General features: G+C 64.5%; 51 protein-coding genes (1 of these 51 cut by a window edge). 30 read left to right on the top strand and 21 right to left on the bottom strand.

The features are described from left to right. Both FJ430_RS09355 and FJ430_RS09350 read left to right on the top strand, forming a co-directional pair. Positions 1-453, top strand: partial view of an ABC transporter permease gene (locus FJ430_RS09355; protein ID WP_140706770.1) — the final stretch only. Its footprint begins 534 nt before the window's first position; the window shows 453 of its 987 coding nt (coding positions 535-987); its start codon lies beyond the left edge, outside the window; it ends in the stop codon at positions 451-453. Next, a complete protein-coding gene (locus FJ430_RS09350; RefSeq protein ID WP_140651316.1) occupies positions 450-1436 on the top strand; it encodes an ABC transporter permease in 987 nt (328 codons plus the stop codon). Before FJ430_RS09355 ends, FJ430_RS09350 begins: the two co-directional genes overlap by 4 nt. Positions 1437-1467: 31 nt before the next feature. Here FJ430_RS09350 and FJ430_RS09345 read toward each other — a convergent pair whose 3' ends face one another. From FJ430_RS09345 to FJ430_RS09305, 9 genes are all read right to left on the bottom strand, one after another. Then, positions 1468-4137, bottom strand: a complete 2670-nt coding sequence (locus tag FJ430_RS09345; RefSeq protein ID WP_140706768.1) for a nitrate reductase — start codon at positions 4135-4137, stop codon at positions 1468-1470. Between the two features lie 3 nt (positions 4138-4140). After that, positions 4141-4470 (bottom strand): nitrite reductase small subunit NirD, encoded by a 330-nt coding sequence (gene nirD / locus FJ430_RS09340; RefSeq protein WP_140707041.1) that lies wholly within the window; start codon positions 4468-4470, stop codon positions 4141-4143. 5 nt (positions 4471-4475) lie between these two features. Further along, entirely contained in the window at positions 4476-6926 is a 2451-nt protein-coding gene (gene nirB / locus FJ430_RS09335; protein WP_140706766.1) for a nitrite reductase large subunit NirB, read from the bottom strand. Positions 6927-6943: 17 nt separating this feature from the next. Next, complete coding sequence (locus FJ430_RS09330; RefSeq protein ID WP_140706764.1) at positions 6944-8245, bottom strand: MFS transporter; 1302 nt, start codon at positions 8243-8245, stop codon at positions 6944-6946. Positions 8246-8297: 52 nt separating this feature from the next. Further along, positions 8298-8468 carry a twin-arginine translocation signal domain-containing protein gene (locus tag FJ430_RS09325; RefSeq protein ID WP_140706762.1) on the bottom strand — a complete coding sequence of 57 codons (171 nt, stop codon included), beginning with the start codon at positions 8466-8468 and terminating at the stop codon, positions 8298-8300. Positions 8469-8827: 359 nt separating this feature from the next. Then, positions 8828-10054 carry a CmpA/NrtA family ABC transporter substrate-binding protein gene (locus tag FJ430_RS09320; protein WP_181175471.1) on the bottom strand — a complete coding sequence of 409 codons (1227 nt, stop codon included), beginning with the start codon at positions 10052-10054 and terminating at the stop codon, positions 8828-8830. 2 nt (positions 10055-10056) lie between these two features. Then, on the bottom strand, positions 10057-10659 hold the full coding sequence (locus tag FJ430_RS09315) for an ANTAR domain-containing response regulator (RefSeq protein ID WP_140706758.1): 603 nt from the start codon (positions 10657-10659) through the stop codon (positions 10057-10059). A gap of 474 nt (positions 10660-11133) precedes the next feature. After that, positions 11134-12246, bottom strand: a complete 1113-nt coding sequence (locus FJ430_RS09310) for a DUF5666 domain-containing protein (RefSeq protein WP_181175465.1) — start codon at positions 12244-12246, stop codon at positions 11134-11136. Continuing rightward, positions 12246-13106: a DUF6502 family protein gene (locus FJ430_RS09305; protein WP_181175464.1), complete on the bottom strand. Its 861-nt coding sequence runs from the start codon at positions 13104-13106 to the stop codon at positions 12246-12248. The genes FJ430_RS09310 and FJ430_RS09305 overlap by 1 nt, the downstream gene beginning before the upstream one ends. Before the next feature lie 419 nt (positions 13107-13525). On the opposite strand from FJ430_RS09305, the gene FJ430_RS31740 reads away from it, so the two are divergent. Next, on the top strand, positions 13526-13897 hold the full coding sequence (locus FJ430_RS31740) for a MucR family transcriptional regulator (protein ID WP_226892224.1): 372 nt from the start codon (positions 13526-13528) through the stop codon (positions 13895-13897). 276 nt (positions 13898-14173) lie between these two features. After that, positions 14174-14323 (top strand): hypothetical protein, encoded by a 150-nt coding sequence (locus tag FJ430_RS09295; RefSeq protein WP_181175463.1) that lies wholly within the window; start codon positions 14174-14176, stop codon positions 14321-14323. A gap of 31 nt (positions 14324-14354) precedes the next feature. On the opposite strand, the gene FJ430_RS09290 is transcribed toward FJ430_RS09295, so the two are convergent. From FJ430_RS09290 to FJ430_RS09275, 4 genes are all read right to left on the bottom strand, one after another. Further along, positions 14355-15686, bottom strand: coding sequence for an HlyD family type I secretion periplasmic adaptor subunit (locus FJ430_RS09290; RefSeq protein ID WP_140642521.1), 1332 nt, complete (start codon positions 15684-15686; stop codon positions 14355-14357). Next, the gene (locus FJ430_RS09285; protein WP_210242098.1) at positions 15683-17407 is read right to left on the bottom strand and encodes a type I secretion system permease/ATPase; all 1725 of its coding nucleotides are present in this window, start codon (positions 17405-17407) and stop codon (positions 15683-15685) included. Before FJ430_RS09285 ends, FJ430_RS09290 begins: the two co-directional genes overlap by 4 nt. Before the next feature lie 37 nt (positions 17408-17444). Continuing rightward, positions 17445-22379 carry a beta strand repeat-containing protein gene (locus tag FJ430_RS09280; RefSeq protein WP_226892122.1) on the bottom strand — a complete coding sequence of 1645 codons (4935 nt, stop codon included), beginning with the start codon at positions 22377-22379 and terminating at the stop codon, positions 17445-17447. A 626-nt stretch (positions 22380-23005) separates the two neighbouring features. After that, on the bottom strand, positions 23006-24499 hold the full coding sequence (locus tag FJ430_RS09275) for an ATP-binding protein (RefSeq protein ID WP_140710277.1): 1494 nt from the start codon (positions 24497-24499) through the stop codon (positions 23006-23008). Positions 24500-24739: 240 nt separating this feature from the next. On the opposite strand from FJ430_RS09275, the gene FJ430_RS09270 reads away from it, so the two are divergent. Beyond that, positions 24740-24994 carry a hypothetical protein gene (locus FJ430_RS09270; RefSeq protein WP_140710275.1) on the top strand — a complete coding sequence of 85 codons (255 nt, stop codon included), beginning with the start codon at positions 24740-24742 and terminating at the stop codon, positions 24992-24994. A gap of 628 nt (positions 24995-25622) precedes the next feature. Here the strand turns inward: FJ430_RS09270 and FJ430_RS09265 are convergent. Continuing rightward, positions 25623-26108: a hypothetical protein gene (locus FJ430_RS09265; protein ID WP_140647916.1), complete on the bottom strand. Its 486-nt coding sequence runs from the start codon at positions 26106-26108 to the stop codon at positions 25623-25625. Between the two features lie 188 nt (positions 26109-26296). Between FJ430_RS09265 and FJ430_RS09260 the strand changes: the two genes are divergently transcribed. Further along, positions 26297-26662, top strand: coding sequence for a RidA family protein (locus FJ430_RS09260; protein WP_140647917.1), 366 nt, complete (start codon positions 26297-26299; stop codon positions 26660-26662). Positions 26663-26693: 31 nt separating this feature from the next. Then, positions 26694-27926: an amidohydrolase/deacetylase family metallohydrolase gene (locus tag FJ430_RS09255; protein WP_140710273.1), complete on the top strand. Its 1233-nt coding sequence runs from the start codon at positions 26694-26696 to the stop codon at positions 27924-27926. A 210-nt stretch (positions 27927-28136) separates the two neighbouring features. Here the strand turns inward: FJ430_RS09255 and FJ430_RS09250 are convergent, their stop codons facing one another. Together FJ430_RS09250 and FJ430_RS09245 are read right to left on the bottom strand one after the other, a co-directional pair. Then, complete coding sequence (locus FJ430_RS09250) at positions 28137-29924, bottom strand: NAD(P)/FAD-dependent oxidoreductase (protein ID WP_140710271.1); 1788 nt, start codon at positions 29922-29924, stop codon at positions 28137-28139. 209 nt (positions 29925-30133) lie between these two features. Beyond that, the gene (locus FJ430_RS09245; RefSeq protein WP_140647920.1) at positions 30134-31081 is read right to left on the bottom strand and encodes a MurR/RpiR family transcriptional regulator; all 948 of its coding nucleotides are present in this window, start codon (positions 31079-31081) and stop codon (positions 30134-30136) included. Positions 31082-31359: 278 nt separating this feature from the next. Here FJ430_RS09245 and FJ430_RS09240 point away from each other — a divergent pair, with 278 nt between their 5' ends. The 5 genes from FJ430_RS09240 to FJ430_RS09220 all read left to right on the top strand — a co-directional run bounded on the left by FJ430_RS09240 (position 31360) and on the right by FJ430_RS09220 (position 37308). Beyond that, complete coding sequence (locus tag FJ430_RS09240; protein ID WP_140710269.1) at positions 31360-32187, top strand: ABC transporter ATP-binding protein; 828 nt, start codon at positions 31360-31362, stop codon at positions 32185-32187. Continuing rightward, complete coding sequence (locus tag FJ430_RS09235; RefSeq protein WP_140710267.1) at positions 32184-33035, top strand: ABC transporter permease; 852 nt, start codon at positions 32184-32186, stop codon at positions 33033-33035. The genes FJ430_RS09240 and FJ430_RS09235 overlap by 4 nt, the downstream gene beginning before the upstream one ends. 64 nt (positions 33036-33099) lie before the next feature. Then, positions 33100-34272: an ABC transporter substrate-binding protein gene (locus FJ430_RS09230; RefSeq protein ID WP_140710265.1), complete on the top strand. Its 1173-nt coding sequence runs from the start codon at positions 33100-33102 to the stop codon at positions 34270-34272. Positions 34273-34589: 317 nt separating this feature from the next. Next, positions 34590-35681, top strand: a complete 1092-nt coding sequence (locus FJ430_RS09225) for a Gfo/Idh/MocA family protein (RefSeq protein WP_140658103.1) — start codon at positions 34590-34592, stop codon at positions 35679-35681. Positions 35682-35865: 184 nt separating this feature from the next. Beyond that, complete coding sequence (locus FJ430_RS09220; RefSeq protein WP_140710263.1) at positions 35866-37308, top strand: amidase; 1443 nt, start codon at positions 35866-35868, stop codon at positions 37306-37308. On the opposite strand, the gene FJ430_RS09215 is transcribed toward FJ430_RS09220, so the two are convergent. After that, entirely contained in the window at positions 37303-37833 is a 531-nt protein-coding gene (locus FJ430_RS09215) for a hypothetical protein (RefSeq protein ID WP_140710261.1), read from the bottom strand. The two genes, FJ430_RS09220 and FJ430_RS09215, sit on opposite strands and share 6 nt — an antisense overlap. Before the next feature lie 406 nt (positions 37834-38239). Between FJ430_RS09215 and FJ430_RS09210 the strand changes: the two genes are divergently transcribed. From FJ430_RS09210 to FJ430_RS09180, 7 genes are read left to right on the top strand one after another with little or no spacing between them, the layout of a single operon-like run. Next, positions 38240-38329, top strand: a complete 90-nt coding sequence (locus tag FJ430_RS09210; protein WP_036257910.1) for a K(+)-transporting ATPase subunit F — start codon at positions 38240-38242, stop codon at positions 38327-38329. Between the two features lie 21 nt (positions 38330-38350). Beyond that, complete coding sequence (gene kdpA / locus FJ430_RS09205) at positions 38351-40054, top strand: potassium-transporting ATPase subunit KdpA (protein ID WP_140710257.1); 1704 nt, start codon at positions 38351-38353, stop codon at positions 40052-40054. A 1-nt stretch (position 40055) separates the two neighbouring features. Next, on the top strand, positions 40056-40292 hold the full coding sequence (locus FJ430_RS09200; RefSeq protein ID WP_226892121.1) for a hypothetical protein: 237 nt from the start codon (positions 40056-40058) through the stop codon (positions 40290-40292). Then, a complete protein-coding gene (kdpB, locus tag FJ430_RS09195; RefSeq protein ID WP_140710253.1) occupies positions 40289-42382 on the top strand; it encodes a potassium-transporting ATPase subunit KdpB in 2094 nt (697 codons plus the stop codon). Before FJ430_RS09200 ends, kdpB begins: the two co-directional genes overlap by 4 nt. Positions 42383-42394: 12 nt before the next feature. Then, the gene (kdpC, locus tag FJ430_RS09190; protein ID WP_140710251.1) at positions 42395-42958 is read left to right on the top strand and encodes a potassium-transporting ATPase subunit KdpC; all 564 of its coding nucleotides are present in this window, start codon (positions 42395-42397) and stop codon (positions 42956-42958) included. A gap of 54 nt (positions 42959-43012) precedes the next feature. Beyond that, a complete protein-coding gene (locus FJ430_RS09185) occupies positions 43013-45736 on the top strand; it encodes a sensor histidine kinase (protein WP_140710249.1) in 2724 nt (907 codons plus the stop codon). After that, positions 45733-46425, top strand: coding sequence for a response regulator transcription factor (locus FJ430_RS09180; RefSeq protein WP_140647932.1), 693 nt, complete (start codon positions 45733-45735; stop codon positions 46423-46425). The genes FJ430_RS09185 and FJ430_RS09180 overlap by 4 nt, the downstream gene beginning before the upstream one ends. Before the next feature lie 179 nt (positions 46426-46604). On the opposite strand, the gene FJ430_RS09175 is transcribed toward FJ430_RS09180, so the two are convergent. Beyond that, on the bottom strand, positions 46605-47201 hold the full coding sequence (locus tag FJ430_RS09175; protein ID WP_140710247.1) for an invasion associated locus B family protein: 597 nt from the start codon (positions 47199-47201) through the stop codon (positions 46605-46607). Between the two features lie 45 nt (positions 47202-47246). On the opposite strand from FJ430_RS09175, the gene FJ430_RS09170 reads away from it, so the two are divergent. From FJ430_RS09170 to FJ430_RS09130, 9 genes are all read left to right on the top strand, one after another. Next, positions 47247-47960 (top strand): hypothetical protein, encoded by a 714-nt coding sequence (locus FJ430_RS09170; RefSeq protein ID WP_226892120.1) that lies wholly within the window; start codon positions 47247-47249, stop codon positions 47958-47960. A 248-nt stretch (positions 47961-48208) separates the two neighbouring features. Continuing rightward, entirely contained in the window at positions 48209-48676 is a 468-nt protein-coding gene (locus tag FJ430_RS09165) for an NUDIX hydrolase (RefSeq protein WP_140710282.1), read from the top strand. Positions 48677-48862: 186 nt separating this feature from the next. Further along, complete coding sequence (locus FJ430_RS09160; RefSeq protein WP_140710240.1) at positions 48863-49186, top strand: ArsR/SmtB family transcription factor; 324 nt, start codon at positions 48863-48865, stop codon at positions 49184-49186. Beyond that, positions 49183-49593: an SRPBCC family protein gene (locus tag FJ430_RS09155; protein WP_140658085.1), complete on the top strand. Its 411-nt coding sequence runs from the start codon at positions 49183-49185 to the stop codon at positions 49591-49593. The genes FJ430_RS09160 and FJ430_RS09155 overlap by 4 nt, the downstream gene beginning before the upstream one ends. A gap of 78 nt (positions 49594-49671) precedes the next feature. Further along, positions 49672-50064: a VOC family protein gene (locus FJ430_RS09150; RefSeq protein ID WP_140710238.1), complete on the top strand. Its 393-nt coding sequence runs from the start codon at positions 49672-49674 to the stop codon at positions 50062-50064. Positions 50065-50103: 39 nt separating this feature from the next. Beyond that, on the top strand, positions 50104-50337 hold the full coding sequence (locus FJ430_RS09145) for a hypothetical protein (RefSeq protein ID WP_140710236.1): 234 nt from the start codon (positions 50104-50106) through the stop codon (positions 50335-50337). Next, positions 50337-50780: a DUF1801 domain-containing protein gene (locus tag FJ430_RS09140; RefSeq protein ID WP_140710234.1), complete on the top strand. Its 444-nt coding sequence runs from the start codon at positions 50337-50339 to the stop codon at positions 50778-50780. Before FJ430_RS09145 ends, FJ430_RS09140 begins: the two co-directional genes overlap by 1 nt. A gap of 78 nt (positions 50781-50858) precedes the next feature. After that, positions 50859-51257 (top strand): DUF1801 domain-containing protein, encoded by a 399-nt coding sequence (locus FJ430_RS09135; RefSeq protein WP_140710232.1) that lies wholly within the window; start codon positions 50859-50861, stop codon positions 51255-51257. A gap of 303 nt (positions 51258-51560) precedes the next feature. Beyond that, the gene (locus FJ430_RS09130; RefSeq protein WP_140710230.1) at positions 51561-54047 is read left to right on the top strand and encodes an EAL domain-containing protein; all 2487 of its coding nucleotides are present in this window, start codon (positions 51561-51563) and stop codon (positions 54045-54047) included. Here FJ430_RS09130 and FJ430_RS09125 read toward each other — a convergent pair. After that, the gene (locus FJ430_RS09125) at positions 54044-54604 is read right to left on the bottom strand and encodes a GNAT family N-acetyltransferase (RefSeq protein WP_140710228.1); all 561 of its coding nucleotides are present in this window, start codon (positions 54602-54604) and stop codon (positions 54044-54046) included. The two genes, FJ430_RS09130 and FJ430_RS09125, sit on opposite strands and share 4 nt — an antisense overlap. A gap of 188 nt (positions 54605-54792) precedes the next feature. Between FJ430_RS09125 and FJ430_RS09120 the strand changes: the two genes are divergently transcribed. Then, complete coding sequence (locus FJ430_RS09120; protein WP_140710226.1) at positions 54793-55239, top strand: DUF2214 family protein; 447 nt, start codon at positions 54793-54795, stop codon at positions 55237-55239. Positions 55240-55248: 9 nt separating this feature from the next. On the opposite strand, the gene nth is transcribed toward FJ430_RS09120, so the two are convergent. Then, complete coding sequence (nth, locus tag FJ430_RS09115) at positions 55249-56055, bottom strand: endonuclease III (RefSeq protein WP_140710224.1); 807 nt, start codon at positions 56053-56055, stop codon at positions 55249-55251. 22 nt (positions 56056-56077) lie between these two features. Between nth and FJ430_RS09110 the strand changes: the two genes are divergently transcribed. After that, entirely contained in the window at positions 56078-56572 is a 495-nt protein-coding gene (locus FJ430_RS09110) for a DUF2244 domain-containing protein (protein ID WP_140644552.1), read from the top strand. An 84-nt stretch (positions 56573-56656) separates the two neighbouring features. Here the strand turns inward: FJ430_RS09110 and FJ430_RS09105 are convergent, their stop codons facing one another. Further along, a complete protein-coding gene (locus FJ430_RS09105) occupies positions 56657-57472 on the bottom strand; it encodes a class I SAM-dependent methyltransferase (RefSeq protein WP_140710222.1) in 816 nt (271 codons plus the stop codon). Between the last annotated feature and the right edge of the window lie 81 nt (positions 57473-57553).

Below are 57553 nucleotides of genomic sequence, written 5' to 3'. Positions count from 1 at the left end.
GTCTGCCTCTGCATCGTGTGGATTCCGCTCAGGCGCTCACGCCTCGGCCTCTCCATCTACGCCATCGGCAGCAACGAGCTCGCCGCCTTCCGCAGCGGCGTGCCGGTGGCGCGCACCAGGATCATCGCCTACGCGCTGTCCGGCCTGTTCGCAGCGCTTGGCGGCCTGTCGCTCACCGTGAGCACCGGCATCGGCGCGCCCATCCCCGGGCCCTATCTGCTGGCCAGCGTCGCCGCGGTGGTGCTGGGCGGCGTCGCGCTCGGCGGCGGCAAGGGCGGCCTGCTCGGGCCGATCATCGCCGTCTTCGTGCTGAGGCTGGTGCGCACCGACCTGACGCTTCTGGCCATCGATCCGAACGTCACCGCGATCATCGAAGGCGCGATCATGGTCGCGGTCGTCATGTTCGGCGCCTTCATCACCATGCGGAGCCGCCCGGCAGGAGCAACGCCATGACCGACATCGCGACCATGCCCCAGCCGGTCTCGTTCGGTCGCCGGATCAAGCGCTTCATGGCGGACCGGCCGCTCATCCCGCTGATCATCCTTTTGATCATCCTCGTGGCGATCCTGCAGGTGCTGCGCCCCGGCATCGTCAACGAGCGCTGGCTCGCCAACACGGCGAAATTCGCCATCCCGCTGGCGATCCTCGCCGGCTGCCAGACCATGACAATGCTCACCGGCGGCATTGACCTTTCCGTCGGCACGGTGGCGACGATGGGCGCCTTCATCATGGCGACGCAGATCGTCAACCAGGATCCGGCCGTGGCGTTCCTGCTGGCCATGCTGCCCGCCGTGCTGATCGGCCTCGTCAACGGCATCGGCGTCGGCGTGTTCCGGGTGCATCCGTTGATCATGACGCTCGGCACCAGCCTGATCGGCACCGGCTTCCTGCAGGTCTACCAGCGCACCGTGATCGCCTCCGGCGCCAAGATTCCGGATTTCCTCAGCTGGCTGGGCACCGGCGTCACCTACGGCTTTCCCAACGCGCTTCTGCTGTTCGTGCCGGTGGCGGTGCTGATCGTCTTCATGCTGAACCGCACCGGCTTCGGCCGCCTGCTCTATGCCGTCGGCGACAATGAGCGCGCCGCGCGTCTGTCGGGCGTGCGCTACTGGCAGGTGATCACCGCGCTCTACGTCCTCTCCAGCCTGCTCGCCGGCATCACCGGCCTGCTCTATATCGGCCTGATCAAGGCGCCCTCGCTGTCGCTCGCCGAACCGCTGGTGCTGCCATCCGTGGCCGCCGCCGTCATCGGCGGCACCTCGATCTTCGGCGGCCGCGGCGGCTACACCGGCACCATCATCGGCGCGCTGATCCTGACCGTGCTGACGACGCTGCTCACCATCCTGCAGATGCCCGAAGGCGGCCGCCGCATCCTGTTCGGCTTCATCGTGCTGTTCGTGACGGCGGCTTATCTGCGGATCGTCGAGGACCGATAGAACCAAGCGACGTGGCCGTGACAGGCACGGCTCACTCCGCCGCCTGTACATGGCGGGCATCGATGATCGCCCTGATCTCCGAGCGGCACGAGCCGCAATTGGTACCGGCGCGCAGCGTCGAGCCGATTGCTTCCAGACTGTCGCAACCGGCGGCGACCGCCGACGCAAGCTGGTTGGCGCCGATATGGAAGCACGCGCACACGACCCGCCCGATGGCAGGCATGGGCACCGGCGAGCGTCCCGACAAAAGCGCATGGCGATCGGTCGCCGACAGTGGCTGGCGCGCTGCGAGCAGCGACACCAGCCAGTCACGTGCCGGCAACTGATCCGGGGCGGCGACCAGCAAGGCTTCCGCCATGGCGCCGCCATCGTCAATGGCCGCCGCGCGATAGGCGAGCCCGCGCCGGTCGGTATATTCCAGAAGCTGGTCTCGCCGTTGGACGCCAAGCAGCTTGCGCGCCAGGAGAATGCCCTGATCCGGCGGCTCCGTTCCGGTCAGCTCGTAGACCCAACCGCCCTCGACCGCCTGTCGGCTCCAATGGACGAAACCTGTCGGCCTGAGATCGCGGCGTGTAATGAGCACGCCGACCCAGCCGGTGTTCTCACGCACGATCCTGACCGGAACATGTTTGAGTTCAGGTTGGCCGGAATGCGGATCGGTAACCGGTGAGGACAGCAGACCGGCCGCGGCCTTCGCCGCGAAATGGCCACTCCAATGCATGGGCATGAAGGCCTGGCCGCGTCGCTGTGCTTCCGACACCCGCACCCGTGCACGGACGAAGCCGAAGCGCGTCGAAAGCTGAGCGAGGTCGCCCTCCTTGAGATGGTGCGCGGCCGCGTCCGCCGGATGGATGTCGACCGCGGGCTCCGGCGCATTCGCCATCAAACGCGGCACGGTCCCGGTGCGCGTCATGGTGTGCCACTGGTCGCGCAGCCGGCCGGTGTTCAGGACCAGCGGATAATCGGCATCGACGGTGAAGGCCGTTGCCTCCTGCCGCACCGGCACGAATCGCGCGCGGCCGTCGGGCGTCGGGAAACGGCCGTCGCCGAACAATCGCATCTGCTGCTCGCCTCGCTCCGATGCGGGCCAGTGACGCGGCGCGAAGGCGGCATAGTCGGTGTCGCTGAGGTCAGCCATGCCGCCGAGGTCGAACAGGCGCTCCCCGCTGTTCTCGAAGGCGGACAGCGCCGCGTGCTCGCGGAAGATGTCGGCCGGCGCCTGGTAGGCGAAGGCATCGCCAAAGCCCATGCGGGCGGCGACATCACAGATGATGCGCCAGTCGGCTCTCGCCTCGCCCGGCGGCGGCAGGAACGGCCGCTGACGCGAGAGGCGCCGCTCCGAATTGGTGACCGTGCCGTCCTTCTCGCTCCAGGCGGCGGCCGGCAGCAGCACGTCGGCATGGCGCGTGGTGTCGGTGCGGGTCACATCCGAGACAACGACGAAATCGCATTTGGACAAGGCGGCGCGCACGCGCGACGCATCCGGCATGCTGACGGCCGGATTGGTGCCCATCACCCACAGCGCCTTGATGCGGCCGTCGGCGACCGCCTGGAACATATCCACCGCCTTCAGGCCGCCGCGCCGCGCGACGCTTGGCGCCTTCCAGAAGCGCGAGACCCGGTCGACGTTGGCCTCATCCGCAAAATCCATATGCGCGGCGAGCTGGTTGGCCAGGCCGCCTACCTCGCGGCCGCCCATGGCGTTCGGCTGACCGGTGACCGAGAACGGCCCCATACCGGGTCGCCCGATGCGGCCGGTGGCAAGATGGCAGTTGATGATGGCGTTGACCTTGTCGGTCCCATGCGCCGACTGATTGACGCCCTGGCTGTAGACTGTGACGGTCCGCTCTGTGGTGGCGAAGAGATCGTAGAAGGCCTGGATATCGGCGACTGCCAGCCCGCAACCTTTCGCGACGCGCGCGATCGACGGCGCGTCGGCGCCGGCGAGCACGGATGCGGCGTCGAAACCAGACGTATGGTCACGGACGAAAGCGGCATCGACCTTCCCGGCTTGCACGAGATGCGCCAGCAGCCCGTTGAACAACAGCACATCCGTGCCCGGATCGAGCGCCAGATGCAGGTCGCACTCGTCGGCCGTGGCAGTGCGGCGCGGATCGATGACGACGATCCTGCTTCCGCGTTCCCTTCGCGCCGCAAGCATGCGCTGATAGAGCACCGGGTGACACCATGCGGTGTTGGAGCCGGTGAGCACGATGAGATCGGCGCGCTCGAAATCCTCATAGACGCCGGGAACGATGTCCTCGCCAAAGGCGCGGCGGTGGCCGGCGACGGACGAGGCCATGCAGAGCCGCGAATTGGTGTCGATGTTGCCGGAGCCGATGAAGCCCTTCATCAGCTTGTTGGCGACGTAGTAGTCCTCGGTCAGCAATTGGCCGGAGACATAGAAGGCGACCGAGTCCGGTCCATGCTCGGCAATCGCCCGCGAGAATTTGTCGGCAACGAGGTCGAGCGCTTCGTCCCAACTCGCCCGCCTGCCGCCGATTTCCGGCAACAGCACGCGGCCTTCAAGGCCGAGCGTCTCGCCAAGCGCAGCACCCTTCGAGCAAAGCTTGCCTAGATTGGCCGGATGATCGGGATCGCCGCGAACGGTCGTCGTGCCGTCCGCGGCGACCTCGGCCAGCACGCCGCAACCCACCCCGCAATAGGGACAGGTGGTCCTCACCTCGCGTGCTTCTTCCATGCCTCAGGCCGCTTTCGAGGCCAGCGCTGCAAGCGCGATGAACAGCCGTTCGCCCTCTATCCGGACCGGGATTGTCCTCACCGAGCCCTCGTCGGCGCCAAGCGCCTTGCCGGTCTCCAGCGAGATCACCCAATTGTGCAGCGGGCAAGTCACCGCCGCGCCATGGACGATGCCCTGGCTGAGCGGTCCTCCCTTGTGCGGGCAATGGTCGTCGATGGCGAAGACCTGGTCGTCCGCCGTGCGGAAGACGGCAATCTTGCCTTGCGGTGTGACGACGCAACGCGCGCCGCGCGACGGAATGTCGGCAATGGAACCGATGGCGATCCAGTTCATATTGGTCACTCCGCCGCCTCCGCGAAACCGACCGACGCCATCGGCCGGAACTCGTGCTTGTCCTTGCCGGAGACGCGCTCCGACCACGGATCGACCTGCGCGAATTTCTGGCTGAAGACGAAGCGGTCGAAGAGCGTCCTGCGGCGCTCGGCATCGTCCAGGATCTGCTTCTTGATCTCGGCGGTGCCGACGCGTTTGGCCCATTTGTAGATGCGCTCCAGATAGCGGGCCTGCTCTCGATACATCTGGACAAGCGCCACGATCACCTCCAGCGCCTCGTCCTCGGTCTTAACCAGGCCGAGCACTTCGGTGCCCTTGATGTCGAGGCCGGCGGCCCCGGCGAAATGGATCTCATAGCCGGAGTCGACGCAGACCACGCCGACATCCTTGCAGGTCGCTTCCGCGCAGTTGCGCGGGCATCCCGACACCGCCATCTTCACCTTGGCCGGTGTCCACGAGCCCCACATGAACTTCTCGATGCGGATGCCAAAGCCGGTCGAATCCTGCGTGCCGAAACGGCACCAGTCCGAGCCGACGCAGGTCTTCACCGTGCGCAGGCCTTTGGCGTAGGCATGGCCGGAGACGAAGCCGGCCTTGCCGAGATCCGCCCATACCGCCGGCAGGTCTTCCTTGCGGATGCCAAGCATGTCGATGCGCTGGCCGCCCGTCACCTTGACCATCGGGATATCGAACTTGTCGACCACGTCGGCGATGGCGCGCAATTCGCCGGAACTGGTGACGCCGCCCCACATGCGCGGCACCACCGAATAGGTGCCGTCCTTCTGGATGTTGGCGTGCACGCGTTCATTGATGAAACGCGACTGGTAGTCGTCGGCATACTGGTCAGGCCAGTCGCAGACCAGATAGTAGTTCAGCGCCGGGCGGCACTTTGCGCAGCCGCAGGAGGTCTTCCATTCCAGTTCCTGCATGACGGCGGGGATCGTCTTCAGTCCCTTCGCCTTGATCAGCCGCCGCACGTCGTCATGGCCAAGGCTGGTGCAGCCGCACATCGGCTGCACCGCCGCCGGATTGTAGGCCTCACCCAGCGTGAGCTTCAGCAATTGCTCGACGAGGCCCGTGCACGAGCCGCACGAAGCCGAGGCCTTGGTATGGGCGCGCACGTCGTCGAGACCGGTCAGCCCCTTGCCCGTTATCGCGCCGATGATCTTTCCCTTGCAAACGCCGTTGCAGCCGCAGATTTCCGCATCATCCGCCAGTGCCGCAACGGCCGCCAAAGGGTCCGAGGAAACGCCTCCCTGGAACGCCTGGCCGAAGATCAGCGTGTCGCGCATCTCCGAAATGTCGGTCGCCTTCTTCTTGAGGTCGTTGAACCAGGCGCCGTCGCCCGTCTCGCCGAACAGCACCGTGCCGATGATGCGGTTGTCCTGCAGCACGACGCGCTTGTAGATGCCGGCGGATGCGTCACGCAGGATGATCTCTTCGCGATCCTCGCCATCGGCGAAGTCGCCGAGCGAATAGAGGTCGATGCCGGTGACCTTGAGCTTGGTTGGCGTATCGGAGTGGACGAAGCGCCTGTCCTCGCCGTCCGCCAGCCCGGCGGCCGCGACGCGGGCCATCTCGTAGAGCGGCGCGACCAGCCCATAGACATGGCCGCCGACCTCCGCGCATTCGCCGAGCGCCATGATCGCCGGATCGGACGTCCGCATGCGGTCGTCGACGACGATGCCGCGATTGACCTCCAGCCCGGCCTCCTTGGCGAGCGTGGTGCTGGGCCGGATGCCGACCGCCATCACAACCAGCGTTGCCGGGATGACCGTGCCATCCATCAGCTCGACGCCCTCGACCTTGCCATTACCGAAAATGGCCTTGGTGTTGGCCTTGGTCATGACCTTGATGCCGCGCGCCTCGACGGCCTTCTGCAGCAGGTAGCCGGCGGCCGGATCGAGCTGGCGCTCCATCAGCGTCGGCATGACGTGCAGCACGGTGACGTCCATGCCGCGTTCTTTAAGCCCCGCCGCGGCTTCGAGCCCAAGCAGGCCGCCGCCGATGACGATTGCCTTGGCGCGCGACTGCGCGGCAAGCAGCATGGCATTCACGTCGTCGAGGTCGCGATAGCTGAGCACGCCCGGCAATTCCTTGCCGGGCACCGGAATGATGAAGGGCACCGAGCCGGTAGCGATGACCAGCCTGTCATAGCTTTCCGTCACGCCGTGGTCCGAGGTGACGGTCTTGGCCTCACGGTCGATGGCGACAATCTTGTGGCCCTTGTAGAGCGTGATGCCGTGCTTGATGTACCAGCCGTCGCCATGGATGACGATCTCCTCGAACGCCTTCTCGCCCGAGAGCACCGGCGACAGCATGATGCGGTCGTAGTTCACGCGCGGCTCGGCGTTGAAGATGGTGACGGCGTAACGGTCCGGCGCTGCCTCCAGCAGGTGCTCGAGCAGCCTGCCTGGCGCCATGCCGTTGCCGATGATGACGAGTTTTTCGCTCATGTCCGGTCTGCTCCGATCTATTCGGCGGCGTAGGAAAGGGACGATGTCTCGACGGCGGCCGCGCGCTCCATCCGACGGATGGTGACGTGCATCCAGAGCAGGCACGAGCTGACGATCAGGAACAGGAGCATGAAGCAGCTCGACCAGACGCCGGTGAGGTCGTTCAGCGCGCCGAAGGCGATCGGCAGGATGAAACCGCCGAGCCCGCCGATCATGCCGACCACGCCGCCGACAGCGCCGACGCTCTGCGGATAATAGGCCGGGATGTGCTTGTAGACGGCGGCCTTGCCGAGGCTCATGAAGAAGCCGAGCACGGAAGCGACGGCGATGAAGGCGAGCGGGCCGATCTCGAAGTGGAAGGGGATCGGCCCGCTGATGCCGCGCACGACATAGTCTGCCGAGGGGAGAGACAGAACGAGCGTCGCGACGGCACAAACGCTGAACGTCCAGTAGAGCACGGTGCGGGCGCCGATGCGGTCGGAAAGCAGGCCGCCATAGGCGCGGAAGATGCTGGCGGGGATCGAATAGGCGGCGCCGATCATGCCGGCGGTGGCGATGCCGAAGCCGTAGACGCCGATCAGGTAACGCGGCAGCCAGAGCGACAGCGCCACGAACGCGCCGAAGGAAAAGAAATAGTAGAAGGCCAAGCGCCAGACCCGCAGGTTCTTCAGCGGCGCGAATTCCTGCCAGAAGCTTCTTGCCGGCGCCACCTTACCGGCGCGGCGCTCGCGGATGACCGGATCGTCGTCGGTCGTGAACCAGAAGACGACTGCCATGACGACCAGCGCCGCCGCCCAGATCAGCGCCACCGACTGCCAGCCCCAGGACAAGAGCACGAACGGCGCCAGGAACTTGGTGACCGCGGCGCCGACATTGCCGACACCGAAGATGCCGAGCGCCGTGCCTTGTTTTCCGGCTGGAAAGAAGCGCGAGACATAGGCGACGCCGACGGCGAAGGAGCCGCCGGCGAGCCCGACGCCGAGCGCGGCCAGCAGCATCTGCCCGTAGGTGTGCGCGAAAGCGAGCAGGAAGGTCGCGACTGCGGCCGCGAGCATGGTCGCTGTGTAGACCAGGCGGCCGCCATAGCGGTCGGTCCAGACGCCGAGCACCATGCGCACGAGCGAGCCCGTCAGGATCGGCGTGCCGACCAGCAGGCCGAACTCGGTCTCGTTGAGCCCAAGCTCCTGCTTGATGCGAACGCCGATGATGGAAAAGATCGTCCACACCGCGAAGCAGACGGTGAAGGCGATGGTGGACATGGTAAGCGCCTGCCGGGGAGCACTGTCCTGGCTGGGCGCGGCTGGGAGATTTGCGGTCATGGCTAGCTCCAGTTTGCAGCGAGGAAGGCGCCGCGTGTGGTGTTGATCATGGTCAGCGCGACGGGGCTTGCGCGGTCACTTGCGGACCCTTGCCTTCGGCTTCGTGGCTGGCGGGAAACAAGAGCAGCGCGGCGATGAACAGCACCGCCGTCAGCGCGCTGCTCGCCAGGAAATCGCGGCGGGTGAAATCCTTGAGGAATGTCGTTCCGATCCATCTCGTCATCGTCGTCTCCCGTTGGGCGCTGCTTGGGGCCAGCGCCGTCGATTGCGTGTCGGCCAAAACGAAAAAGCTGCCGTCCGGGCCCTCTCGCGTCCGTGCATCCGGGATCGCGTGGTGACCTGAGCGGCAGCTTTGCCTGTGGCGCCCGCCATTGGGCGCCTGTTCCATTGCCCGCGAGGGGCTCGGCTATTTCAAAGCACGAAGCGTGCCAGTTTTACGCGGAAGCTGAATTCTGTGGAAAATCAAAGCTGTATGAATGCCAGCCGGCGACCATGCCAAACATGTTCGCGGTCAAACATTGATCAATGGCGCGACAACACCGCATAAATTTTGTGCAATGCACAAGAATGGCGCGCAAATGATCAAGCTCGCTTCTGGCCGTCAATATAGGCGTCGATCCGGTCCGGATCGAAGATCTGGCCGTCGAAGAATCCATCGGGGCCAAGGATCAGACTGGCCCCCGCCGAGCCGACCGGCGTCGCGACCTTCAATGCGCCCTCGACCTTGGCATTGGCGCCGGGCAGCGCGACGCCAAGCGGCTTAAGCGCCGATCGATAGAGGTCGGGCCGGTAGCAGTCGCGGGCGATGGCCAGGTTCTGTGGCGTGTGCGGCAACTGCCCCCAGCGCACCATCTGCGTGTAGAACCACAGCGCATGGCTCTTCCAGGGAAAATTGGCCGCCTTGTCGAAAGGCAGGAAGAAATCCTCGACGCGCCGTTCCGCGCCGCCGCCGAGTTGAAGGCGTCCGGTGAGCGCCGGCATCTGGATCGTCTCCGGCTGCCCGAGGAAGGCTGGCCTTGCCATCAGCGCGGCCAGTTCGCCGCGGTTCGCCGGATCCTGGCACCAGCGGGCGGAATGATGCAGCGCCCTGAGCAGGGCGGCTAGCGCCTCCGGGTTTTCCTCAGCCCAAGCTCTGCGGGCACCGATGACCTTTTCCGGGCTGTTGCGCCACAGCAGCGCCTTGACGGTGACGATGTGGCCGGTGCCCGCCGCGGCGGCGGCGCTGTTCCAGGGCTCGCCGACGCAATAGCCGTCGATGCGGCCGGCGGCTAAAGCGTCGGCCATGAAGGGCGGCGGCACGATGACGATTTCGATCTCACGGTCGGGATCGATGCCGCAGGCGGCAAGCCAGTAGCGCAATTCGTAATTATGCCCGGAATGCGGGTGGACGACGGCGAAGCGCAGCGGCTCGCGAACGGCGCCCATCCGCTCGCGGATCAGCGCGCCGAGCGCCGCCCCGGCGCGGGCGGGATCGAGGTCAAGCGCCGCGCCATGCGCCGCCATGCCTTCCCACACGGCGTTGGAGACGGTGACGCAATTGCCGCCGAGGCCGAGCGAGAACGGCACGATGGTTTCGGAGGCAAGCGGCGTGAGGCCAAGGCTGCAGGCGAGCGGCATCGGCCCCAGCATATGCGCGACATCGAAATGGCCGATGGCGATGCGGTCGCGGATGTTGGCCCAGGAAGTCTCGCGTTGCAGCTTGAGCTCGATGCCCTCGCGCGCGGCAAAACCTATCTCGCCGGCTGCGACCAGGACGGCGCTGTCGAAAAGCGGCATGAAGCCGGCGGTGATCTGATGCGCTACCGACATGCTCATTCGCCCTCCAGAGGCCCCAGCAATCCCGCAGCCGTCACCAGGCTCTGGGCGATGTCGGAGATCTTGCGGTTCTGGTTCATCGCGGTCTTGCGCAGCAGCGCGTAGGCCGCCTCTTCGCTTAGGCCCCGCGACTTCATCAAGATCCCCTTGGCCCGGTCGATGACCTTGCGGTTCTCGAGCTCGCTGCGCGCTTCCTCCAGTTCGCGCGCCATGCGCGAGAAGGCGTTGAAGCGGCTGATCGCCATGTCGAGGATCGGCTTGATGCGTTCCTTCTTCAGCCCGTCGACCACATAGGCGGACACGCCGGCGTCGACGGCCGCCTCGATCGAAGCCTGATCCGAGCGGTCGACGAACATGGCGATCGGCCGCTTCACCGCGCGCGAAAGCTGGAACATGTTCTCCAGCATGTCGCGGTTGGGGTTTTCGAGGTCGATGACGATGACGTCCGGCTCGATCTCGGCGATGCGCCGGGCTATGCCGGCCACATCATGGATCACCGTCACATGCCGATGGCCGGCATCCCGCAATCCGGCCTCGATGATCGAGGCGCGGATGCGGTTCTCGTCGATAACAAGGATGGTCAACGAACCGGCGGACATGCGCCTATTGTGCAGGTAGCCCGGATTTGTGCAATGCGGTAGTCGGCGGGAAGGCCGCGATCCGGGCCTTACCAGGGTAAGCAACCTGAGCATCGCCCTGGGCGAACATGAAATCGCCCGCCAGGGGTGCGGCCGGCCAATGAGTCGCTTGACATGTGGGTAATTTTCCCACAGATATTTGGCCGTCGATCAAAGCCGCTTCGATCGGACCTGCTCTCGCAGGCGCGGACTGAATTTCCACGGATCACCTGCCCCCCGCATGATCCGCGGAAGAGCAGCCGTAACGAAAAGGCTCGAAACACCCAACCCGGTAAAAGAGCCCAGTGCGACTGCGCCGGCCGGCCTGTCCCTCGCAAGAGACAGGCCGGCCGGATCTATCGCCATTCGCGAGACAGCGTGTTTTCGAGCAGCGAGGCAGCCGACACCGCGAAGCGTCCGGCCTTGCCGGCGGCAAGGGCCTCCTCGTGCGGGACCTCAGGGAGCGCCCGGTCCACCGGGGCCGCTCGGAGCGCCCGGTCCACCGGGGCCGCTCGGCCCACCCGGCCCTCCGGGCCCTCCAGGCCCAACCGGCTCGCCATTGGATGCGCCACCGGGAGCCTCTGGACTGCCTGGACCTTTTGGTGGACCTGAACCAGGCGGCTGACCGGGCATGCCGGACGGGCCTTGCGGCCGCATGCCGGAATTCGCCTGGCGCGAGGCCGATACGATGTTGCCCGCCCGGTCGAACCCGACGGCAACGAACGCGTGGACGACAGCTGTCGATTTCGAATCGTCGCCTTGGTCGTCGATCGAGACCCCCAGACCCGATACCAGCCGAGGCCCCTGGCGCCGCAGGAAGGTCTCATACAGCACGTTCGCGGCATCGGCCCGTGGAACCGGAACCTCCGCCTCGATGCGCAACACCCTATAGCCGCCGCTGGCCTTGGCCAGGAACAGCTCGACGCGGCGGTTCGCAAGCTGCAGCGACCTTGGGCCGAGGCTCAGTCGTCCCACCAGCAGTGAGCCCGACCTCACGACCGCCAGGCCGCGCACAAGGTAAGGCGTCCCGGACGGTCTGGTCTCTATCAAGCTTGCAACGATCTTCCCGCCCGGCCGCCGGATGCCGTGAACGGCCACGATATCCCCCTTCTTGACCGTCGGCATTCCTGCAACGCGGCTGGTGTCCACGCTCTGTCCCAGGACCAGAATAGAACCGCGACTTGCGCGTTCGACAGGCCCGACGACCTCGCTGGTGACGTGGATTTCACGCGTGACGATGCGATCCGCATCCCGTGTCACGGCCACGCGGACAACATGTCCCACCTTGAGGCTGCCTGTGGTGGCTGCGACGCCGTCTATCCAGACGGGCACGTCCGGACCGTAGGCGACGCGCACATCGTTGACGAAGATGCTGCCGAAGCGCTGTATGGTTCCCACTATACCGGTGCCGCCGATGCCGTGATCGCTCTCCGTTCCCGCCGTCCACCCGGTGCCGCCGATACCCCGGTCGCTCGACGTATCCGTCGCCCTTGCGATTGAACTGGGCAACGCCGCCGGAAAGGCGGCGCCGAGCATCAGAAAACTCCGCCTCGTCAACCTCCAATGCATCAAGCGTCTCCGCCGGCAGGCTTGGAGGATTCTTCGCCGGCAAACGATGCCCCGTCGGAGGTGAGGATGTAGACGCCGCAATTCCAACGGCTTGTCCCGCCGGGATCGCTTTTCACCGCCTGGTTCGCATGCTTGTTGAGCTGGATAAGTGTCTCCATCGCGACCTTGCGGCTGTAGGCTTCGAGCGACCTGGCAAGGTCTTCCGAGAGCCCGTCATAGTGGACGGCCCGCTCGATGAAAGGCGGTTTGTCCGCCAGAATGTTCGCGACGGCGGCGGCGGCATGATCCTGAAGGTTGCGGGCAAAGTAATAGAGTCTGACCTCGCCGTCGTCGCGCGGCGCCATAGCCGCCTCCATCAGGACGATGCGGTCCTCCTCGTCGATCTCCACCAGCTTTCGATCGAGCCAGTCGTCCAGAACCGCTCTCGGCCGCAAATCCCGCGTCACCGACTCCACAAGGCCCGCGAACGACGCCTCTCCGGCCTCGGCCATTCGCGGCAAGGGCAATGGCGCGCCCTTGGCATCGGTGAACAACGGATCCGCAAGCCAGCGCGCGACAATCGCGCTCGTCCTCGAAACGGATTCGGGTATCACCCTGACAGGGGCGCCGGCGCCTCGCAGACGGCTGACCTCCTTGCGATGGACACCCGTCAACAGGCTTACCCTGCTGTCCGTCTGCTGCTTATCGGGCAGCGTGAATTCATGCTCCGCCACGTTGACGTAGATCTGCCGCAGCAGGTCGACGAAGGTGGGAAACGTCACCCCGCATTTGATCGCCAATCGCACCAACGGGCGAAGCACCCGGTTCAACGCGCTCTGGACGCCCGCGGCATCCAGATATTGTTCCGCCGATTTGCTCATCGCCGTCCTTCACCCGTCAATCAACCACCTATGCCCCGAAAATTCCTGCCGAAAATAGCCCGTGGGAAATGCTTCCACAATAGATGGGCATGCAATGCCGCCTGTCCACCCAACCATCCTCAATCCGCAAGGCGCGTTATGTCCAGTGGTCGCCAGCTCTCCCTTGGTTGACACGTGTGAAATTTTCCCACAATATTTATCGCGAAGCAGAATCTCACATCGATCGCTGCAAGGGCATGACCGGCAAGAGGAGAGCATTGTTGAAAAGGCCTTATGTGAAGCCGGCCATAAACAAGGCCTTGGATGGATTCGACCGCATGGACCTTACGCATCGCGGCACGGAGACCAACGGAAAGGACTTTTCAAGCTCCTCGGACGGCTTTGTCTCGCGCAACGAAGGCGTCGATCCCGCCGTCTCCCTGACCGCAAGCGTTGTATCCGCCTACATTGCGAACAATCCGCTGCCTGCGGCCGAGCTGCCCGAATTCATCGGCAAGATATACGCCTCGATCAAGCTGATCTCACTTGGGTCGCCCGATGTCCCGCCGGACGAGATAAAGGGCGTGGCCCGGGCAAAAAAAACCGTCACGCCGGAATTCATCATCTGCCTGGAAGACGGCAAGCGCTTCAAATCGCTCAAGCGGCATATCGAGACCCAATACGGCCTTACGCCGGACCAGTATCGAGCGAAGTGGAACCTGCCTTCGAACTACCCGATGGTAGCGCCAAATTATTCGGCAACGCGTTCGAAACTGGCCAAATCCATGGGCCTCGGCCGAAGGATAAAGTAAGGTCCGGGACGGCCGGCAGGTTTCAGGCGGACTGCGACGCTACGAGCGTTGCTGGCAGGCGTAGGAACACTATAGGTGTTCCGTCGTGCGCGAGGATATTCACACGACAGGCGTCCCGGTGCTCTGCGCTTCGTGCGAGGCGCGGCATCGCGGCATATGCGGAGCGCTCAACGCCGAGCAGTTCCAGGCGTTCGCCAAATCGACGAAGCGGCACAAGGCCGAGGCCGGCAAGGAACTGGTGGGCGATTTCGTACCTGGCTGTCGACCAAGCCGCTCATGCTGCTCGACGAGCCCCACCTCGATGATACGCAGGAAGCGCGCGTTCTCGAGCGGCTGCTCGCCCGCTTCAGCGATCGGATCGTCGTCGTCTCAACCCATCGCGCGCCGCCGCTTCGCGGCGCCCGCACGATGGAGCTGCAGCCGTGAATGCCATGCCAACTGGAGGCTGGCGGCCTTTTCATTCCTCCTTGAAGGCGTGAGCGAAACTGTCGGCGACCGGCTGAAAGAGATATTCGAGCAGGGTTCGCTTGCCGGTGACAACGGAGACGTCCACCGGCATTCCCGGATATAGCTTCACTTGTGGGAGGTTCTTCAGCTCATCGGCACTCACCTCGACCGTCCCCCTGAAAAACGTCGCGCCGCTGCGCTCGTCGATCTCGGCGTCGGCCGAAACCCGGGTAAGGGCGCCCTTCACCGTGGGCGTGGTTCTCTGCTTGTAGGCGACGAGCCGCACCGTCGCCGGCAAACCGGGGCGAACGACATCGATATCCAGCGGCTGAATCTTGACGTCCAGCACCATCTTGTCCTGGTCGGGAACCAGATCGAGAATAATCCCGCCGGGGGGCACAACGCCGCCCGGCGTGAAATACCGAAGGTTCATTACCGCCCCATCTTCCGGCGCAACGACATCCCGGCGCGCCGCGCGCGCGTCGGTCTTCTGAAGCGCCTTTTCGAGCTCGGAACGTTTGGTCTGGACGTCACGAAGGTCCTCGGCGGCCTTCTTGACATAGGAGAGCCGGCCATTGTCGATCTGCGCGTCCGCCTCGGCGATCTGCTGCCGCAAGCTTTCTATATTGCCACGGTTCGAGTCAGCCTCCCCCTGCGCGGCAATGACCTGCCGTTCGAGCTGGAGCACGCGGGACTTCACCCCATAGCCTTTCTTGAGAAGTGTGCGGGCGTCCGCCAGCTCTTCCCGCAGAGACGGCAACTGGATCTCGAAGGCCGCAACTCTCGCAGCGAGCGCCGACATCTGGGCATGGTATTGGGCGATCCGCTGCTGCCAGACCTCGACCTCCGACGCCTGAACCTTGGCCTGGTCCTGGAAGATGCGCTCCTGCCCGGCCATGGCCTCGGCGACGGTAGGGTCGCTTTGCCGCGCCGACAGGTCCGCAGAAAAAGGAATTGTCTTCAGGCCGTCGCGCTGCGCGATCAGGCGGGCTTCGCCGGCGAGCGCGGAATCGAGTTCGCCGCGCACGGCGTCGCGGTCGGATTCCGCGTCGAGCCCGTCGAGGCGGACCAGTATCTGACCCTGCTTGACCAGGTCTCCCTCCCGGACCAGGATTTCCCGGATGATGCCGCCTTCCAGGTGCTGTATGGTCTTGCGGTTGCTGTCGACCTTCACCACCCCGGACGCGACCGCCGCGCTCGTCAGCGGCGCGGTGGCTGCCCAGAGGCCGAAGCCACCGAACAGCAGGCCGATGACGGTCAGGCCGCCGAAGACATGGGCGCTTACCGCCGGCCAGGCGGGCGGTGGCGGCGGCATTTTCAGCGACAGCGCGGCTTCCGTCACGACCCGGTCCTTTCGGAACTGACGACCCGAACCTGCGGCGGGGCGGACTGCTGCTCTAGGCGGCGCAGTTGCGCAAGCACGCCATCGCGCGGGCCGAACATTTGCGGCTGGCCATCGTTCAGCACCAGGACGCAATCGACGTTCACCATCAGCGACGGGCGGTGGGCGACAATCACCACGGTCGAACCTGCCTCCTTCATCGCGGCAATCGCCTGGTTCAGCGCTTCCTCGCCGACGGCATCGAGATTGGAGTTCGGCTCGTCCAGCACCACCAGCGCCGGACGGCGGTAGAGCGCCCTGGCAAGGCCAATGCGCTGGCGCTGCCCACCGGAGAGCACCGAACCCTGTTCGCCGATCTCGGTATCATAGCCGTTCGGGAGCCTGAGGATCATCTCATGCACGCCGGCCATCTGGGCGGCGGCCACGATCTCGGCCGGATCGCCTTGTTCCATGCGGGCGATGTTCTCGCGGATGGTGCCGGGAAAGAGTTCGACGTCCTGAGGGAGGTAGCCGACATAAGAGCCGAAGTCGGTTCGGTTCCAGGAAAACACGTCGACACCGTCGAGCCGAACCCGGCCTTGCTGCGGCGACAGCATGCCGACGATCAGGCGGGCAAGCGTCGACTTGCCGGCCGCAGACGGGCCAATCACAGCAAGCACCTGGCCCGGCGGCACGGCGAAGGAGAGATTCCTGAGCGCGGGCTCCTTGGCGCCGGCTGGCGTGTAAGCGACAGCCTCGACCGAAAGCCGCCCCTGCGGACGCGGCAATTCCATCCCCGGGGGGCGCAGCGACGGAGCCTCGAACAGCCGGTCCAGGCGACGCCAGGCCTCGCGAGCGGCGGTCGTCTGTTTCCAGGTTGCGATAGCCTGCTCGACCGGCGCGAGCGCGCGCGACATGATGATCGAGGCCGCGATCATGGCGCCGGGCGAGACTTCATGGCGCAGCGACAGCCAGGCGCCGAGCCCCAGCACCGCGACCTGCAGGAACATCCGGAACGGCTTGGTGAAGGCATTGATCAGGCCGGCCCAGTCGCTGGCGGTCGTCTGCAGCGCGAGCACGGACGCATTGGCCGCGTCCCAACGCCGGGCGAGCACCCCGCCCATGCCCATCCCGTCGATGACTTCGGCATTGCGGAAACCGGCATCCGCCGCCTGGTAGGCGCGCGCGGAAGCGGCGTTGGCCTGTTTGAGCGTGTTGGCCGTCAGTGCGTTGTTGGCAAGGGCGAGGCCGAACAGGATGATCGCGCCGCCCAGCGCCAGAAGTCCGAGCAGGGGATGCAGCAGGAAGATGAAGCCGAGATAGAGCGGCATCCATGGCGCGTCGAACAGCGCCATGATGCCGCCGCCGCCAAGATAGCCGCGCAGCGTGGCGAGGTCGCGCAGCGCCTCGGTGCGGTAAGATGAGCCGCGCAACGCGTTCTCAAGCCCGCGGCCCAGTACCTGCGGCGACAGCACGCGGTCGATCCAGGTGCCGAGCTGCACCAGCAGCCGGGAGCGGAAGAATTCGAGCGCGCCCATTGCAGCCAGCGCCGCCGTCGTAATCAGCGTCAGATAGACGAGCGTTTCCACGCTGCGTCCCGTCAGCACGCGATCATAGACCTGCAGCATATAGATCGAGGTCGAGAGTACGAGCAGGTTGATGAAGAAGCTGAACCCCGCCACCGCGGCGAAACCGCCGCGGCAACGGGAGAGAGCAAGCTTGAGCGCAGAATGGTCCTGCATCATCTTATCTGCCGCCGTCTGTCACTTTTCATGGTTGTCAGACGCTCAGGGTGAAGTCGTTGGCAGTGAGCGTGGAGACCCCCATCAGATGGATTTCGATGATGTGGGCTCCACCCGTCACGCTCTCGATCGAGCTTCCGGTATTGGCATAGACGATCATGTTGCCACTCCCGTCGCTCTGCCAGGCAACGGTATGAGCGGCCAGATTTCCACCCGAGACCGTGCCGGTTGTGGTCAGGCCAAGGGTGCTCGCAAAGTCGATGAAGTCGTGACCCGTTGAGCCCGTCCCGTGCTGGAAATCGAGAATGGTGTCGAAGGCCGCATGGGTTGAATCGCTCACCGCCTCGAACCGGAAATGATCGTCCCCGGCTCCGCCGCTCAACCAGTCTGCCCCGCCAAGGCCCTTGATCGTATCGTTGCCGCTTCCGCCGAAGATATAGTCGACACCGCTGGAGCCTGTCAGTCCGTCGGCGCCAGCTCGACCGTCCGCGATGTTGGGGTTCGTGCTGCTGAGAACGATCCCGTCATTGCCGCTGCTGCTGCCGTTGCCGATCCAGACATTGAAGGTTTGCGACGACGAAGAAGCAGCATGATTGTCGGTCGCAGTGACGGTGAGCGTGCCGGAGACGACTTGTCCGGGGGGCACACTCGCCGTCAGTTCGCCGGAATTCGAGTCGACACCGATCGAATTCAGGTTGCCAGATCCGAGCGTGAATAGAGCGGAATATTGCACGCTATCGCCTGCATCGGGATCCACGGAGAAGAAGTGGCCCAAATCGATAGCATTCCCGTCGGCGATCGGAGCCGAACTCGGGACGAATACCGGGGCGCTCGGCGCATGGTTGGTCACGGGCTCGTTGGCACCGTTCACCGTGATGTCGATGACATGGTCCGTGCCATCGGCCGACAATACATGGATCTGGTCGTGCGGATGGTCGGCAGAGGTCAGGGCCTGGACATTGGCCGCGGCATTGTTGAGCGTGTAGACCCAGTTTCCACCGGCATCGATGGTCAGCGAGCCATACGTACCGGCAACCGGATTGCTGCCATTGTGCACCTGGAACGAGTTCTGGCCTGCGTCGGGGTCGTTGACGGTCAGAGCGCCGTTTACGGTCAGCACGGCATCCTCGGTCACGGAACCGCTGCTCATGCCGGTGATCACCGCCGCGTCGTTGGTGCCGTGGATGGTGACGGTGAGCACCTTGCTGGTGCCGTCCGCGGTGGCCACCGTGATGCTGTCGGTATAGTCCTGGCCGCCCACGAACTCGTTGTGGGCGTTGTTCATGGCGTAGGTCCAGGTGCCGTCGGCCGCGATCGAGAACTTGCCGTAGCCGTTGCTGCCGTCGGCATTGGTCTGCGTCACGAAGGCGGCCGAGCTGTCCACGTCGGTGGCGTCGAGCTTGCCGCCGGTGTTCTGCGCCGCGTCGGTCTCGGTCAGCTCCGCCGTGCTCATGCCGGTGATCACCGCCGCGTCGTTGGTGCCGTGGATGGTGACGGTGAGCACCTTGCTGGTGCCGTCCGCGGTGGCCACCGTGATGCTGTCGGTATAGTCCTGGCCGCCCACGAACTCGTTGTGGGCGTTGTTCATGGCGTAGGTCCAGGTGCCGTCGGCCGCGATCGAGAACTTGCCGTAGCCGTTGCTGCCGTCGGCATCGGTCTGCGTCACGAAGGCGGCCGAGCTGTCCACGTCGGTGGCGTCGAGCTTGCCGCCGGTGTTCTGCGCCGCGTCGGTCTCGGTCAGCTCCGCCGTGCTCGTGCCGGTGATCACCGCCGCGTCGTTGGTGCCGTGGATGGTGACGGTGAGCACCTTGCTGGTGCCGTCCGCGGTGGCCACCGTGATGCTGTCGGTATAGTCCTGGCCGCCCACGAACTCGTTGTGGGCGTTGTTCATGGCGTAGGTCCAGGTGCCGTCGGCCGCGATCGAGAACTTGCCGTAGCCGTTGCTGCCGTCGGCATCGGTCTGCGTCACGAAGGCGGCCGAGCTGTCCACGTCGGTGGCGTCGAGCTTGCCGCCGGTGTTCTGCGCCGCGTCGGTCTCGGTCAGCTCCGCCGTGCTCGTGCCGGTGATCACCGCCGCGTCGTTGGTGCCGTGGATGGTGACGGTGAGCACCTTGCTGGTGCCGTCCGCGGTGGCCACCGTGATGCTGTCGGTATAGTCCTGGCCGCCCACGAACTCGTTGTGGGCGTTGTTCATGGCGTAGGTCCAGGTGCCGTCGGCCGCGATCGAGAACTTGCCGTAGCCGTTGCTGCCGTCGGCATTGGTCTGCGTCACGAAGGCGGCCGAGCTGTCCACGTCGGTGGCGTCGAGCTTGCCGCCGGTGTTCTGCGCCGCGTCGGTCTCGGTCAGCTCCGCCGTGCTCGTGCCGGTGATCACCGCCGCGTCGTTGGTGCCGTGGATGGTGACGGTGAGCACCTTGCTGGTGCCGTCCGCGGTGGCCACCGTGATGCTGTCGGTATAGTCCTGGCCGCCCACGAACTCGTTGTGGGCGTTGTTCATGGCGTAGGTCCAGGTGCCGTCGGCCGCGATCGAGAACTTGCCGTAGCCGTTGCTGCCGTCGGCATTGGTCTGCGTCACGAAGGCGGCCGAGCTGTCCACGTCGGTGGCGTCGAGCTTGCCGCCGGTGTTCTGCGCCGCGTCGGTCTCGGTCAGCTCCGCCGTGCTCGTGCCGGTGATCACCGCCGCGTCGTTGGTGCCGTGGATGGTGACGGTGAGCACCTTGCTGGTGCCGTCCGCGGTGGCCACCGTGATGCTGTCGGTATAGTCCTGGCCGCCCACGAACTCGTTGTGGGCGTTGTTCATGGCGTAGGTCCAGGTGCCGTCGGCCGCGATCGAGAACTTGCCGTAGCCGTTGCTGCCGTCGGCATTGGTCTGCGTCACGAAGGCGGCCGAGCTGTCCACGTCGGTGGCGTCGAGCTTGCCGCCGGTGTTCTGCGCCGCGTCGGTCTCGGTCAGCTCCGCCGTGCTCGTGCCGGTGATCACCGCCGCGTCGTTGGTGCCGTGGATGGTGACGGTGAGCACCTTGCTGGTGCCGTCCGCGGTGGCCACCGTGATGCTGTCGGTATAGTCCTGGCCGCCCACGAACTCGTTGTGGGCGTTGTTCATGGCGTAGGTCCAGGTGCCGTCGGCCGCGATCGAGAACTTGCCGTAGCCGTTGCTGCCGTCGGCATCGGTCTGCGTCACGAAGGCGGCCGAGCTGTCCACGTCGGTGGCGTCGAGCTTGCCGCCGGTGTTCTGCGCCGCGTCGGTCTCGGTCAGCTCCGCCGTGCTCGTGCCGGTGATCACCGCCGCGTCGTTGGTGCCGTGGATGGTGACGGTGAGCACCTTGCTGGTGCCGTCCGCGGTGGCCACCGTGATGCTGTCGGTATAGTCCTGGCCGCCCACGAACTCGTTGTGGGCGTTGTTCATGGCGTAGGTCCAGGTGCCGTCGGCCGCGATCGAGAACTTGCCGTAGCCGTTGCTGCCGTCGGCATTGGTCTGCGTCACGAAGGCGGCCGAGCTGTCCACGTCGGTGGCGTCGAGCTTGCCGCCGGTGTTCTGCGCCGCGTCGGTCTCGGTCAGCTCCGCCGTGCTCGTGCCGGTGATCACCGCCGCGTCGTTGGTGCCGTGGATGGTGACGGTGAGCACCTTGCTGGTGCCGTCCGCGGTGGCCACCGTGATGCTGTCGGTATAGTCCTGGCCGCCCACGAACTCGTTGTGGGCGTTGTTCATGGCGTAGGTCCAGGTGCCGTCGGCCGCGATCGAGAACTTGCCGTAGCCGTTGCTGCCGTCGGCATTGGTCTGCGTCACGAAGGCGGCCGAGCTGTCCACGTCGGTGGCGTCGAGCTTGCCGCCGGTGTTCTGCGCCGCGTCGGTCTCGGTCAGCTCCGCCGTGCTCGTGCCGGTGATCACCGCCGCGTCGTTGGTGCCGTGGATGGTGACGGTGAGCACCTTGCTGGTGCCGTCCGCGGTGGCCACCGTGATGCTGTCGGTATAGTCCTGGCCGCCCACGAACTCGTTGTGGGCGTTGTTCATGGCGTAGGTCCAGGTGCCGTCGGCCGCGATCGAGAACTTGCCGTAGCCGTTGCTGCCGTCGGCATCGGTCTGCGTCACGAAGGCGGCCGAGCTGTCCACGTCGGTGGCGTCGAGCTTGCCGCCGGTGTTCTGCGCCGCGTCGGTCTCGGTCAGCTCCGCCGTGCTCGTGCCGGTGATCACCGCCGCGTCGTTGGTGCCGTGGATGGTGACGGTGAGCACCTTGCTGGTGCCGTCCGCGGTGGCCACCGTGATGCTGTCGGTATAGTCCTGGCCGCCCACGAACTCGTTGTGGGCGTTGTTCATGGCGTAGGTCCAGGTGCCGTCGGCCGCGATCGAGAACTTGCCGTAGCCGTTGCTGCCGTCGGCATCGGTCTGCGTCACGAAGGCGGCCGAGCTGTCCACGTCGGTGGCGTCGAGCTTGCCGCCGGTGTTCTGCGCCGCGTCGGTCTCGGTCAGCTCCGCCGTGCTCGTGCCGGTGATCACCGCCGCGTCGTTCACACCATTGATCACCACCGACAGCGTACCCACGCTGAGCGTGCCGTTCGACATCTTGATCGTGTATTGGATCGTGTCCGTAAAGTGCTCTCCAGCACCGAGCGCGTTGATCAGGGGGGCTACAGCGGTCGCGTCGTAATGAATCTTGTTGTCACTTCCGATCCAGAATTTCGCGCCATTTGCGCTGGTTTCGGCGAATTGAATTCCCGCTTGATCCTGTATCAGGAGATCCTTGTTATAATCGGCGAAGGCCTTGTTGGTGACTGTGATGCTGGCCCCTCCGTCGTCGTTCTTGGTGCCGTCATCCACCGAATAGATCGTCGTCTTGGTCCCGCCACCGCTTGCCGCAAGCACGTCGAACGTGAACTGAAGGCTGCCGTCCTCTGTGCCGGATTGAGTCAGATCGGCTGCCGCGCCCGAATTCGAAAACGTGACGGTCGAGCCCGAAACTGTTGTGGTCGCCATTGCCAATTTCCCCCTGTGATCCCTTGCGAACAATGGAAGTGTTCGCCCCAACGGTTACTGCTGATCCTGGTGCAGACGACGCAAGCGGATGCTTCCGCCTGCGGCGGTTGGTCAGGACCAAGCCACTCTGATTGAACGTAAAGACTTCTCTCGCCGAGAGACAAAACCCCACCCCAGAGCGCTTGCACGCTCGCACCCAACATTCCTAGCTGGCGTGCCCCCCTCGGTCGCCGCAATCGCGGGACAAGCATACCTATATTCAGGTATATTAGCTTTTTACGATTTGGAAACCATAACGGAATATATATTGCCGCGTAATGTTAACGATTCATTAGACATTTAACGAATCTGCCACCCCATCGATTGATGCCTGTGTCTGCCAAAGTGGACTGCGATTTGGAGGGAATGATATGCATCAAAACAAAGACTTAAAGTGCACGGCCCGAGTCCGTTTCGGCGCAGCGTGCTTTGATGGCGCAGCGTTGACTTCGCCATCGCTCGGTCGCTGGCATTTCTGTTGGAAATTTTATCGGAACATGTAGCGCTGCGTGCAACCGACAAAGCAGGCTGGCCGTCAACCAATGGCGCAAAGGCCGCCAGAGCCAGGTCGCCAGCGTCTTCCGATGTCAGCCAGCCAGGCTGGCTTGCTCTGCGGCATTCGGGTCGCCCGGCGCGGTCGCCCAGGCGAGTTCGACCAGCGTCACCGTGCGCCGGCCGACGCCGTCGACCTGGCAGACGATGAGGCCTTGCTCCTCGATATAGTCGAGCAGCCGGCGCGCGCGGCGCAGCGAATGCGAGCCGTAGGCTCGCGCGATCGCCGCGTCGCTCGGACATGGCCAGCCTTCCTTGGCGGCGCGGGCGATCATCATGAACACGCCCTGCATATCCTCGGGCAGCAGCGAAGCGCGCACGGAAACGTCGCGCCAGGCGTCGTCCTCGGCCATGTCGGAGCCGACGCCCGCACGCGCCCGCGTCAGCATGCGGCGGAATTCCGAAAGGTCAGGCACGACCGAAGCGAGCCCCTCGATGCGGCAGCGAACGACGAACTCCTGGTAGAGCACGCCGATGAGGCGGAACCCGGCATCCGGCTCGGCCAGGATGGCGCGCAGGATGCGGTCCAACCGCTCGCGCCGCTCGGCGAGGTCCTCGGCGCTGGGCTGCGGTTCCGCCGGCTCGGGGCGGATGTCCAGCGGCGCGGCCTTGGCCGCCATCAGCTGGTCGAGCAGATCGGGCGAAGGCCGCCGTTGCGGCCTGACCGTCTCCGGCGGCGGCGCCGCGAGGATGATCGAGCGCGCATCTTCCAGCATCGCTTCCGGCAGCGGCATCAGCCGCGGCGTGCCGTTGCGCGGGCTGGTTTCGGTCTGGCCGATGCGCACGCTGAGCGGACGGCGCGACAAAGCCGGACCGAGCGCCATGAAATGCCCGCGCTCCAGGTCGCGGAAAGCTTCGGCCTGGCGCCGCTCCATGCCGAGCAGGTCGGCGGCGCGCGCCATGTCGATGTCGAGGAAGGTGCGGCCCATCAGAAAGTTGGAGGCCTCCGCCGCGACGTTCTTGGCGAGCTTCGCCAGCCGCTGCGTGGCGATGATGCCGGCAAGCCCGCGCTTGCGGCCGCGACACATCAGATTGGTCATGGCGCCCAGCGAGAGCTTGCGCGCCTCGTCCGAAACCTCGCCGGCGGCGGCGGGCGCGAAGAGCTGCGCCTCGTCGACGACCACGAGCATCGGATACCAATGGTCGCGCGCGACCTCGAACAGCCCGCCCAAGAATGCCGCGGCACGCCGCATCTGGTTCTCGGCATCGAGCCCTTCGAGGTTGAGCACCGTCGAGACGCGATGGATGCGCGCCCGCTCGCCCGCCGCCTGCAGGCCGCGCTCGGTATGCTCCTCCGCATCGATCACCAGATGGCCATAGCGTTCGCCCAGAGACACGAAGTCGCCTTCGGGATCGATGATCGTCTGCTGCACCCAGGGCGCGCTCTGTTCGAGCAACCGGCGCAGGAGATGCGACTTGCCGGAGCCCGAATTGCCCTGCACCAGCAGGCGGGTCGCCAACAACTCCTCCAGGTCGAGGGCCGCCGGCGCGCCCGCCGTCGTCTGCCCCATCTCGATTGCAACCGTCATGTCTCGACTCGGATCGTCTCCCTGCACGCGACGGGCTTACCAACCTGAGCGCGGTGCGTCGAGCATGGGTCGCAGCCGTCGGCTCGGTGTTCCACACCTATGGGCGGGCGTCAGCCCGTCCCTGGCGCGAATGGCGGCAGGCTGTCGCCAGCCACACTGGTCGGACCACCATTTCACTGGCGCAATCCAACCATTGGCGTATCATCTTTTTATGGGAGGGTTCATGGCAGGAGGAGGCCAATGAACGTCGCTGCGGAAGTACCCGTCATGGACCCGACGGTGCAAGACCTTGTTTCGGCTGCTCTTTCGAAATTTCGCGCCGGCGACACCGTCTCGACCCGGGCGATGCTCGACGTCATCCGCCGATCCGACCCGGCCTGCCAGGACAGTGACGACCATCTGATCGAACTGATCGTCATGGCTGCCGTTGGTAAGACCATGGGCGTCGTCTTCGACCACCGCTCCCCGGACGAACGATCGCCGCTTCTGTCATAGGCTGCCGATTGGCCCCAACGTCGTCATCTTGGTGCGTAGCGACGCGAAGCGGGAGCGAAGACCCAAGGATCCTGTGCCATTGAGCCTGCCGAAGAATGCCTGCGGTGCCAAAGCCTGCACCGCTGCGACGCCTCGAAGTTACGGAATGGATCCTCGGGTCTGCGCGCGTCGCTTCGCTCCTTGCTCCGCCCGTGGATGACGAAGGAGAGGCGATTTACGCCAACCTCCGAAGCATGCCACGACTTATGCGGAATGGCAGGCGCTCAACCAGACCGAGGCTTCTGCAACCAAGAAAGCCGAGTTCGAGGCAAGGCGCCAAACGATCATTAGCGATGCCGAACGCTACGCGGCTTCGTCATTCTAGGGCGGAGCAAGGAGCGAAGCGACGCGCGCAGACCCTAGAATCCATGCCATTACGCGTGCCGAAGAATGCCGCGGTCCAGAAAAAGAGGATGCATACGCAGGCGCTGCGGTGCCAAAGCCTTCACCGCCGCGACGCCTCGAAGGTCACGGCATAGGATTCTCGGGTCTACGCGGCCGTTCCGCCCTAGGATGACGAACTGACCGGCGCTTCGGCTAATCTCCACAATGGTCGATTTTACCAACGCCGGCGCCGTCCGACGGGCCGCTAGCTTCCCAGCGGATGCGGCATGTAGCCGACAAAACCGGCGATCTTCCAGCGTCCGCCGACCTTGCGGCAGAAATAGAGCGTCTGCCATTTGAGCCGGTCGACGCCGCCGTCGGCCTTGGCGACCGAGCCGTCGAACTTCTTGTGCAGCACCGCGCGGTCGCCATCGACATCGATGTCGCGCATGTTGGTGACGCGGAACAGCGCCTCGCGCAGCGGTTCGGCGAATTTCGTCGCCGCGGTTTCCTTGGCCTGCCGCAGCCATTCGTCGCGATAGACCTCCAGCCTCGGGAATTGCAGCCTCCAGGCATCGGCATTGTTGAGGAAATGCGCGTGCATGCCGAAGAAGCTTTCGGCGATGAAATCGTCCTCGACCATCGACCAGTCCTGACCGAGGAAAGCATCGATATCGCGCCGCACCAACATTTCCCAAAGCGCGTGGCGGTCGGCATCGCCTTCCGGAAACGGATTCTTGTCTAAGGTCATGCTGGATCTCTCCTCATACGCGCGGCCGGTCGGAGGCGGCGTCGAGCGCAAGATGCTCAGGCTTCTGTAATAAAGCAACATGGATTTCGAAAAAATGTTGCTTTCCGACATTGCCTCTAGGAGGATCGTGCCGACGAGCGTAGACGGCTATGTGAACGGTCCCGCTCGATCGCCAGGAGGAGGCTCACTTGCCCAAGCAATGCTTTGGAAAATCGCATGTTCCGCTCTCGCCCGCCGTGCGCGCCGGCGATTTTGTCTATGTCTCCGGCCAGGTGCCGGTAGGCAGCGACGGGCTCGTGGTCAAGGGCGGCATCGCCGAACAGACCGAGCAGGTGCTGCAGAACGTCAAGGCGGCGCTGGCGCTTGCCGGCTGCACCATGGACGATGTGGTGAAGACCACCGTCTGGCTGGAGGATGCGCGCGATTTCGGCACGTTCAACACCGTTTATGCAAAGCATTTCCCGCAGGATCCGCCGGCGCGCACCACCGTCGAATCCCGCCTGATGATCGACATCAAGATCGAGGTCGAGGCGGTCGCCTACCGGCCGCTCTGATCGCGAACACGCAGCAGCAGGGAGTGCACCGATGCAGTTCGATCTCCTGATAAAGGGCGGGCGCGTCATCGATCCCGCATCGGGCCTGGACGCGCAGCGCGACGTCGCCATCGCCGATGGGCGTGTTGCGGCGATCGAGGCCGCCATCGATGCCGAACATGCCACGCAGGTGGTCGACGCCAGGGATTGTATCGTCGCGCCCGGCCTCGTCGATCTGCACAGCCACGTCTATTGGGGCGGAACCTCGCTCGGCGTCGATGCCGACCGGCTCGCCGCCAAGAGCGGCACCACCACCTTCATCGACGCCGGCAGCGCCGGCGCCGGCAATTTGCTCGGCTTTCGCCGCCATGTCATCGAGCGCTCGAAGGTGCGCATCCTCGCTTACGTCAACATCTCCTTCGCCGGCATTTTCGGATTCTCGAACACCGTGTCTGTCGGCGAATGCAGCGACCTCAGGCTTTGCGAGCCGCGCGAGACGGTTGCCGCGGTACGCGAGCACGCCGACGTCGTCGTCGGCGTCAAGGTACGTTCCGGCAAGCATGCCGGCGGTTCGAGCGGCATCGCTCCGGTGGACCTGGCGTTGGAGGCCGCCGACAAGGCCGGCCTGCCGCTGATGGCGCATATCGACGAGCCGCCGCCGGGCCGCTCGGAAGTGCTGCCCAGGCTGCGCCGCGGCGACATCCTCACCCATTGCTTCCGCCCCTTCCCCAACGCGCCGGTCTTCGCCTCCGGCGCGGTGCGGCCGGACATGCGCCTCGCCCGCGAGCGCGGCGTCATCTTCGACATCGGCCACGGCATGGGCTCCTTCGACTTCGAGGTCGCCAAGGCGATGCTGGCCGAAGGCCTGGCTCCAGACGTGATTTCGAGCGACGTGCATCTCTACTGCGTCGACGGCCCGGCCTTCGACATGCTGGTCTGCATGTCGAAGCTGATGGCGCTCGGCATGCCGCTGGTCGAAGTGTTGCGCGCGGCGACCATGAATCCCGCTCAGGCGATTGCCCGGCCGGAGCTCGGTGCGCTGAAGGTCGGCGGCATCGGCGATGTCGCGGTGCTGAAGTTGCAGCAGGGCCGCTTCACCTTCGTCGACGCTGTCGGCGCGTCACTGGTCGCGGACCAGCGTCTGGTCTCCAACGGCATCGCCATCGGCGGCAAATGGTGGCCGAACGAGGCGCCCGACCACAATGAGACCGACCGCTTCGAGGCGCCTGCGCGCCACACGCATGTGGATGTGGCGGCGAGGCATTTTGGGCGGGGGTATGATTAGCTGATCTCTCCCTGAGGGGAGATGGCCGGCAGGATTGCGGCGGCGGCGCGTTTGACGAATGACTTCCCCCACTCCGTCGCTGCTTCGCAGCGCCACCTCTCCCCCCTCCGGAGGGAGAGGAAGGGAGCCAGCTGGAATAAGCGCGCCTTCCTCTCCCCCGTCGATCGGGGGAGAGGTGTCGAGCGAAGCTCGACGGAGTGGGGGTCGACCTTACCTCGCATTACTCGGCTCGCCATAGACAGGCGTCGCGATCCCCTCCATCCGCGCCTTGAGCTGCAGCGCCACATATTTCGAGTAGAATCTCGACAGCGCCAGATTGCCGCCGTGGAACCACAGCGCTTCCTGCGCCGTCGGCTTCCACATGTTGCGCAATTCGCCCTGCCACGGACCCGGATCGCCCTTGACGCCGGAGCCCAGCCCCCAGCACGGGCCGACTTTGTCGGCGGCCTCGCGCGAGACGATCCCCGCAACCGTCTCGTTCATCGACTGGTAGCCGGTGCAGCAGACGATGGCGTCGACGGCGAGCTCGCTGCCGTCCTCGAACAGGATGCCGGACGGCGTCAGCATCTTGATGCCGACGCGGCTCTTGACCTTGATCTCGCCGTTCAGGATCAGCTCGCAGGCGCCGACATCGATGTAATAGCCGGAGCCTGTGCGGTAGGCCTTCATCAGCAGCCCGGTCTCGTCCTCGCCGAAATCGATGGCGAAGCCGCTGTCGCTGAGGCGTTTGTAGAAATCCGCGTCGCGCGCCCGGATCGCGTCGTAGAGCGCGCGCTGGCCCTTCGGCACCAGCGCGAAGGGCGTCGAGGCCACGATCATGTCGGCCTTGTCGGTGGTGATGCCGCGGGCCAGCGCCTTCTCCGAAAAGATCTCGAAGCCGACATCCATCAGCGTGTCGGATTTCACCACGGTCGTCGGCGAACGCTGGACCATGGTGACCTTGGCGCCCGCTTCCCAGAGATCGACGCTGACATCGTGCCCCGAACTTGCAGCGCCGATCACCGCGACGCGCTCGCCGCGGAATTTCTCGCCGGTGGAATACTGGCTGGAATGCAAAAGCTCGCCCTTGAAGCTGTCCGTGCCCGGCAATTCGATCGGCCGCGGCGGACCATAGGCGCCGGTGGCGAAGACGATGTGTTTCGGCTTCAGCGTGACGCGCTGGCCGACGCGGTCGACCACCACCGTCCACACCTTTTCGGCCTCGTCATAGGCGGCGCTGATGCATTTGGTGGCCACCCAGTAATTCAGCTCCATGACGCGGGTATACATCTCCAGCCAGTCGCCCATCTTGTCCTTGGGCGTGAAGACCGGCCAGTTTTCCGGGAACGGAACATAGGGCAGATGGTCGTACCAGACCGGATCGTGCAGCACGAGCGAACGGTAGCGGTTGCGCCAGGAGTCGCCGGCGCGCGCGTTCTTCTCGATGACAAGGGTCGGAACGCCCAGTTGCCGCAGCCGGGCGCCGAGCATGATGCCGCCCTGCCCGCCGCCGATCACCAGGCAATAGGGCTGCTCGTGCACACCGAGGTCGCGCGCCTCGCGCGCCCTGGCTTCCGCCCAGGTTTCGCGTTTGGGGTCGGCCTTGTGGCGGATGCCGAGCGGCCGGGCCGGGCCTTTCCGCTCTTCGAAACCCTTGAGCTCGCTCATCGCCGTGAACAGCGTGCGGCAGCGGCCGTCCTTGAGCCGCAGGATCCCCTCGCCGCGCGCCACCGTCGTCTCGAAGCTGAACCAGGCTTCGACGATGCCATCGTCGACGCCTGGCTCTCCGGTCAGCCGCCAGTGCGACGGCTGCGCCAGGTGGAGCGTGGCCTTCAGCATCGCGCGGATCGCGGCCTGCCCCTCCATGGTCTTGATGTTCCATGTGAAAGTCAAAAGATCGCGCCAGTAGCAATCCTCCGCGAAGAGGTTCGTCGCCGCCTCGACGTCGCCGGCTTCGAGCGCCCGGCCGAAAGCGCCGAGCCAGGTTGCCGCCTGTTGCGATGGTGCGATGTCGAGCATTTTTGTCCTTCCCTCCGAATATATTCGAACGACACGGCCACCTTTGTCGACCTTGTCGAAACTCGCCTTGAGGCAGCCGATATTCAGGTGAGGCCGAGTCGAAAATGGTGGGTTCCGAGAACCGGAGCGGAGCGCACTTTTCGTACGTGAGCACCGGAAGCGTAGGGAACCGCCATTTGCAGGCCGGCCTCACCTGAATATCGGCTGCCTCAATCCCCCAGCGGCTCCATCTCCTTGCCGGTCCGGTGGATCTGGGCGTTGTATTTGATCCGGCGCACCGTTTCGCGCGCCGGGCCGTCGATCCTGTAGGCGGTTGCCACCGCCAGCAGATCGATGGCCGCCAGGAAAGCATAGCGCGACGCCGTCGGCTTCAGCGTGTCGGGATATTCGGGAACAGCCATCGTCAGCCGCACATCGCAGACGCGCGTCAGTTCGGTATCCGGCGCCGTCACGCAGATCGCGTTGGCGCGGTAATGCTTGGCGAGTTCCACCGCTTCGATCACCTCGCGCGTGCGCCCCGTTGCGGAAATCGCGATCACCAGATCGCCCGGCTTCAATGTCGAGGCGGTCATGCGCATCAAATACGGATCGCATTGCGCGCTGATGGTGATGCCGTAGCGGAACAGGCGGTATTGCGTCTCCTGCGCCAGCGCCGACGAGCTGCCGCCGAGGCCGAACACCGTCACCTGCCGCGCCTTGGCGATCAGTTCCGCGGCCTTTTGCAACTGTCCCGGATCGATCTGCCGCTCCGCCTCCTGCAGCGCGCGCCGCGCCTCGCCGAACACCGCGTTCCAGAACGGCATGCCGCTGTCGCCGTTCGCGGGTTGCGGCTTGGTGGCGAGATAGAGCGCGCCGACGACAAGGCTCTGCGCCAGCTTCAGCTTGAAATCGCGCACGCCATCGCAGCCGATGGCGCGGCAGAAGCGGGTGACCGTCGGCTCGCTGACCCCGGCGCGCTGGGCAAGCGCGGCGTTGGAAGCGTCGACCGCATATTTGACGTCGTCGAGCACGACGTCGGCGACGCGGCGCTCTGCCGGCCGCAATTCCGCATAGCTGTCCTTCACCTGCGAGATGATATCGGGAATGCGCCGGAGATGGTCGTGCCGCTCGTCGTCCTCGTCGGTCGCTCGCAACGCCTGGCTGTCAGCTTCGGTCATTCGCCAAGTCCTCCCCAGCCCGCTTCTGGAACTATCATCTTCGCGATTATCCGCCCGCTGGCCATAGGCAAATCAACCGAGACGGAGTATGTAGGAAAGTAACACACACGGCAAGGGATCATAAAATTTATGAAAACCAAACAGTTAGACAAAATCTGATTGAACCTGATTGCATCCGCCATCTGTCGCCGCTTGACAGTAAAGTAGGATAGTTACAGACTGATTTCGCGGACAGATGGGGCCTCCGGCAACGCATCGCGCAGTCTCCGAGGGGGAGCATGAATACGGCAAGCGCAACAACGCCGAAGCTCGGCGTGCAGGCAGCGACCAAGGTCTATCAAACGGCCTCCGGCGATCTTCTGGCGCTGGATCGCTGCAGCCTGGATGTGTGGCCGAACGAGATCGTATCCATCGTCGGCCCCTCCGGCTGCGGCAAGACCACGTTGTTGTGGTCGATGTCGGGCCTGCATCGGCTGACCGCGGGCGCGATCCTGCTCGACGGCAAGGAGATCACCGGCCCGCGGCCCGAGATCGGCATCGTCTTCCAGGAAGCGAACCTCCTGCCCTGGCGCAATCTCGACGCCAACATCAACTTCCCTTTCGAGATCAAGGGCGAGAAACCCGATCGCGCCTGGATCGCGCATCTGTTGAACCGCGTCGGGCTCGACGGCTTCGGCGGCAAGTTCCCGCGCGAGCTTTCCGGCGGCATGCAGCAGCGCGCCGCGATCGTGCGCGCGCTGGCGCTGAAACCCTCGGTGCTGCTGATGGACGAGCCTTTCGGCGCGCTCGACAGTTTCACCCGCGAGGAGATGAACCGCCTCGTCGAGGAGATCTGGCTCGACACCAAGACCACCATCGTCTTCATCACCCACAGCATCGAGGAAGCGATCTTCCTTTCCGACCGCGTGGTGGTGCTGACGACGCGGCCCGGCCGCGTCGCCAAGGTCTACGACGTGCCGTTCCCGCGGCCGCGCTCGCTGGAAATCATGGCGACGAAGGAGGTTTTCGATCTCACCAACAAAATCAAGATGGACATTGTCGGCGAACGCGTCCGGCCGAGTACGCCGGAGCGGCCGTCGGCCGAAATCGTGAGGATCAGGCCGTGAGCGGGGGCGACGCCATTCCGGAATTCTCCAAGGCGAAGTCAGGCGGCGACGGCCAGGATGTCAGCCTGACCAATCTTTCGGCCTTCGCCAGCGGCCCCGGCATCAAGTCCGGCGCCGAGGTGGCGGCCATCCTCGCCGTCGCGGTGGTGATCGTCGGCGGCATAGAGCTCGCGCTGCGCATCTTCCACGTGCCGCAATATATTATGCCGCCGCCGAGCTCGATCGCCTACGCCTTGTTCGACGAGTTCCCGCTGATCGCGCCGCATCTCGGCTACACGCTGGTCGAGCTCGTCTCGGGCTTCGCCGTCGGCGCCATGGTCGGCTTGGTGATGGCGGCGGTGATCACCCAGTTTCCCTTCGCCGAAAAAATCGTCGCGCCCTACATCCTCATCCTCGTCACCACGCCGATGTTGGCGCTGGTGCCGCTGCTCATCTTGCGCTTCGGCTTCGGCTATACGCCGCGCATCATCGCCGTGGCCTTGGCCGCCGGCCCGATGGTGATGATCAACGCCGCGACCGGCTTCCGCCGCGTCGACAGCGCCAAGATCGCTTTGGCCCGCTCCTATGGCGCCAGCACACTGCAGATCTTCTGGAAGATCCGCGCGCCGATGGCGCTGCCGATGATCCTGGTCGGGCTGATGATCGGCGCGATCTTCGGGCTGCTCACCGCCGTCGGCGCCGAGATGGTCGGCGGCGGCTTCGGCCTCGGCAACCGGCTGACCTCCTATTCGTCGATGATCCAGATGCCGCAATTCTTCGCGGTGGTGCTGATCCTGTCGACGCTCGGCATCCTGATCTACGTGCTGTTCTTCCTGATCGGCAAGAAATGGGCGAGCTGGGAAACATAAGCGCGAAAGGACGAGGTCGCCCGGGAGGCGGGCGAAGGCAAGCAATCAACAAAAGGGGAATGCCATGACCAACGAAAGCTCATTCGACACATCGACAAGAGCGGGCATCAGCCGCCGCTATTTCCTGCAGGTGACGGCGGCCGGCGTCGTGACCGCCACCGCGCTTGGCGCGTCTGGCCTGAAGGCCAGGGCGGCGGCCTATGAGAAATTCACCTGGATCTCGCCGCGCGGCACGCTGGAAGTGCTGGACGACTATCCCTACTGGTCGGCCAAGAAAGCCGGCTATTTCGGCGACCTCGCCACCGACATGCAGCCGGGCCCGTCGGATGGCACCGCGACGGTGAAGTTCGTCGATGTCGGCCAGGCCGACATGGGCTTCCCCTCGCCCGGCGTCTTCTCCTTCGCCATCCAGAACGGCATGAAGCTGAAGTCCGTCTTCCACATGGGCGCGCGCGACACCTTCAGCATCGCCTTCCGCAAGGGCCAGGGCACCAAGAACCTCAAGGATCTCGAAGGCAAGACCATCCTGCTCGGCTCCGCCGCCTGGCAGGCGATCGTCGATCCGCTGCTTGCGGCCCAAGGCGTCGACATCAAGAAGGTGAAATATGTCGAGGCCGGCTGGCCGACCTGGGGCACCGCGCTTGCCGGCGGCCAGGGCGATGCGGCGCTCTCCTGGGAGGGGCTGCGCGCCGAATGGATCGCAAAGGGCCTCGACTTCGAATACTGGCTCGGCGTGCAGAACTCGAAGCTGCCGGCCAACACGTTTGTCGTGCGCGCCGCCGATCTCGAGGACGCCGACAAGAAGGCCTTCCTGGAGAAATACCTGCGTGGCTGGGCGATGGGTCTCGAATTCGGCTACCAGAACCCGCGTGCCGCGGTCGAGGCCGTGTTCGAGCAGTTCCCGACCTTGGCCAAGAACCTCGGCCCCGAGCTCGGCACCACATCCATCCTGCAGCAGATCAACGTCTTCCGCGGCGACATGGACAAGCGTGGCGGCTGGGGCTCGCACGACATGGCGAGCTGGCAGGGCTTCTTCGACGAGATCCTCAAGATCGGCCAGATCACCGCGCCGGTGAAGGCGGAAGACGTCTGCACCAACGACCTGATCCCGGCCGCCAACGACTTCGACAAGGCCAAGGTCAAGGCCGACGCCGACGGCGTGAAGCTGTCGGAAGGCTTTGCCGCGCTCGACGTCGACAAGATCAAGGCGCACCTGTTCGATTCGGCAGTGAAGTAAGGGGGCAGGCTCCTTTCCTCTGCCTCCGGAAGGGGGAGAGGTGGCGCCGCGAAGCGGTGACGGAGTGGGAGAAGGCGTTCGCCAAACGCGTAGCCGCTGCAAGACAGGCACAATCTGGCGCGCAAGAAACCAGGCGCGCGGCGAAGGTCGACCCCCACTCCGTCGAGCTTTGCTCGACACCTCTCCCCCGATCGACGGGGGAGAGGAAGGGGCCGGGTGATGAGCGGCGGCGCTGACCTAGCTGGTTGTCCCAGATAGGCATACGAGCGGCGATCGATCGCCGCCCATGACTGAATCAAGAAATTAGGGAGGCTGAAATGGCCGACAAAGTGAAAATTCTGGTGGTTGGTCTGGGCAATATGGGCGCTTCGCATGCCAGCGCCTATCACCGCTCCGACGGCTTCGAGATCGTCGGCATCATGAGCCGCAGCATCAAGAGCAACAAGAAGATCCCGAAAGAACTCGCCGGCTACCCGCTCTACGAGGATTTCGACCTGGCGCTGAAGGAGACCAAGCCGGACGCGGTCTCCATCAACAGCTGGCCGAACACGCACGCCGAATACGCGCTGAAGGCGATCGCCGCCAACTGCCATGTGTTCATGGAAAAGCCGCTGGCCACCAACATCGCGGACGCCGAAAAGGTTGTGGCCGCGGCGCGGGCGAAGAACCGCAAGCTGGTGCTGGGCTACATCCTGCGCGTCCACCCGTCCTGGATCAAATTCATCGAGGTCGGCAAGACGCTCGGCAAGCCGTTGGTGATGCGCCTGAACCTCAACCAGCAGAGCAGCGGCACCGCCTGGCACTGGCACAAGAACCTGATCGATTCGCTGATCCCGATCGTCGACTGCGGCGTGCACTATGTCGACGTCATGTGCCAGCTGACCGGCGCCAAGCCGGTGCGCGTGCACGGCATCGGCGCAAAACTCTGGGCCGAGGCCGACAAGCAGAATTACGGCCATTTGCACGTCACCTTCGATGACGGCTCGGTCGGCTGGTATGAGGCGGGCTGGGGCCCGATGATGAGCGAGACGGCCTATTTCGTGAAGGACGTGGTCGGTCCCAAGGGCGCCGTCTCGATCGTCGCCGGCCAATCGGGCAGCAGCGCCAAGGACGCTGAGGAGGTGTCTGATTCCGCCGACATCGACCGCCACACCAAGACCGACGCGCTGAAGATCCATTATGCGCAGGTCGACGGCGACAAGAATTTTGCCAAGCCCGACGAGATCGTCAGCATGGAAGACGAACCTGGCCACCAGGAGCTTTGCGACCGTGAGCAGGCCTTCTTCCTGCGCGCCATCCGCGAGGATCTTGATTTGACCGAGCAGATGGATGCCGCGGTGAACAGCCTGCGCATCGTGCTGGCGGCCGAGCAGAGCATCGCGGAAAAGCGCACCGTCGAGCTGGCCTAAAGCCGTCGCTCCCTCATCCGGCCGCTTCGCGGCCACCTTCTCCCCTGCACGGAGAAGAGGTTGGCGCCGACGCCGACAATCTCCTCTCGCAGCGGGGAGAGGCCAGCCGAGCGAAGCGGAGGCTGGGTGAGGGCGAGTCCGGGCCAGTTCTCAGCCGACAGCACTTGCAAGTGGGAGGAAACACATGGTCGCGATCTCGAAGAGCTTGCTCGAAACCTACACCCAGTCCGACGCGCTGGCTCTCGCCGGACTTGTGAAGCGCGGCGAGGTTTCTCCCGCCGAGCTCGTCGAAGCGGCGATCACCATGATCGAGCGCCTGAACCCGGAACTCAACGCGGTCGTCCATCGTCTCTACGACCTGGCGCGCGCCCAGGCGGCGTCGGTTGACAAGAACGCGCCCTTCGCTGGGGTTCCCTATCTACTCAAGGAGCTCGCTTCGTCCTGGACCGGCGCGCCTCTCACCAATTCCTGCCGCTACCTCAAGGACTTCGTCGCCGATTCCGACAGCGAGGTGGTGCGACGCATCAAGGCGGCTGGCCTTATCCTCGTCGGGAAATCCAACGCGCCGGAAAACGGCTGGTCGATCACCACTGAGCCGAAACTCTACGGCACGACGAAGAACCCGTGGAAGGAAGGCGTCACGCCGGGCGGCTCGAGCGGCGGCGCTGCTGCCGCGATCGCCTCGCGCATGGTCTCGATCGCCGAAGCCAGCGACGGCGCCGGCTCGATCCGCGTTCCGGCTTCCTGCTGCGGCATTGTCGGCCTGAAGCCATCGCGCGGCCGCGTCAGCCTGGCGCCCTTCGGCGACTATTGGTATGGCGGCGCCTATTTCCTCTGCTGCTCGCGAACGATCCGCGACACCGCCGCCTATCTCGACGCGGTGGCCGGCACCCTGCCCGGCGACGCCTACACGCCGCCGGTGCCGGCGGACAGCTGGCTCAGCCTTTCCGCGCGAGCGCCGAAGAAACTGCACATCGGCTTTTCCGTCACGCCGCCCAACGGCACGGCGATTGATCCTGACGTCAAGGCAACCGTGCTCTCCACGGTCGCCGCGCTGGAACGTCTCGGCCACGACATCGAGGAGCACGACATGCCGCTCGACTCCGATGCCGTCTGGAAGATCTACACCGACATGACCTGCGTGCAGACGGCTGCCACTTTCGGCTTCCTGGAGACGCTGGTCGGCCGCCCCGTCACGCCGAACGATGTCGAACCGTTGACCTGGGCGATCATCCAGCGCGGCCGCGCGACCAGCGGCATCAAGCATATTTCGGATGTCGAGCAGTTGAGGTTGATCGGCCGCGATATCGTCGGCGACCTCAACCCCTATGACATCTTCATCACCCCGACGCTGACGCAACTGCCGCGTCCGCTCGGCTATTACGACATGTCGGAGACCGATCTCGATCGTTACAACGCCAAATGGGGCGACGCGGTCTTCAACTTCCCCTTCAACATCTCCGGCCTGCCGGCGATCTCGCTGCCGCTCGGGCAGTCGGCCGGCGGCGTGCCGATCGGCGTCCAGCTCGTCGGCCGTTACGGCGACGAGGCGATGGTGCTCGCGCTTTCCACGCAGTTGGAAGGGGAGATGCCGTGGAAGGATCGGCGGCCGGGAACTGGATTATAATCCACCACCTGAGAGCGGCGGTTCTGACGACTGCTCGGGCTCACGACTTAACGCCTGGAGCCGATAGACGTTCAGGGTTTCGACCATCTGCTCGGCCGACAACGGCCATATACCGGGTAACAAGGCTTTAGCTCCCAGTTTTTTGCTGATCCGCGTAAGCGGTGAAGCGGTTTTAGCCCCCGGTCGAAAATTGTAAGCAACTGCCTGGTTGCCTTTGGGTAAGTTATGGACAAAGAAGCCGTCAATGTCTGCCCAAAGAACTTGCTTCTGTGAACAGACTAGTCCGCCGCATAGAGTAAATCCGCAGCTATTCAGCCGCAGCGATTGTGGACGGATTATCAGCCAGCCGAACAGAGGTAAGCACAACCCAAAGAGAACCAGTCCAAGCTCGGTTAGGACACGTTCGAAATCGGTATCCGGCACAATCGTTGCACCGGCCCAGAAGAGAGCCAAGCTTCCAACAAGATACAGCACAGCTTTGCCTCTGGATCCACTTATGATCTTGGGTTCAAAGATCTCGCTCACTTCCTCGCCTTCCGCTGCAGGTATGTCGATTGACCCGGTCTTCAGAATTTCACGGACTAAACCACCATATAAGTTTACGGCGCCTATTCAGCAGGTTGGATAACGCGGTCGCCGCCCGCTCAAAACCCCTATAAAATTCCTATATCTTTCCCATCCCTCCCGTCTCGAACCTTTATGGCGATCGGGTCCATATTTCCGTTCGAAGAAACGCTGTGAACCGCCGTCGCCGCCAAGGTGACGAGCGTGTGCGTGCAGTTTTCAGCCCGCCTATGCGGTCTGCGGACACAAGTGGAAAACAAGGAACACCTGCAATGGACCTCATAGTTCTCGGGATCGGGGTTTTATTCTTCGCCCTGTCCTTAGCCTACGTCAAAGCCTGCGACAGAATCTGAGAAAGGACCGTACCATGCTTTTCGACTACATCCTCGGCGGCGCGGTGACCTTGTTCCTGCTTGCCTACCTCACCTACGCGCTGATCCGCCCAGAGCGCTTCTGACCGGTACGCGGAGAGCCCATCATGACCATAAATGGCTGGATACAGATCCTCGTCTATTGCGGCATCCTGCTTTTGCTCGTGAAGCCGCTCGGCTTCTATATGTACCGCGTCTTCAGCGGCGATCGCACCTTGCTGTCGCCGGTGCTCGTCCCTATCGAGCGTGGCCTCTATCGCCTCGCCGGCACGAGCGACAGGGAAGAACAGCACTGGGCCGTCTACGCGACGGGCATGCTGCTCTTCAATCTCGCCGGCCTGCTGGTCCTTTACGCGCTGCAGCGGCTGCAGGGCGTGCTGCCCTACAATCCCGCGGGCATGACCGCGGTCGACCCGCAGCTGGCCTTCAACACCGCCGCCAGCTTCATCACCAACACCAACTGGCAGAACTACGGCGGCGAAAGCACGATGTCCTATCTCGTGCAGATGGCCGGCCTCACCGTCCAGAACTTCGTCTCGGCCGCTACCGGTATTGCCATCGCGATCGCCTTGATCCGCGGCTTCGCACGCGCCTCCGGCAAGTCGATCGGCAATTTCTGGGTCGACCTCACCCGCTGCACGCTCTACGTGCTCCTGCCGCTCTGCATCGTGCTGACGCTTGCCTATGTGTGGCTCGGCATCCCGCAGACCCTTGGGCCGTATGTCGATGCCACCACGCTGGAGGGCGCCAAGCAGACGATCGCGCTCGGGCCGGTCGCGTCGCAGGTCGCCATCAAGATGCTCGGCACCAATGGCGGCGGCTTCTTCAACGCCAACGCCGCGCATCCGTTCGAGAATCCGGACGCCATCTCCAACCTGATCCAGATGCTGTCGATCTTCGCGCTCGGCGCCGGCCTCACCAATGTCTTCGGCCGCATGGTCGGCAACCAGCGCCAAGGCTGGGCGATCCTCGCCTCGATGGGCGTGCTGTTCCTCATCGGCGTCGCCGTCTGCTACTGGGCCGAGGCTGCCGGCAACCCGCTGGTCCATGCGCTCGGCATCGACGGCGGCAACATGGAAGGCAAGGAGACGCGCTTCGGTATCGCCGCCTCGGCGCTGTTCGCGGTCATCACCACGGCCGCCTCCTGCGGCGCCGTCAACGCCATGCACGATAGTTTCACAGCGCTCGGCGGCATGATCCCGCTGATCAACATGCAGCTCGGCGAAGTCATCGTCGGCGGTGTCGGCGCCGGCTTCTACGGCATCCTGATGTTCGTCGTCGTCGCCGTCTTCGTCGCCGGTCTGATGGTCGGCCGCACGCCGGAATATCTCGGCAAGAAGATCGAGGCCAGGGAGGTCAAGATGGCGATGCTTGCCATCCTGTGCCTGCCGCTGGCGATGCTGATCTTCACGGCCATCGCCGTTGTCCTGCCAAGCGCGGTGGCCTCGATGGCCAATGGCGGCCCGCACGGCTTCACCGAGGTGCTCTACGCCTATACTTCGGCGGCCGCGAACAACGGCTCGGCCTTCGGCGGCCTCTCCGGCAACACGCCCTGGTATAATCTGACCATGGCTGTCGGCATGCTGATGGGCCGCTTCCTGGTCATTATCCCGGCTTTGGCCATCACCGGCTCGCTCGCCGCCAAGAAGACCGTGCCTGCCTCCGCCGGGACCTTCCCGACCGACGGCACGCTGTTCGTCGGCCTGCTGGTCGGCGTCATCGTCATCGTCGGCGGCCTCACCTTCTTCCCGTCGCTCGCCGTCGGTCCGATCGTCGAGCATCTGGCGATGATCCATGGACAGACCTTCTGAGATGACCATGCCCCGCTTCAACGACATACGTGGCAACGACCGTCACCAGACCGGTGACGGAGCGCCCGACAACGGAAGGGGCGAGAAGCCTCGTCCTTTCCCGACCCTTTCAACCTTTCTCGGCATGGCGGCCGTGCTGTTCGTGCTGTGGCTACTGGCCATCGGCCTTCCGCGCCTTTTCCCGAAGACCGAACACCCGGCGCCGTCCAACATGACCGATACTGGAGCCCAAAAATGAGCCAGTCCAAATCCGCTGTCATCATGGATGCGCGCATCCTGGTGCCCGCCATCGGCGGCGCGTTCCGCAAGCTTGATCCGCGCACGCTGGTCAAGAATCCGGTGATGTTCGTCGTCGCGGTCGTCTCGCTGCTGACCACCGTGCTTTTCATCCGCGACCTGATCGCCGGCGGCGGCGATCTCGGTTTCACGCTGCAGATCATCATCTGGCTGTGGTTCACCGTGCTGTTCGCCAATTTCGCCGAGGCGGTGGCCGAGGGCCGCGGCAAGGCGCAGGCCGACTCGCTGCGCAAGGCGCGCACCGAAACCCAGGCCAAGCTGCTCACCAACGGCGACCGCACCAAATTCAAGCTGGTGCCGGGCACCAGCCTGAAGGTCGGCGATGTCGTGCTGGTCGAGGCCGGCGACATCATCCCATCCGACGGCGAGGTGGTCGAAGGCGTGGCGTCGGTCAACGAAGCGGCGATCACAGGCGAATCCGCGCCCGTCATCCGAGAATCCGGCGGCGACCGTTCGGCCGTCACCGGCGGCACCCAGGTTCTGTCCGACTGGATCCGCGTGCGCATCTCCGCCGCATCCGGCCAGACTTTCCTCGACCGCATGATCTCGCTGGTCGAGGGCGCCGAGCGCCAGAAGACGCCGAACGAGATTGCGCTCAACATCCTGCTTGTCGGCATGACGCTGATCTTCGTGCTGGCCACCGCGACCATCCCCAGCTTCGCCTCTTATTCGGGCGGCTATATCTCGGTGACCATCCTCGTTGCGCTCTTCGTGACGCTGATCCCGACCACGATCGGCGCGCTGCTGTCGGCCATCGGCATCGCCGGCATGGACCGCCTCGTGCGCTTCAACGTGCTTGCCATGTCCGGCCGCGCCGTCGAGGCCGCCGGCGACGTCGACACGCTTCTCCTCGACAAGACCGGCACCATCACGCTCGGCAACCGCCAGGCAACCGAGTTCCGTCCGGTCAAGGGCGTCACCGAGCAGGAGCTGGCCGATTCAGCACAGCTTGCATCGCTGGCCGACGAGACGCCGGAAGGCCGCTCGATCGTCGTGCTCGCCAAGGAGAAATACGCCATCCGCGCCCGCGACATGGCAACCTTGCACGCGACCTTCGTGCCCTTCACCGCGCAGACCCGCATGAGCGGCGTCGACATCGACGGTTCGTCGGTGCGCAAGGGCGCGGTCGATGCGGTGCTCAATCACGTGAACCAGGCGACCGTCGCCGCCCATGGCACGCGTCCGACGACCGAAACGATCCGCGACCTGCAGGCGATCGCCGACGAGATCGCCAAGGCCGGCGGCACGCCGCTGGCGGTCGAGCGCGACGGCCGCCTGCTCGGCGTCGTCCACCTCAAGGACATCGTCAAGGGCGGCATCCGCGAGCGTTTCGCGGAGCTGCGCAAGATGGGCATCCGCACGGTGATGATCACCGGCGACAACCCGCTCACCGCGGCTGCCATCGCCGCCGAAGCCGGCGTCGACGACTTCCTCGCCCAGGCAACGCCCGAGAACAAGCTGTCGCTGATCCGCGAGGAGCAGGCCAAGGGCAAGCTGGTCGCCATGTGCGGCGACGGCACCAACGACGCGCCGGCGCTGGCCCAGGCCGATGTCGGCGTCGCCATGAACACCGGCACCGTCGCCGCGCGCGAGGCCGGCAACATGGTCGACCTCGACAGCGATCCCACCAAGCTGATCGAGATCGTCGAGATCGGCAAGGCGCTGTTGATGACGCGCGGCTCGCTGACGACCTTCTCCATCGCCAACGACGTGGCCAAGTACTTCGCCATCATCCCGGCGATGTTCGCGGTCTTCTACGTCGCGCCCGGCCAGTCCACCGGTCCGCTGCAGGCGCTCAACGTCATGCATCTGGCGACGCCGCAGAGCGCCATTCTGTCGGCCATCATCTTCAACGCGCTGATCATCATCGCGCTGATCCCGCTGTCGCTGAAAGGCGTGAAATATCGCGCCATCGGGGCGGGCTCGCTGCTCACCCGCAATCTGCTGATCTATGGCCTCGGCGGCATCGTCGTGCCGTTCGTCGGCATCAAGGCGATCGACCTGATCGTCACGGCTCTAGGCCTCGCATAAGGACTTGCCCCGATGTTCAAGCAACTCAGACCCGCCTTTGTCATGATCGTCTTCTTCACCGTGCTGACCGGCCTCGTCTATCCGATCGGCATGACCGGCATCGCCCAGGCGCTGTTTCCGAACCAGGCCAATGGCAGCCTTATCGAAAAGGATGGCAAGGTCATCGGCTCCAGCCTGATCGGCCAGGCTTTCGCCAGCGACCGCTATTTCCACGGCCGGCCGTCGGCGGCCGGTGACGGTTACAACGCCGCGTCCTCGGGCGGATCGAATCTCGGCCCTACCAACCCCAAGCTCATCGACCGCATCAAGGATGACGCTGGGAAGCTGAAGGCCGAGAACCCGAACCAGCCGGTGCCCATGAACCTCGTCACCACGTCGGGCAGCGGCCTGGATCCCGACATCAGCCCGGAGGCCGCCTATTTCCAGGTGCCGCGCGTCGCCAAGGCCCGCACCATGGACGAGGCCAAGGTGAAGGCGCTGGTCGACAGCCATGTCGAGGACCGCGAGCTTGGCGTCCTCGGGGAGCCGGTGGTCAACGTGCTGGCGCTGAACCTGGCGCTGGACGAGTTGAAGTAATCCACCCGCGCCGGGGATCGACACGATCCCCGGCGCAATTCATGATTGGACCTGATGCCCGACGACAGGACCGACCCTAAGAACCGACCCTCCCCCGACGCGCTCCTCGAGCATGCCGAACGCGAGGGCCGTGGCCGCCTGCGCATATTTCTCGGCGCCGCGCCCGGCGTCGGCAAGACCTACGAGATGCTGATGGCGGGCCGCGCCCGCCGCGCCGACGGCATCGATGTCGTGATCGGCATTGTCGAGACCCATGGCCGCAAGGAAACCCAGGCCCTGGTCGACGGCTATGAGGTGATCCCACGCCGCCTGGTCGAGTATCGCGACCAGACGCTCGACGAAATGGACATCGACGCCATCCTGAAGCGGCGCCCTGCGCTGGTCCTGGTCGACGAGCTTGCCCATACCAACGCGCCCGGCAGCCGGCATCCCAAACGCTATCTCGATGTGCAGGAGATCCTTGCGCAAGGCATCGACGTCTACACCACGCTCAACATCCAGCATGTCGAAAGCCTGAACGACGTCGTCGCCCAGATCACCCGCGTCCGGGTGCGCGAGACGGTTCCCGATTCCGTCATCGACGAGGCCGATGACATCGAGATCATCGACCTCACACCCGACGACCTGATCAAACGCCTGCAGGACGGGAAGGTCTATTTCCCCAACACCGCGCAGCGCGCCATTGAGAATTATTTCTCGCCGGGCAATCTGACGGCGCTGCGCGAGCTGGCCCTGCGCCGCACCGCCCAGCGCGTCGACGAGCAGTTGCTCAACCACATGCAGTCGCATGCCATTCCGGGCCCGTGGGCGGCCGGCGAGCGGGTTCTCGTCTGCGTCGACTCGCAACCCGGCGGAGCGGCCCGCATCCGCTACGCGCGCCGGCTCGCCGACCGGCTGCGCGCGCCCTGGACGGCGCTGCATGTCGACACGCCGCGGCTCGCCGGCTTGTCCGAGGAGGACAAGGATCGCCTGGCCAGGAACCTGCGCCTTGCCGAACAGCTCGGCGCCGAGATCGCCACCATTCCCGGCCAGAACGTCGCCCAGGACATCGTGCGCCACGCGACGGCGAATAATTTCACCCATATCGTCATCGGCAGGCCGACCCGCTCGCGCTGGCGCGAGCTGATCGAGGGCTCGCTCACCTATGACCTGATCCGCAATGCCGGCGACATCAGCGTCCATGTCATTTCAGGCGCCGAGCGCGATGGCGACACACCGTCGGCACGGGTCAAGGCCGCGCCCGAGCAGAAGCCTTTCCAGGTCTGGCCCTACCTGTTCTCGACGGCCTATGTCGCCGGCGCGCTGGCCGTCAGCTCGATCCTCGACCAGTTCCTCGACGTCCGCAATCTTGCCAGCGTCCTGCTTCTGGCGGTGCTGACCGCGGCCGTGACCTTCGGGCTCTGGCCAGCCCTCTATGCCTGTTTCCTGAGCGCGCTTGCCTTCAATTTCTTCTTCCTCGAGCCGCGCTACACGCTGACGATCAGGGATCCGGAAAGCATCGTCGCCTTCACGGTCTTCCTCGTCGTAGCCGTGATCGCCAGCAACCTGACCGCGCGTGTTCAGCGCCAGGCGGTCGCCGCCCGCTCGCGGGCGCGCGCCACCGAGGACATCTACTCCTTCTCCAAGAAGCTCGCCGGCGCCGGCACGCTCGACGACGTGCTGTGGGCCACCGCCTTCCAGATCGCCTCGATGCTGAAGGTCCGCGTCGTGCTGCTCCTGCCGGAAAACGGCACTATCACCGTCAAGGCCGGCTATCCGCCGGACGACACGCTGGCCGAAGCCGATATCGCGGCCGCCCGCTGGGCCTGGGAGCACAACCGCGCCGCCGGCCGCGGCGCCGACACCTTGCCTGGCGCAAAACGCCTCTATCTCCCCCTGCGGACGGGGCGCACCGCGATCGGCGTGGTCGGTCTCGACAACGACAAGCAAGGGCCCCTGCTGACGCCCGAGCAGCAGCGGCTGCTCGACGCCCTGGCCGACCAGGCAGCGGTCGCCATCGAGCGCGTTCAGCTCGTCGCCGATGTCGACCGCGCCAGGCTGGCCGCCGAAGCGGACCGCTTGCGCTCGGCGCTGCTTACCTCCATCTCGCATGACCTTAAGACGCCGCTTGCCGCGATCATGGGCGCGGCCGGCACGCTGAAGGAATTCGCGCCGGCGCTGCCGGAAAACGATCGCGCCGAACTTCTGGCGACGGTTGTCAGCGAAGCGGAGCGGCTGAACCGCTTCATCGCCAATCTGCTCGACATGACCAGGATAGAGTCGGGCGCGATGGAGCCAAACCACGCATTCCACTATGTCGGAGACGTCGTCGGATCGGCGTTGAACCGGGCGCGGAAGATCACCGCCGAACACAAGATAGAAACCGACATTCCTGCCGATCTGCCGATGCTGCGGCTCGATCCCGTTCTGTTCGAGCAGGCATTGTTCAACCTCCTCGACAATGGCGCCAAATATGCCTCGCCGGGCTCGGCCATCCGGCTGCAGGCCTGGGTCGACAACGGCGCCGTCATCCTGCAGGTGATGGACGAGGGACCGGGCATTCCGCCCGACGACCTGGAGCGGATATTCGACACCTTCTACCGCGTGCGCAAGCGCGACCAGGTGCGCGCCGGCACGGGTCTCGGCCTGTCGATCAGCCGCGGCTTCATCGAGGCGATGGGCGGCACGATCGCGGCGGCCAACCGCACCGACCGTCTGGGCGCGATCTTCACCATCCGCATGCCGCTGCCGGCTGAGTTGCCGGCGCTCGGCGCTCCCCTTACGGACGACGCGGCATGACGAACCAGACCGTCTCCATCCTGGTCGTCGACGACGAACCGCCGATCCGCAAATTGCTGCGCGTCGGCCTCGGCAGCCAGGGCTACGCGGTCTCCGAGGCGCCTAACGCCAAGGCGGCGATCGAACTCATGCAGGCCGAACGGCCCGACCTTATCCTGCTCGATCTCGGCCTGCCCGGCATGACCGGCCTCGAGCTGCTCGGCAAATGGCGCGGCGACGGCCTCGACGTTCCGGTCGTCATCCTGTCCAGCCGCACCGACGAGGCCGGTATCGTCGCCGCGCTCGAGCTCGGCGCCGATGACTATGTGACCAAGCCTTTCGGCATGAACGAGCTGGTCGCGCGCATTCGCGTGGCGCTGCGCCACAAATTCCAGCAGCAGGGCGAGAAGCCGGTGTTCCACACCGGCGACCTTTCCGTCGACCTGGTGAAGCGCATCGTCAAGGTCGAGGACAAGGAAGTGAAACTGTCGCCCAAGGAATACGACATCCTGCGCATGCTCGTGCAATATGCCGGCAAGGTGCTGACGCACCAGTTCCTGATGAAGCAGATCTGGAACGACTCCACCGACGTCCAGTATCTGAGAGTCTATGTGCGCCAGCTGCGGCAGAAGATCGAGAAGACGCCGGACCAGCCGCGCTACATCATCACCGAGACCGGCGTCGGCTACCGTCTGCGCGAGGTTGAGTAGCGAGGCAAACCGTGGTGGTTGGCCGAAGCCTTCCAACCTCGTCATCCCTGGGCGGAGCAGCCGCGAAGCGGCGCGGCGCTCCTATGTCACGGAATGGATCCTCGGGTCTGCGCCGCGTCGCTTCGCTCCTTGCTTCGCCCGTGGATGACGAAGCGTTCAGCCGGCCGGTCTCCGACAAACTAGTCCGCCGACAGGTCCGCCGTCCGCGCCAGCGCGCTGCCGAAGCCGTTGAGCGAGATGGTGAAGGAGATCGGCTGCGTCGTGTCGGCCGCCGTGGCGTTGATTTTCAGCGTGGTGCCGTTCTGCAAGAGCGGCGTGGTATCGGCATCGAACGTCACCGGCACCAGGCAGCCGACCGCCTGGCAGGTGTTGAACTGCAGCGTCCCGTCCAGCTTCTTGTCGTCGATCTCAAGCGAAATGCCGTTGGCCAGGGCAAGCCCGAAGGGCAGCGCCAGCGTGCCGGCGGCGTCCTGGCCCGTCTTGGTCGTCAATTCGATCGCCAGCAGCCGCTGGCCGCTCTGCTTGTTGAACTGCTGATGTGACAGGCTGCAGACCTTGTTCGTGCCGGTGACTTGGCAGTTGACCGTCCAGTCGCCATGCGTTTCCGACAGCGCCGAGGCGCCGCCCGGCAGTTGCGGCTTGGCCGCTGCGTCGGCGGGCTGGGCCGCTGGCGCCACCTTGTCGCCCTTGTTTTGCGCGGCAAATCCCGCTGCCGGCATACCGGTAATGCAGGCGGCTACCAGCATCGCCGCGAGATACGCGTACTTCGTCCTCATGACTTCCCTTCTTGGCCGCCGCCCCGCGTCAGCTAGAAGCTGACCTTGAGAGACGCGCTGACCGCGTTCTGCTTGACCGTTTCCCCGAAGGCGCCGTTGTACCTGAGCGCCAGCCCGACTCCGTTGACGCCCATTGAGCTCCAGCCCGGCGCCGACCCGATAGAGCGGCGAATCGATGGCTTCCGTCAAGTGCAATGCCGGGTTGCCGGGCAGATTCTCGGCGGCGGCGAAACGCCCCTCGATCTCCCTCTGCTTGGTGGAGAATTCGACGCCGGCCTTTCCGTAGATGCGGAAGCTGGCGATGTCGCTGACCGGGATGTCGGCCCCGACCTCCAGTGCCGGCGCAACGGCATAGCCAATCGCCCGGCTTCCGTGGGCCGCATCACGTTTCGCAGTGCCCATGGCGTTATTGGCCGCCCGCACTATATGAAGTGCATGGTTTTTCCTATGGGAGCCGTGCGGATGCTTCGTCACATTCAGGCTGTTCTGGCAGGCGCCGTGCTGGCGGCCGCGATTTCTCAGGTTGCGGCGTCTCATGCGCAGATTGTCATCCCGACGAATCGCGACGCATTGGTGCAGCAGAACCAGCTGCAGCAGTTGCAGAACCGCTTGCAGCGGCAGCAATACCAGCAGCAACAGCAATTGTATCGCGAGCTTGACCGGCAGAGCGCGCCCAAGCCCAAGCCCGATGTGCCGGTATATGACAAGACCTGTCGGATGGAAGCGGTCGGCAACACGATTTCACGGGTTTGCCGCTGACATTTTGTTTTTTTCAGTTTATTAGCCGACTTACTTGCTGGCAAATTGCCGGATTGCAAGGGCGGTGGTTCTAGAGCAATTCCAGGAAAAGTGTGACACGGTTTTCCGTCGGGAATTGCGTCAAAACTAAAGAGATAGAGCGGTTCGCCGTTTCCGTGAAACGGTGAAACGCTCTAGGGTTTGCAGGAGGACAGGTTTTTGCCGCGCGAGAGCGTATGGCAGGGATGCTGCTCTCACCGGAATTTGGGATGGCAACAACCAAGAAGAAAGCAGTTCGCAGAGCCAAGAAAGGCCAACGGATCCGCCAGGTGGCGGCCATTCCGTATCGCTTGCGGGAAGACGGCAACCTGGAAGTGTTGCTGGTCACCTCACGCACCACACGGCGCTTCATTGTGCCAAAGGGTTGGCCGATGAAGGGCAAGAGCGGGCGCAAGGCGGCAACGATCGAAGCCCAGGAAGAAGCAGGCGTTCTCGGCAGGACGCTGAAGCAGCCTGCCGGCACCTATTCCTATTGGAAACGCATGACCAATGGCTTCATTCGCGTGGACGTTGCGGTCTATTTGCTCGAGGTCGCCGAGGAGCTTGCCGACTGGCAGGAAGCCGCGAACCGGCAGCGTGCATGGCTTCCAGCAGCCGACGCCGCCCTGCTCATCGACGAACCGGAGCTTTCGACGCTGCTTAGGGATCTGACCGTTCCGGTGGTCGATCCGGCATAAAGCAACCATCCTATTCGGTGTCGTTCGGGAAAGGTCGTGCCGGCGTGCCGGTATAGGCCCAAAGCCATTTCCCTGGGCAGCGGCCCCCTTGTTGCGGTCGCTTTGCTGCGGCTGGCGATTCGCTGCTTGACTCATACATATCCCAGTGGTTATACGTAATCAATAGCCAACGGGTTATTGATTGAGATGTCGGCCTCGCACGATATACTGTTCAGGACGCTTGCCGATCCGACACGGCGCGCCATCTTCGAACGTCTCTGCCGCCAGGGCGAGCAGACGGTCGGTGCCCTGACCGCGCAGGCCGGCGTATCGCAGCCGGCGGTGTCGAAGCATCTCGGCGTCCTCAAGGAGGCGGGCCTAGTGCGCGACCGCCATGAGGGCCGCCAGACCCATTACAGCGCCCAGCTCAAGGCGCTGGCGCCGTTGATGGACTGGACGCGCCACATGGCGGGGTTTTGGGAAAGCCGGTTCGACGATCTGGAGGAACTGCTCAAAAGGATGGATCAATGAATGAAGTGCCGGCCGCAACGCGCTCCGTCATCGTCGAGCGCGAGATACCTTTTCCGCCGGAAAAGATCTGGCGCGCGCTCACCCAACCGCATCTCATCGAGGAGTGGCTGATGAAGAACAGCTTCAAGCCGGTCGTGGACCATCGCTTCAATCTGAGCGCCGAATGGGGAGGCGTCGACTGCCAAGTGCGGACGGTCGAGCCCAACAGGACCCTGTCCTACAGCTGGGACACCAAGGACCTCGAGAGCGTCGTCACCTGGACGCTCACCCCGACTGGCACGGGCACGCATCTGCGCATGGAGCAGGTCGGCTTCCGCACCGATCAGGAGCCGTACTACCGCGGCGCCACGGTGGGCTGGAAGCGCAACTTCACCGCCCTGGAGCAGCTGCTTTCGCGGATCGATTGAAGTCCGCCGAAGCTTCAAAAGACAGACACGGTCCTGGCGGGGCGGCAAACCGCGGGCGCAAGCAATGGAGACACGACAATGAAGATCAGGCTGACCAGCATCTATGTCGACGACCAGGAAAAGGCTCTTCGTTTCTACACCGACGTCCTGGGCTTCACCAAGAAGGCCGACTTCACCAACGGGCCTTTTCGCTGGCTGACAGTCACCTCGCCTGACGATCCGGACGGCACTGAACTGCAGTTGGCCCTCAACGACAATCCGGCTGCAAAGACTTATCAGCAGGCCATCTTCAAGCAGGGCCAGCCGGCCCTGATGCTGTTCACCGACGACATCAAGAGCGACCATGAGCGCATCAAGGCCAATGGCGGCAGCTTTGCCATGGCGCCGACCGCGGTGACCGGCGCGACCATCGCCCAGCTCAACGACACCTGCGGCAACCTCATTCAGCTTTCGCAGCTGGCGCGCTGGTAGGCAACTCGATCCGTATCGTCATTTGCAAGGGAGGTTAGATTGAACTGGAGCAAATGGATCAGGCAGCTTCACCGCTGGCTGTCGATCATCTTCACCGTCACCGTCATTGCCAATTTCGCCGCCATGGCCATGGGCCCACCGCCCGCCTGGATCGTCTATTCGCCGTTGATCCCGCTTTTCCTGCTGCTGTTCAGCGGGCTCTACATGTTCGTGCTGCCCTATGCCGTCAGGTGGCGCAGCCAGCAGACGAGCGAGCGAACGGGATCGGCCTGATGGCGAAGGCAAAAGCAAAGGTTGCGCGATCCGTGGACGCGGAACCTGTCCTGCTTTCAGGCGGCAACCCGCAGATCGCCAAGGGCTATGGCGACGCGCCCGTCCAGGCCTATATCGCGGCGATGCCGGGCTGGAAGAGCGAGGTCGGGCGCCGGCTCGACCAGCTCATCGTTGAGGCCGTTCCCAACGTGCAGAAGGCCGTCAAATGGAACTCTCCCTTCTACGGAATGGAAGGCGAAGGCTGGTTCCTCGGCGTCCATTGCTTCGCCAGATACATCAAGGTGGCCTTCTTCCGCGGCCTGTCGCTCACGCCCGTGCCGCCCGTCGAATCCAGGAGCAAGGATACGCGCTATTTCCACATCCATGAGAGCGACCGGCTCGACGAGGAGCAATTCGTTTCCTGGGTGAAGCAGGCGAGCCAGTTGCCCGGTGAACGGATGTAAGCGCACGAAAGATCAAGCGTCGCCTCCCTGAAAAGGCCATGGTGGCGATCTCTTATCCAGCCCGAAGGAGAAGCGGATATGCAAGAAGGCAGCGCGCAGGACGACAGGTCTGCATCCGAGCTGATCGACGGAAGGATCAAGGAACTCGGCGACTGGCGCGGCGAGACGCTTGCCCGGCTCCGCGCCCTGATCAGGCAAGCCGCGCCGGAGGCCGTCGAGACATGGAAATGGCGCGGCGTGCCGGTCTGGGAGGATGCCGGCATGATCTGCACCGGCGAGACCTACAAGACCGTCGTCAAGCTGACCTTCGCCAAAGGCGCGGCGCTGTCCGATCCCAAGAAGCTCTTCAACTCCAGCCTCGAAGGCAACACCAGGCGCGCCATCGATTTCAAGGAGGGCGACGCGGTCGACGCCGATGCCCTGAAGGCGCTCGTCCGCGAAGCCGTGGCCCTCAACAAATCCAAGACCAAGCGCTGAGACGCGGCTGCCGCGCAGCGCTATCGGATTGATGTTGCCGGCTTTTTCTTCCGGGTCCCCGCACTCTGGATCGATACTATGCACAAAAATATCGGCATCAAGCGGCGTACGCATCCTTTTGTTGCTGAGCAACAACTCATAAAACAAATACTGAACAAATTTATCGGCTGTTAAGCCAGGCACGCTATCTGGATTGATGTCGCCAGTAACCGGACGACATGTGGGGAAAAACATCGTCTCAACCGGCGGATGAGCCAGTCGGACAGACACCGAGGGAGCCCGCGCACGCTCCATGGGAATGGGATGAAGCTGTCATCGACCGATGCCGCCCCGCGTCTCATCGGGCTGGTCTGGCCTTTCGTCGCGGTCGTCCTGATCCAGGCACTGGTTGCGACGCTTAGCCTCCACACGCTGTCAGCTGTCCGCGCCTATGTCGGCGGCGAAAGCCAATGGTCGAAGGGACAGAAGCACGCCATCTATTTCCTCAGCCTTTATGCCGACACCGGCCGGGGAGAGTATTTCAGCGAATATCGTCAAGCCATCGCCGTGCCGCTGGCCGATCGCGCCGCGCGGCTTGCGCTCGAACAGGCCGAGCCCGACGCGAATGCGGCCAGGCTCGGCTTTCTTGGCGGCAACAACCATCCCGACGATGTCGCCGGCATGATCTGGCTGTTCCGGAATTTTCGCGCCGTGAGCTATCTCGACATCGCCATCCGCCACTGGGCTACGGCCGACGAAATGATCCTCGCCATCGAAAGCCTTGGCGACGACATGCATCGCAGGCTCGAGAACGGACCGGCCTCGACGGCCGAGATCAGTCTCTGGAAGGCGCAAATCCACCAGCTCGATCTCCGGATCGGGCCGCTCTCCAAAGCCTTTTCCGACAGTCTGGGCGAGGGATCGCGCTTCATCAAGATGGCGCTGACGGCGGCCAATCTCGCCACCGCCGCACTGCTTATCCTGCTTGCCGTCTGGCGCACGCGCAAGCTGATGAAACAACGCCAGGCCTTCCAGAACGCTCTCAATGCCGAGCGCGAGCGTGCCCAGATCACATTGGCTTCGATCGGCCAGGCCGTCATCAGCACCGATGCCGAGGGGCGGCTGGACTATATGAATGCCGGAGCGGAAAGGCTGCTTGCCTGTTCGCTCGCCGCCGCCAAGGGCAGGCCGGTCGCCTCATTGTTCCGGCTCGTCGACAAGGACAGCGGCGTCGAGGAGACCGATCTGGTCCCGCGCCTGCTGGCGGGCGAGCCGCGCCGCTCCAATGTGCGCCCGCAGCTTCTGGAGCGTCCCGACGGTTCGGTCGTGCCGGTGGCGCTGAACGGTGCTCCGCTGATCGTCTCCGGCACGATCCTGGGGTGCGTCCTTGCCCTGCACGACATGACACGTGAGCAGGACTATATCGAGCGGCTGTCGTGGCAGGCATCGCATGATGCGCTGACCGGTCTCGTCAACCGCCGCGACTTCGAGAACCGTCTGGCGAGCGCGATCTCCGAAGCGCCGGAAAGGCCCCGCCGGCACGCGCTGATGTATCTCGACCTCGATCAGTTCAAACTGGTCAACGATACCTGCGGCCATGCCGCCGGCGACCAGCTGCTGCGCCAGATCTCGGTGCTGCTCGCCAATGAGCTGCCGCCCGGCGACATCCTGGCGAGACTGGGCGGCGACGAGTTCGGCGTGCTGCTCTTCGATTGCGATACCGACTGTGCCGCCGCCACCGCCGAACGGTTGCGCGCGACGGTCCAGGATCTGCACTTTTCCTGGGAAGGTCGTCCCTTCAACACCAGCGTCAGCATCGGCATGGTCGAAGTCGCCAATGTCGGCATGACGCTGGAGGAGGTGCTGCGCGCCGCCGATGTCGCCTGCTACATGGCCAAGGAAAAGGGCCGCAACCGCGTCCAGATCCACAGCGACGGCGACACGGCGTTGCGCGAGCGCTTCGGCGAGATGGCCTGGGTGCAGCGCCTGCATGCCGCACTGGACGAGAACCGCTTCAGGCTGCATGCGCAGGAGATCGCGCCGCTGCGGGACGATATTGCCGAGCCAGGCGCGCATATCGAAATCCTGCTCAGGCTGACCGACGACGACGGCAGCTTCGTCACCCCGCAGAGCTTCATTCCGGCGGCGGAGCGCTACGGATTGATGCCCGCGATCGATCGCTGGGTGGTGCGCAACGCTTTCGCCACATTGGCGGCCAGACGCGCCGATCCGCGCGCGACGCCGATATCCACCTGCGCGATCAATCTCTCCGGCGCCACGTTCGGCGACGAAACGTTTCTCGGCTTCATGCGCGAGCAGTTCGCCGCGCACGCCATTGCGCCCGAAACGATCTGCCTGGAGATCACCGAAACCAGCGCCATCGCCAATCTGACCGAGGCCATGCGTTTCATCGCCGACCTGCGCGGGCTGGGCTGCCGCTTCGCGCTCGACGATTTCGGCTCCGGCATGTCGTCCTTCGCCTATCTGAAGCATTTGCCGGTCGATTACCTCAAGATCGACGGCGGCTTCGTCAAGGACATGCTCGACGACCGCATCGATCGCGCGATGGTCGAGATGATCCATCATATCGGCAAGGTGACCGGAAAACGCACCATCGCCGAATTCGTCGAAAGCGACGGCATCGTCGAAGCCTTGAAAGCGATCGGCGTCGATTACGCACAGGGCTATGCGATCGCGCGACCCCAGCCATTCGACGCGGTCACGGTCCTGCACGGCGGGCACACGGCACAGGGTGCGGTGACGGATGCCTGGGACACGCTGGCCAAGACCCTGCGCCGCAAAGCTGGTTAGGCCTTGGCGCCGCTCGATCCGGCCGGCCTCTCCAACAGGATCGTCGGCTTTTCGTGATAGGTGGTGCGCAGGATTTCGCGATAGCCGTTCTTCTCGGCCACCTTGAGCGACGCGCCGTTTTCCGGATCGATGATGCAGACGGTTCTCGCCTGCCCCAACGCCTCGTCGCTCCAGGCGACGATCCGCCCGACGACTTCGCTTGCAAGCCCCTGGCCATGCGCCTCTGAGGCCAGCGCCCAGCCTGCCTCCGGCACGCCTTCGATCGACGGCTCGATCTCACGCTTCAGATCGTGGAACCCGGCCTCGCCGATGAAGCGCTTCGTCTCCTTGTCCTCGATCGCCCAGAAACCGTAGCCGATCAGCGACCACAGGCCGGCATGGCGCAGGAAGCGCATCCAGCTCTCCTCGCGCGTGCGCGGCTTGCCGCCGATGAAACGGGTGACGGCGGGCTCCGCCCACATGACGGCATAGGTTTCAAAATCGTCCAGCCTGTGCGGCCGCAAAACGGTGCGCGCTGTTTCGAGAAGCGGCACGCCGGCTTCCGTCCTGATGCTCATGGCATTGCCCTCCATCGACGCGACAGCGCTTAGCAAAACAGCACGCTCGATCAAGAGCCAGGCCAATGCGTTGGCTCTTCCAGCCATAACGGCCATGGCACGGCTGCATCGCTATGGGCTTTTCGCCCGGCGATGCTAGTTTGCGCGCGAAGCCGACCCAAAAGCGCAAGTCTACCGAAGGAAGAACCATGGACACCACAGACCTGTTGCTGGCGATCGCGCATCACCTTCTGGTGTTCTCGCTGGCCGGCATCATCGGCGCGGAGTTCGTGCTGGTGCGCGGCGATCTGGCGGCGGCGACGCTGAAGCGCCTCGACCGCCACTACGGCATCGTCGCCGCGCTCATCGTCATCGTCGGCGTCTGCCGGGTGTTCTTCGGTCTGAAAGGCTGGGAATTCTACGTCTACAATTGGATGTTCTGGGCAAAGATGGCGGCCTTCGCCATCGTCGGCCTGCTGTCGATCGTGCCGACCATGCGCTTCCTCTCCTGGAACAAGCAGGCGAGCGGCAATCCGTCTTTCGCGGTGCCGGCGGCGGAATTGGCCTCGGTGAAGAACTATGTCCGCGCCGAGGGCTTCATCTTCCTGCTCATTCCGGTTTTTGCCGCGGCCATGGCGCGCGGCTACGGTTATTAGAACACCGCTTTAGGCCTCGGCCGGAAACGTCTCGTCCAGCGGCGCGATCGGCACCAGCGGGGCCGGCACGTCGGTGGTCTTTTCCTTGGACTTGCAGATATCGGCGATGACGCAGGCCGGGCAATCGGGCTTGCGCGCCTTGCAGACATAGCGGCCGTGCAGGATCAACCAGTGATGCGCATGGCGCATGAATTCAGCCGGGATGACCTTGAGCAGCCCTTCTTCGACCTGCTCCGGCGTCTTGCCCGGTGCCAGCCCGATCCGGTTGCCGATGCGGAAGATATGCGTGTCGACCGCCATGGTGTGCTCGCCGAAGGCGACGTTGAGCACGACATTGGCGGTCTTGCGTCCGACGCCCGGCAGCTTCACCAGCTCGTCGCGATCCTGCGGCACCTGGCCCGCATGGTCGTCGATCAGCGCCTTCGACAGCGCGATCACGTTCTTCGCCTTGTTGCGCCACAGACCGATGGTGCGGATGTAATCGCCGACCTTGGCCTCGCCCAGCGCCAGCATCTTGGCCGGCGTGTCGGCCGCCGCGAACAGCGCCTTCGTCGCCTTGTTGACGCCGGCGTCCGTCGCTTGCGCGGACAGCACCACCGCGACCAGCAGCGTGAAGGCGTTGACATAGTCGAGCTCGCCTTTCGGCTCAGGCCGCTGCACGGAAAAGCGCCGGAAGATCTCATGCACCTCGGCGGGGCTATAGAGCGACCGCGAGCCGGCCTTTCGCGGCCGCCGACCAGGCGCCCGGCTGCCACCGGCAGTGGAGGGTTGAGACTTTTTGACAGCTACGGATTTTTTCGACTTGGGAGGCGCCATTTCCTTCCTATAATATTCCCTCATGAGCGACACAAACGCCTCGTTCCAGGCCGACGAGCCATTTTTCCAGGCCTTGCTGACGCCGCACCGCTCGCTCGGCCGCACCGGCTTCCTGATCCTGATGGGAGCGCTTCTGTTCGGCTGGGCGGTCACCGGCGCCTTCTTCCTGGCGCACGGCGCCTGGCCGGTGTTCGGCTTCTTCGGCCTCGACGTGATCGCCGTCTACATCGCCTTCCGCGCCAATTACCGGGCCGCGCGCGCCCGCGAGGAAATCTCGGTCTCGCGCACCAGTCTCGACATTCGCAAGACAGCGCCGTCCGGTCGTTCGGAAGCGCATCATTTCAATCCGTTCTGGACGCGGTTTTCGATCGCCCGCCACAGCGAGATCGGCATCACCAAGATGGCCGTCGAAGCGCAGGGCAAGAGCGTGGCGATCGGCGGCTTCCTCAATCCCGACGATCGCGAGAGTTTTGCCACAGCCTTCTCGCGCGCGCTGGCGACCGCCAAGACACGCTGAGCACGATCCCGAACCGAAGATCCGCGTCAGCGAAAAGTGGACGCCGGTTTTCGGACAAGATCATGCTCGGAGCAAACAAGCCTTTCAGAACCGGTAGCGCAACAGCCTGCCGACCTTGCGCATCGCTGGGATGAGCTTCCAGAGACCGACGAACAGACGCGCCGACCAGCCCAGGCGCGCCCCTTGCTCCGGCTTGTAGGATGGGATCTCGCCGATGAAGCGAAGTTTGGGCACCGCCCGCTCCAATTCGCGCGGATCCTCTATGGCCCAATGAACTTCGGCGCCGGTCGCCTTGATGGCCGGATTGAGGCGCATCAGCTTCAGGCCGAACCGGCTATAGGCGTCGAACATCAGCTCGCCGCCGGCAAGATGCGAGACAAGCCGCGCAAGCAGCCGCGGTCCCTCCTCGGCTGGAAGATAGGGTGTCAGCCCTTCGGCCGCCACGATCGCCAGGCGATTGCGGGGCACCGCGGCCAGCCAGCCCGGTTCGGTCACCGAGGAAGCGATCAGATGATAACGGTCCCTGGACGGATAGAGCCTGCGCCTGAGCTCGACGACGTCCGGATAGTCGACGTCGAACCAGTCGACGCCTTGCGGCGGGTCGACGCGAAATATCCGCGTATCGAGCCCGCATCCCAGATGCAGCACGATCGCGTCCGGATATCTTGCGAGGAAATCCGCGACGCAGACGTCCAGTGTCTTCGCCCTGATTGCAAATCCCAGCCCGAGATTGCCGTCGACCTTGAGCCTTGCGAAATCATAGTCGATCTTGCGCACCGCCTCGTCGGCGAAGCGATCCTGAAGCAATGAATTGGGCAGCCGGCTCTCCAGCGCCTTGCCGTAGAGCGTCATCAGCAAGGTTTCCCTTGCCCCGGTCATATCGACCTTTTCGCCGGCCATGATCGTCCTTTTCGGCCCGAAGCTCACTCTATCTGGGTGTGGATGGCAGGAAGGCAAGTTTCGGGTGGAGGCAAAGTTCTG

This window comes from Mesorhizobium sp. B2-8-5 (assembly GCF_006440675.2).
In the GTDB taxonomy this organism is placed as follows: domain Bacteria; phylum Pseudomonadota; class Alphaproteobacteria; order Rhizobiales; family Rhizobiaceae; genus Mesorhizobium.
The sequence above is the reverse complement of the archived record's forward strand: the minus strand, read 5'-3'. Positions and strand labels throughout refer to the sequence as shown.

Coding starts and splice junctions, on each gene's coding strand:
- FJ430_RS09185 (WP_140710249.1), top strand. CDS start 43,013: ATGCCCGACGACAGGACCGACCCTAAGAACCGACCCTCCCCCGACGCG.
- FJ430_RS09240 (WP_140710269.1), top strand. CDS start 31,360: ATGAATACGGCAAGCGCAACAACGCCGAAGCTCGGCGTGCAGGCAGCG.
- FJ430_RS09295 (WP_181175463.1), top strand. CDS start 14,174: ATGCTGCTCGACGAGCCCCACCTCGATGATACGCAGGAAGCGCGCGTT.
- FJ430_RS09325 (WP_140706762.1), bottom strand. CDS start 8,468: ATGACGAGATGGATCGGAACGACATTCCTCAAGGATTTCACCCGCCGC.
- FJ430_RS09245 (WP_140647920.1), bottom strand. CDS start 31,081: ATGACCGAAGCTGACAGCCAGGCGTTGCGAGCGACCGACGAGGACGAC.
- nth (WP_140710224.1), bottom strand. CDS start 56,055: ATGGCGCCTCCCAAGTCGAAAAAATCCGTAGCTGTCAAAAAGTCTCAA.
- FJ430_RS09270 (WP_140710275.1), top strand. CDS start 24,740: ATGAACGTCGCTGCGGAAGTACCCGTCATGGACCCGACGGTGCAAGAC.
- FJ430_RS09150 (WP_140710238.1), top strand. CDS start 49,672: ATGAAGATCAGGCTGACCAGCATCTATGTCGACGACCAGGAAAAGGCT.
- FJ430_RS09125 (WP_140710228.1), bottom strand. CDS start 54,604: ATGAGCATCAGGACGGAAGCCGGCGTGCCGCTTCTCGAAACAGCGCGC.
- FJ430_RS09180 (WP_140647932.1), top strand. CDS start 45,733: ATGACGAACCAGACCGTCTCCATCCTGGTCGTCGACGACGAACCGCCG.
- kdpC (WP_140710251.1), top strand. CDS start 42,395: ATGTTCAAGCAACTCAGACCCGCCTTTGTCATGATCGTCTTCTTCACC.
- FJ430_RS09230 (WP_140710265.1), top strand. CDS start 33,100: ATGACCAACGAAAGCTCATTCGACACATCGACAAGAGCGGGCATCAGC.
- FJ430_RS09280 (WP_226892122.1), bottom strand. CDS start 22,379: ATGGCGACCACAACAGTTTCGGGCTCGACCGTCACGTTTTCGAATTCG.
- FJ430_RS09250 (WP_140710271.1), bottom strand. CDS start 29,924: ATGCTCGACATCGCACCATCGCAACAGGCGGCAACCTGGCTCGGCGCT.
- nirD (WP_140707041.1), bottom strand. CDS start 4,470: ATGAACTGGATCGCCATCGGTTCCATTGCCGACATTCCGTCGCGCGGC.
- FJ430_RS09155 (WP_140658085.1), top strand. CDS start 49,183: ATGAATGAAGTGCCGGCCGCAACGCGCTCCGTCATCGTCGAGCGCGAG.
- FJ430_RS09200 (WP_226892121.1), top strand. CDS start 40,056: ATGACCATGCCCCGCTTCAACGACATACGTGGCAACGACCGTCACCAG.
- FJ430_RS09320 (WP_181175471.1), bottom strand. CDS start 10,054: ATGTCGGTAGCGCATCAGATCACCGCCGGCTTCATGCCGCTTTTCGAC.
- FJ430_RS09130 (WP_140710230.1), top strand. CDS start 51,561: ATGAAGCTGTCATCGACCGATGCCGCCCCGCGTCTCATCGGGCTGGTC.
- FJ430_RS09350 (WP_140651316.1), top strand. CDS start 450: ATGACCGACATCGCGACCATGCCCCAGCCGGTCTCGTTCGGTCGCCGG.
- FJ430_RS09135 (WP_140710232.1), top strand. CDS start 50,859: ATGCAAGAAGGCAGCGCGCAGGACGACAGGTCTGCATCCGAGCTGATC.
- FJ430_RS09255 (WP_140710273.1), top strand. CDS start 26,694: ATGCAGTTCGATCTCCTGATAAAGGGCGGGCGCGTCATCGATCCCGCA.
- FJ430_RS09345 (WP_140706768.1), bottom strand. CDS start 4,137: ATGGAAGAAGCACGCGAGGTGAGGACCACCTGTCCCTATTGCGGGGTG.
- FJ430_RS09310 (WP_181175465.1), bottom strand. CDS start 12,246: ATGCATTGGAGGTTGACGAGGCGGAGTTTTCTGATGCTCGGCGCCGCC.
- nirB (WP_140706766.1), bottom strand. CDS start 6,926: ATGAGCGAAAAACTCGTCATCATCGGCAACGGCATGGCGCCAGGCAGG.
- FJ430_RS09105 (WP_140710222.1), bottom strand. CDS start 57,472: ATGGCCGGCGAAAAGGTCGATATGACCGGGGCAAGGGAAACCTTGCTG.
- FJ430_RS09120 (WP_140710226.1), top strand. CDS start 54,793: ATGGACACCACAGACCTGTTGCTGGCGATCGCGCATCACCTTCTGGTG.
- FJ430_RS09305 (WP_181175464.1), bottom strand. CDS start 13,106: ATGAGCAAATCGGCGGAACAATATCTGGATGCCGCGGGCGTCCAGAGC.
- FJ430_RS09220 (WP_140710263.1), top strand. CDS start 35,866: ATGGTCGCGATCTCGAAGAGCTTGCTCGAAACCTACACCCAGTCCGAC.
- FJ430_RS09265 (WP_140647916.1), bottom strand. CDS start 26,108: ATGACCTTAGACAAGAATCCGTTTCCGGAAGGCGATGCCGACCGCCAC.
- FJ430_RS09225 (WP_140658103.1), top strand. CDS start 34,590: ATGGCCGACAAAGTGAAAATTCTGGTGGTTGGTCTGGGCAATATGGGC.
- FJ430_RS09315 (WP_140706758.1), bottom strand. CDS start 10,659: ATGTCCGCCGGTTCGTTGACCATCCTTGTTATCGACGAGAACCGCATC.
- FJ430_RS09210 (WP_036257910.1), top strand. CDS start 38,240: ATGCTTTTCGACTACATCCTCGGCGGCGCGGTGACCTTGTTCCTGCTT.
- FJ430_RS09140 (WP_140710234.1), top strand. CDS start 50,337: ATGGCGAAGGCAAAAGCAAAGGTTGCGCGATCCGTGGACGCGGAACCT.
- FJ430_RS09160 (WP_140710240.1), top strand. CDS start 48,863: ATGTCGGCCTCGCACGATATACTGTTCAGGACGCTTGCCGATCCGACA.
- FJ430_RS09110 (WP_140644552.1), top strand. CDS start 56,078: ATGAGCGACACAAACGCCTCGTTCCAGGCCGACGAGCCATTTTTCCAG.
- kdpA (WP_140710257.1), top strand. CDS start 38,351: ATGACCATAAATGGCTGGATACAGATCCTCGTCTATTGCGGCATCCTG.
- FJ430_RS09285 (WP_210242098.1), bottom strand. CDS start 17,407: ATGCAGGACCATTCTGCGCTCAAGCTTGCTCTCTCCCGTTGCCGCGGC.
- kdpB (WP_140710253.1), top strand. CDS start 40,289: ATGAGCCAGTCCAAATCCGCTGTCATCATGGATGCGCGCATCCTGGTG.
- FJ430_RS09165 (WP_140710282.1), top strand. CDS start 48,209: ATGGCAACAACCAAGAAGAAAGCAGTTCGCAGAGCCAAGAAAGGCCAA.
- FJ430_RS09275 (WP_140710277.1), bottom strand. CDS start 24,499: ATGACGGTTGCAATCGAGATGGGGCAGACGACGGCGGGCGCGCCGGCG.
- FJ430_RS09175 (WP_140710247.1), bottom strand. CDS start 47,201: ATGAGGACGAAGTACGCGTATCTCGCGGCGATGCTGGTAGCCGCCTGC.
- FJ430_RS09330 (WP_140706764.1), bottom strand. CDS start 8,245: ATGACCGCAAATCTCCCAGCCGCGCCCAGCCAGGACAGTGCTCCCCGG.